General features: G+C 72.4%; 55 protein-coding genes and 1 tRNA gene (1 of these 56 only partly in view). 25 read left to right on the top strand and 31 right to left on the bottom strand.

Annotated features, from left to right (window positions below):
- From AB0J76_RS33405 to AB0J76_RS33430, 6 genes are all read right to left on the bottom strand, one after another.
- On the bottom strand, positions 1–151 hold the 5' portion of the coding sequence (locus tag AB0J76_RS33405; protein ID WP_352327061.1) for a glycosyltransferase family 2 protein. Its footprint begins 683 nt before the window's first position; only the first 151 of its 834 coding nucleotides appear in the window; it begins with the start codon at positions 149–151; its stop codon lies beyond the left edge, outside the window.
- Between the two features lie 150 nt (positions 152–301).
- Entirely contained in the window at positions 302–1,432 is a 1,131-nt protein-coding gene (locus tag AB0J76_RS33410) for a GNAT family N-acetyltransferase (protein ID WP_364391661.1), read from the bottom strand.
- Positions 1,429–1,797, bottom strand: a complete 369-nt coding sequence (locus tag AB0J76_RS33415) for a hypothetical protein (RefSeq protein WP_352327059.1) — start codon at positions 1,795–1,797, stop codon at positions 1,429–1,431. Before AB0J76_RS33415 ends, AB0J76_RS33410 begins: the two co-directional genes overlap by 4 nt.
- Before the next feature lie 274 nt (positions 1,798–2,071).
- Entirely contained in the window at positions 2,072–3,601 is a 1,530-nt protein-coding gene (locus AB0J76_RS33420) for a sigma factor-like helix-turn-helix DNA-binding protein (protein WP_352327058.1), read from the bottom strand.
- Between the two features lie 139 nt (positions 3,602–3,740).
- Positions 3,741–5,513 carry a substrate-binding domain-containing protein gene (locus AB0J76_RS33425; RefSeq protein WP_352327057.1) on the bottom strand — a complete coding sequence of 591 codons (1,773 nt, stop codon included), beginning with the start codon at positions 5,511–5,513 and terminating at the stop codon, positions 3,741–3,743.
- 134 nt (positions 5,514–5,647) lie between these two features.
- Complete coding sequence (locus tag AB0J76_RS33430; RefSeq protein WP_352327056.1) at positions 5,648–6,286, bottom strand: hypothetical protein; 639 nt, start codon at positions 6,284–6,286, stop codon at positions 5,648–5,650.
- A gap of 139 nt (positions 6,287–6,425) precedes the next feature.
- Between AB0J76_RS33430 and AB0J76_RS33435 the strand changes: the two genes are divergently transcribed.
- Genes AB0J76_RS33435 through AB0J76_RS33445 form a run of 3 tightly spaced genes read left to right on the top strand, consistent with a single transcriptional unit; the run spans position 6,426 to position 8,515 of the window.
- The gene (locus AB0J76_RS33435) at positions 6,426–7,199 is read left to right on the top strand and encodes a DUF4184 family protein (protein WP_352327055.1); all 774 of its coding nucleotides are present in this window, start codon (positions 6,426–6,428) and stop codon (positions 7,197–7,199) included.
- Positions 7,192–8,007: an RNA methyltransferase gene (locus AB0J76_RS33440; protein ID WP_352327054.1), complete on the top strand. Its 816-nt coding sequence runs from the start codon at positions 7,192–7,194 to the stop codon at positions 8,005–8,007. The genes AB0J76_RS33435 and AB0J76_RS33440 overlap by 8 nt, the downstream gene beginning before the upstream one ends.
- 58 nt (positions 8,008–8,065) lie before the next feature.
- Positions 8,066–8,515, top strand: coding sequence for a group II truncated hemoglobin (locus tag AB0J76_RS33445; protein ID WP_352327053.1), 450 nt, complete (start codon positions 8,066–8,068; stop codon positions 8,513–8,515).
- A gap of 4 nt (positions 8,516–8,519) precedes the next feature.
- On the opposite strand, the gene AB0J76_RS33450 is transcribed toward AB0J76_RS33445, so the two are convergent.
- Entirely contained in the window at positions 8,520–8,813 is a 294-nt protein-coding gene (locus AB0J76_RS33450) for a hypothetical protein (protein ID WP_352327052.1), read from the bottom strand.
- Positions 8,814–9,009: 196 nt separating this feature from the next.
- Between AB0J76_RS33450 and AB0J76_RS33455 the strand changes: the two genes are divergently transcribed.
- Positions 9,010–9,621, top strand: coding sequence for a hypothetical protein (locus tag AB0J76_RS33455; RefSeq protein WP_364391668.1), 612 nt, complete (start codon positions 9,010–9,012; stop codon positions 9,619–9,621).
- A gap of 61 nt (positions 9,622–9,682) precedes the next feature.
- On the opposite strand, the gene AB0J76_RS33460 is transcribed toward AB0J76_RS33455, so the two are convergent.
- Positions 9,683–10,537, bottom strand: a complete 855-nt coding sequence (locus tag AB0J76_RS33460) for a serine hydrolase (RefSeq protein ID WP_364391671.1) — start codon at positions 10,535–10,537, stop codon at positions 9,683–9,685.
- Positions 10,538–10,639: 102 nt separating this feature from the next.
- On the opposite strand from AB0J76_RS33460, the gene AB0J76_RS33465 reads away from it, so the two are divergent.
- Positions 10,640–10,831, top strand: a complete 192-nt coding sequence (locus tag AB0J76_RS33465) for a DUF1508 domain-containing protein (protein WP_352327049.1) — start codon at positions 10,640–10,642, stop codon at positions 10,829–10,831.
- Here the strand turns inward: AB0J76_RS33465 and AB0J76_RS33470 are convergent.
- Complete coding sequence (locus tag AB0J76_RS33470; protein ID WP_352327048.1) at positions 10,828–11,349, bottom strand: VTT domain-containing protein; 522 nt, start codon at positions 11,347–11,349, stop codon at positions 10,828–10,830. The genes AB0J76_RS33465 and AB0J76_RS33470 overlap by 4 nt on opposite strands.
- Positions 11,350–11,503: 154 nt before the next feature.
- Here AB0J76_RS33470 and AB0J76_RS33475 point away from each other — a divergent pair, with 154 nt between their 5' ends.
- Positions 11,504–12,019 carry a hypothetical protein gene (locus tag AB0J76_RS33475; RefSeq protein WP_352327047.1) on the top strand — a complete coding sequence of 172 codons (516 nt, stop codon included), beginning with the start codon at positions 11,504–11,506 and terminating at the stop codon, positions 12,017–12,019.
- Here AB0J76_RS33475 and AB0J76_RS33480 read toward each other — a convergent pair.
- The 3 genes from AB0J76_RS33480 to AB0J76_RS33490 all read right to left on the bottom strand — a co-directional run bounded on the left by AB0J76_RS33480 (position 11,988) and on the right by AB0J76_RS33490 (position 17,382).
- Positions 11,988–15,392, bottom strand: a complete 3,405-nt coding sequence (locus AB0J76_RS33480; RefSeq protein ID WP_352327046.1) for a BTAD domain-containing putative transcriptional regulator — start codon at positions 15,390–15,392, stop codon at positions 11,988–11,990. The genes AB0J76_RS33475 and AB0J76_RS33480 overlap by 32 nt on opposite strands.
- 63 nt (positions 15,393–15,455) lie before the next feature.
- Positions 15,456–16,514: a lysylphosphatidylglycerol synthase transmembrane domain-containing protein gene (locus AB0J76_RS33485; RefSeq protein ID WP_352327045.1), complete on the bottom strand. Its 1,059-nt coding sequence runs from the start codon at positions 16,512–16,514 to the stop codon at positions 15,456–15,458.
- A 49-nt stretch (positions 16,515–16,563) separates the two neighbouring features.
- Positions 16,564–17,382, bottom strand: coding sequence for a PIG-L family deacetylase (locus AB0J76_RS33490; RefSeq protein ID WP_352327044.1), 819 nt, complete (start codon positions 17,380–17,382; stop codon positions 16,564–16,566).
- Between the two features lie 38 nt (positions 17,383–17,420).
- On the opposite strand from AB0J76_RS33490, the gene AB0J76_RS33495 reads away from it, so the two are divergent.
- Positions 17,421–18,503, top strand: coding sequence for a glycosyltransferase (locus tag AB0J76_RS33495; RefSeq protein WP_352327043.1), 1,083 nt, complete (start codon positions 17,421–17,423; stop codon positions 18,501–18,503).
- On the opposite strand, the gene AB0J76_RS33500 is transcribed toward AB0J76_RS33495, so the two are convergent.
- The 3 genes from AB0J76_RS33500 to AB0J76_RS33510 form a co-directional block, all read right to left on the bottom strand.
- Positions 18,500–19,291: an NAD(P)-dependent oxidoreductase gene (locus tag AB0J76_RS33500; RefSeq protein ID WP_352327042.1), complete on the bottom strand. Its 792-nt coding sequence runs from the start codon at positions 19,289–19,291 to the stop codon at positions 18,500–18,502. The genes AB0J76_RS33495 and AB0J76_RS33500 overlap by 4 nt on opposite strands.
- Before the next feature lie 31 nt (positions 19,292–19,322).
- Positions 19,323–20,786, bottom strand: coding sequence for a DUF2079 domain-containing protein (locus AB0J76_RS33505; protein WP_352327041.1), 1,464 nt, complete (start codon positions 20,784–20,786; stop codon positions 19,323–19,325).
- 115 nt (positions 20,787–20,901) lie between these two features.
- On the bottom strand, positions 20,902–21,270 hold the full coding sequence (locus tag AB0J76_RS33510; protein WP_352327040.1) for a hypothetical protein: 369 nt from the start codon (positions 21,268–21,270) through the stop codon (positions 20,902–20,904).
- A gap of 197 nt (positions 21,271–21,467) precedes the next feature.
- Here AB0J76_RS33510 and AB0J76_RS33515 point away from each other — a divergent pair, with 197 nt between their 5' ends.
- Positions 21,468–22,601, top strand: coding sequence for an aromatic ring-hydroxylating dioxygenase subunit alpha (locus tag AB0J76_RS33515; RefSeq protein ID WP_364391680.1), 1,134 nt, complete (start codon positions 21,468–21,470; stop codon positions 22,599–22,601).
- Here AB0J76_RS33515 and AB0J76_RS33520 read toward each other — a convergent pair.
- Complete coding sequence (locus tag AB0J76_RS33520; protein WP_364391683.1) at positions 22,571–23,125, bottom strand: DUF1707 domain-containing protein; 555 nt, start codon at positions 23,123–23,125, stop codon at positions 22,571–22,573. The two genes, AB0J76_RS33515 and AB0J76_RS33520, sit on opposite strands and share 31 nt — an antisense overlap.
- 179 nt (positions 23,126–23,304) lie before the next feature.
- Here AB0J76_RS33520 and AB0J76_RS33525 point away from each other — a divergent pair, with 179 nt between their 5' ends.
- On the top strand, positions 23,305–24,237 hold the full coding sequence (locus AB0J76_RS33525) for a sensor histidine kinase (protein WP_352327176.1): 933 nt from the start codon (positions 23,305–23,307) through the stop codon (positions 24,235–24,237).
- 10 nt (positions 24,238–24,247) lie between these two features.
- Positions 24,248–25,387 (top strand): low temperature requirement protein A, encoded by a 1,140-nt coding sequence (locus tag AB0J76_RS33530; RefSeq protein WP_352327175.1) that lies wholly within the window; start codon positions 24,248–24,250, stop codon positions 25,385–25,387.
- Here AB0J76_RS33530 and AB0J76_RS33535 read toward each other — a convergent pair.
- Positions 25,384–26,358 carry an aldo/keto reductase gene (locus tag AB0J76_RS33535; protein ID WP_352327174.1) on the bottom strand — a complete coding sequence of 325 codons (975 nt, stop codon included), beginning with the start codon at positions 26,356–26,358 and terminating at the stop codon, positions 25,384–25,386. The two genes, AB0J76_RS33530 and AB0J76_RS33535, sit on opposite strands and share 4 nt — an antisense overlap.
- Positions 26,355–26,705, bottom strand: a complete 351-nt coding sequence (locus tag AB0J76_RS33540; protein WP_352327173.1) for a MerR family transcriptional regulator — start codon at positions 26,703–26,705, stop codon at positions 26,355–26,357. Before AB0J76_RS33540 ends, AB0J76_RS33535 begins: the two co-directional genes overlap by 4 nt.
- A gap of 216 nt (positions 26,706–26,921) precedes the next feature.
- Here AB0J76_RS33540 and AB0J76_RS33545 point away from each other — a divergent pair, with 216 nt between their 5' ends.
- The 8 genes from AB0J76_RS33545 to AB0J76_RS33580 all read left to right on the top strand — a co-directional run bounded on the left by AB0J76_RS33545 (position 26,922) and on the right by AB0J76_RS33580 (position 34,020).
- A complete protein-coding gene (locus AB0J76_RS33545) occupies positions 26,922–27,539 on the top strand; it encodes a DUF998 domain-containing protein (protein WP_352327172.1) in 618 nt (205 codons plus the stop codon).
- Positions 27,540–27,649: 110 nt separating this feature from the next.
- Positions 27,650–28,108 (top strand): universal stress protein, encoded by a 459-nt coding sequence (locus tag AB0J76_RS33550; RefSeq protein ID WP_352327171.1) that lies wholly within the window; start codon positions 27,650–27,652, stop codon positions 28,106–28,108.
- A gap of 104 nt (positions 28,109–28,212) precedes the next feature.
- Positions 28,213–29,460, top strand: a complete 1,248-nt coding sequence (locus tag AB0J76_RS33555; protein WP_352327170.1) for an APC family permease — start codon at positions 28,213–28,215, stop codon at positions 29,458–29,460.
- A gap of 92 nt (positions 29,461–29,552) precedes the next feature.
- The gene (locus AB0J76_RS33560; RefSeq protein ID WP_352327169.1) at positions 29,553–30,056 is read left to right on the top strand and encodes a TrmH family RNA methyltransferase; all 504 of its coding nucleotides are present in this window, start codon (positions 29,553–29,555) and stop codon (positions 30,054–30,056) included.
- A gap of 136 nt (positions 30,057–30,192) precedes the next feature.
- Complete coding sequence (locus tag AB0J76_RS33565; RefSeq protein ID WP_352327168.1) at positions 30,193–31,590, top strand: methionine--tRNA ligase; 1,398 nt, start codon at positions 30,193–30,195, stop codon at positions 31,588–31,590.
- 109 nt (positions 31,591–31,699) lie between these two features.
- Entirely contained in the window at positions 31,700–32,677 is a 978-nt protein-coding gene (locus AB0J76_RS33570; RefSeq protein ID WP_352327167.1) for a phosphotriesterase-related protein, read from the top strand.
- Positions 32,678–32,729: 52 nt separating this feature from the next.
- On the top strand, positions 32,730–33,116 hold the full coding sequence (locus AB0J76_RS33575) for an STAS domain-containing protein (RefSeq protein WP_352327166.1): 387 nt from the start codon (positions 32,730–32,732) through the stop codon (positions 33,114–33,116).
- Positions 33,117–33,126: 10 nt separating this feature from the next.
- Positions 33,127–34,020 carry a sigma-70 family RNA polymerase sigma factor gene (locus AB0J76_RS33580; protein ID WP_352327165.1) on the top strand — a complete coding sequence of 298 codons (894 nt, stop codon included), beginning with the start codon at positions 33,127–33,129 and terminating at the stop codon, positions 34,018–34,020.
- Between the two features lie 320 nt (positions 34,021–34,340).
- On the opposite strand, the gene AB0J76_RS33585 is transcribed toward AB0J76_RS33580, so the two are convergent.
- The 7 genes from AB0J76_RS33585 to AB0J76_RS33615 form a co-directional block, all read right to left on the bottom strand.
- Positions 34,341–35,387 carry a hypothetical protein gene (locus AB0J76_RS33585; RefSeq protein WP_352327164.1) on the bottom strand — a complete coding sequence of 349 codons (1,047 nt, stop codon included), beginning with the start codon at positions 35,385–35,387 and terminating at the stop codon, positions 34,341–34,343.
- Between the two features lie 327 nt (positions 35,388–35,714).
- Positions 35,715–38,258, bottom strand: a complete 2,544-nt coding sequence (locus AB0J76_RS33590; protein ID WP_364391694.1) for a Tex family protein — start codon at positions 38,256–38,258, stop codon at positions 35,715–35,717.
- Between the two features lie 27 nt (positions 38,259–38,285).
- Complete coding sequence (locus AB0J76_RS33595; protein ID WP_352328729.1) at positions 38,286–39,449, bottom strand: amidohydrolase; 1,164 nt, start codon at positions 39,447–39,449, stop codon at positions 38,286–38,288.
- A gap of 83 nt (positions 39,450–39,532) precedes the next feature.
- The gene (locus AB0J76_RS33600; RefSeq protein WP_352328727.1) at positions 39,533–39,757 is read right to left on the bottom strand and encodes a hypothetical protein; all 225 of its coding nucleotides are present in this window, start codon (positions 39,755–39,757) and stop codon (positions 39,533–39,535) included.
- A 10-nt stretch (positions 39,758–39,767) separates the two neighbouring features.
- Positions 39,768–40,202, bottom strand: a complete 435-nt coding sequence (locus AB0J76_RS33605; protein ID WP_352328726.1) for an RpiB/LacA/LacB family sugar-phosphate isomerase — start codon at positions 40,200–40,202, stop codon at positions 39,768–39,770.
- Between the two features lie 22 nt (positions 40,203–40,224).
- A tRNA-Met gene (locus tag AB0J76_RS33610) sits at positions 40,225–40,300 on the bottom strand.
- A 136-nt stretch (positions 40,301–40,436) separates the two neighbouring features.
- Positions 40,437–40,898, bottom strand: coding sequence for a MarR family transcriptional regulator (locus AB0J76_RS33615; protein WP_352328725.1), 462 nt, complete (start codon positions 40,896–40,898; stop codon positions 40,437–40,439).
- Positions 40,899–40,971: 73 nt separating this feature from the next.
- On the opposite strand from AB0J76_RS33615, the gene AB0J76_RS33620 reads away from it, so the two are divergent.
- Positions 40,972–42,378: an MFS transporter gene (locus AB0J76_RS33620; RefSeq protein ID WP_352328723.1), complete on the top strand. Its 1,407-nt coding sequence runs from the start codon at positions 40,972–40,974 to the stop codon at positions 42,376–42,378.
- Here AB0J76_RS33620 and AB0J76_RS33625 read toward each other — a convergent pair.
- On the bottom strand, positions 42,356–42,712 hold the full coding sequence (locus AB0J76_RS33625) for a DUF742 domain-containing protein (protein WP_352328721.1): 357 nt from the start codon (positions 42,710–42,712) through the stop codon (positions 42,356–42,358). The two genes, AB0J76_RS33620 and AB0J76_RS33625, sit on opposite strands and share 23 nt — an antisense overlap.
- Positions 42,705–44,597: a nitrate- and nitrite sensing domain-containing protein gene (locus tag AB0J76_RS33630; RefSeq protein WP_364391700.1), complete on the bottom strand. Its 1,893-nt coding sequence runs from the start codon at positions 44,595–44,597 to the stop codon at positions 42,705–42,707. Before AB0J76_RS33630 ends, AB0J76_RS33625 begins: the two co-directional genes overlap by 8 nt.
- 160 nt (positions 44,598–44,757) lie before the next feature.
- Between AB0J76_RS33630 and AB0J76_RS33635 the strand changes: the two genes are divergently transcribed.
- The gene (locus AB0J76_RS33635) at positions 44,758–46,317 is read left to right on the top strand and encodes an ABC transporter substrate-binding protein (protein WP_364391703.1); all 1,560 of its coding nucleotides are present in this window, start codon (positions 44,758–44,760) and stop codon (positions 46,315–46,317) included.
- Here the strand turns inward: AB0J76_RS33635 and AB0J76_RS33640 are convergent.
- Positions 46,293–46,484: a hypothetical protein gene (locus AB0J76_RS33640; protein ID WP_352327461.1), complete on the bottom strand. Its 192-nt coding sequence runs from the start codon at positions 46,482–46,484 to the stop codon at positions 46,293–46,295. The genes AB0J76_RS33635 and AB0J76_RS33640 overlap by 25 nt on opposite strands.
- Before the next feature lie 20 nt (positions 46,485–46,504).
- On the opposite strand from AB0J76_RS33640, the gene AB0J76_RS33645 reads away from it, so the two are divergent.
- Positions 46,505–47,128, top strand: coding sequence for a hypothetical protein (locus AB0J76_RS33645; RefSeq protein WP_352327466.1), 624 nt, complete (start codon positions 46,505–46,507; stop codon positions 47,126–47,128).
- On the opposite strand, the gene AB0J76_RS33650 is transcribed toward AB0J76_RS33645, so the two are convergent.
- Positions 47,097–48,200, bottom strand: a complete 1,104-nt coding sequence (locus AB0J76_RS33650; protein ID WP_352327462.1) for an MFS transporter — start codon at positions 48,198–48,200, stop codon at positions 47,097–47,099. The genes AB0J76_RS33645 and AB0J76_RS33650 overlap by 32 nt on opposite strands.
- Before the next feature lie 74 nt (positions 48,201–48,274).
- On the opposite strand from AB0J76_RS33650, the gene AB0J76_RS33655 reads away from it, so the two are divergent.
- The 4 genes from AB0J76_RS33655 to AB0J76_RS33670 all read left to right on the top strand — a co-directional run bounded on the left by AB0J76_RS33655 (position 48,275) and on the right by AB0J76_RS33670 (position 52,905).
- Positions 48,275–50,761 (top strand): AAA family ATPase, encoded by a 2,487-nt coding sequence (locus AB0J76_RS33655; protein WP_364391708.1) that lies wholly within the window; start codon positions 48,275–48,277, stop codon positions 50,759–50,761.
- Between the two features lie 8 nt (positions 50,762–50,769).
- Positions 50,770–51,741 carry an inositol-3-phosphate synthase gene (locus tag AB0J76_RS33660; protein ID WP_352328022.1) on the top strand — a complete coding sequence of 324 codons (972 nt, stop codon included), beginning with the start codon at positions 50,770–50,772 and terminating at the stop codon, positions 51,739–51,741.
- Positions 51,742–51,778: 37 nt separating this feature from the next.
- Positions 51,779–52,579: an exodeoxyribonuclease III gene (locus AB0J76_RS33665; protein WP_352328021.1), complete on the top strand. Its 801-nt coding sequence runs from the start codon at positions 51,779–51,781 to the stop codon at positions 52,577–52,579.
- 89 nt (positions 52,580–52,668) lie between these two features.
- Complete coding sequence (locus AB0J76_RS33670; protein ID WP_352328020.1) at positions 52,669–52,905, top strand: hypothetical protein; 237 nt, start codon at positions 52,669–52,671, stop codon at positions 52,903–52,905.
- Between the two features lie 24 nt (positions 52,906–52,929).
- Here AB0J76_RS33670 and AB0J76_RS33675 read toward each other — a convergent pair whose 3' ends face one another.
- Complete coding sequence (locus tag AB0J76_RS33675; RefSeq protein ID WP_352328019.1) at positions 52,930–53,865, bottom strand: cobalamin biosynthesis protein; 936 nt, start codon at positions 53,863–53,865, stop codon at positions 52,930–52,932.
- Entirely contained in the window at positions 53,849–54,643 is a 795-nt protein-coding gene (locus tag AB0J76_RS33680) for a phosphotransferase (RefSeq protein WP_352328018.1), read from the bottom strand. The genes AB0J76_RS33675 and AB0J76_RS33680 overlap by 17 nt, the downstream gene beginning before the upstream one ends.
- Between the last annotated feature and the right edge of the window lie 237 nt (positions 54,644–54,880).

The following is a 54,880-nucleotide window of genomic DNA, read 5'->3' on the forward strand; positions in this document are numbered from 1 at the left end:
TCTCCGCCTCGTTCATCGCCGGCACGACCACGCTCACCGTCGGGGAAATGGCCAGGTGAGGGGTGACGGGCGTGAAACTCGAAGGGGGCGGCATGGAACGCAAGGGGGACTTCTGAACCTTGCCGTTGTGCTTGGTGATCTCGGGACTCATGACGAGGGATATCCTTCCGGGACCCGGCCCTGCTCACCGCACGGAGTCATCCCCGGGTGCTGCGGGAATGACGGAGCCGACGAGCGGTGCATTGTTGGGTCCTGTGGAGTGAGGGTGTGTGCTGGTGCCGGGGGGTGATGCCGGGAGCGTTCAGCCGGCTCCCGTTGGTTCCTTGACTACATTGGGTGACTCCTGCTGCTGCTGCATCGAGGTGCGCACCCGACCAAAACCCTTGAGGACGCGGTCGGCCGCCTTATAAAGAGACGGTCGATCCAACACGATTGTTCGAGCTTTGTTGAAAGGAGTTCGGCCCATCCAGTGGACGGCCGCTGTCGCGGACGGTCGTGAGATGCGGCCCTCGGCGACGTACAGGACCCCGCTCTTGAGCCAGTCTTTGTACTCCTTGCCGCCCTTGCCCATGTCAACCATGTGCATCCCGTCGTTCGCGGCGGCCTCGGCCATCTGCAGATGGTGGACGATGCCGGGCGAGTAGCGGGCGTACTCGGTGTCGTAGGCGGGGAACCACCCTACAAGCGTTGTGGCGGTACGGAGACCGAAATGCCCGGCAACAGGCACGTCCCCGGCATAAAGCATGGTGAGGATGCCGGAGAAGTCCGATGACTTCTCGGCATGCATCATGTCGATGAGTTCGACGATCCAGGGCTGGGCGAACCGGTCGACCCGGCCGGTGCGCCGGTACTGGTCGGACTTCCAGGCCAGGAGCGTGCGCAGGACCTCGGGGTCGGTGGCGTTCCACTCGAAGCGCAGCCCGCCCTGCTCCCGGCCGAACTTGCGCTCCTTGTAGCGGACGGTCTTGAGGTTCTTCGGGGAGTTGGCCTTGACCTGCTCCAGCCAGGAGTCGAAGCCGGAGGTGAAATCCATCACGGGGGCCGGGCGCACGTCGGCCTCGTACGGGGCGAACGTCGGCTGGCCGGCGACCAGGTGGTCGAAGTCGAACACGCTGAGCTTGCAGGCGCGCAGCAGCTGCTTGGCGTCGAGCCGCAGGTCGGGGAGCGCGATCAGGCCGTGGCAGGTGGTCAGGAAGCCGCCGAGCGGCTTGCCGATGCCGAAGCTGTGCCGTTCGTACGGGAAGAACCCGGCGATGCGGTTGCCGTCGGAGATGACCGCCACCCTCACGTAGTCACGCAAGCGGTCCATCGCCACGGCGAACTCGACGGAGAGGAACGGGTTGTCCAGACTCGGATCGGCCTTCTGCAGCTCCCGCCATCGGGCGCGTTCGGCGTCTCCGAGGTCTCTCGGGCGCACTACCTGGATGTTCACCTTGCCCTGGCCCCCTGTTCGGTCTGCATGTTCTTCCCCCGGTACAACACGCGAAGCACGTACATGAACCCGCCGAGCACGGCGACCGTCGCCACGCCGGCTCTGGGCGACCATGCGTTGAACAGCAGCATGGCTTCGGCGAGGAGCACGTTCAGGACGAGGCTGGCCGCGGCTCCTACTGATAGTGCGGCAAGGGGGTCACGATCGCGCAACAGCCCCACCACCGCCGCCCCCGGCACCACCATGAGGAACAGGGAGATCAAGAACGGGCGCAGCGGGGTGTCGAGGTCGAACAGCGCGACCACGGCCCCCGCTATGCAGGCGAGCGCCAGCAGCCATGCCAGCGCTCTGCGGTGCTTGAGCATCTCCTGTTTCTCTCCTGCTCTTTCCGGTCAAGACATGGTTGATCGATTTTCATGGGACCAATCCTGGTCCGGGCACGTCAATGCCGACGCTTGGTGAGCCGTTGAGGTTCACCGGCATGGCGAAGTTTCTCCTGTGACGTCCGCCACATGACGTGGTGACTCCGGGTTTCCGGGCGTGTTCCCCAAGCTAACCAGAATGCCCTATGTGGCCTATGATGTTCGAGCCAGGGTCCTGTTTATCCCGTTATGTCCGCTCTCCCTGGGGAAGTGTTCGTCACCCTTGTGGTGCCGCGTCCACATTCGAGCTCGGCCCTTCGCTCGGCGTCTCGGACGGGTCGGCGGTGGGCGTGGGCGGATCGGAAGGGGGATCGGTCTCGGGGGCGCGGTCGGCGTTCCAGGCGAGCGAGCAACTGGCGGCGCCGCCGTTCGAGGTGAACGAGACGCGGCCGCGGCCGCCGGCGCTCGGGTCCACGACGGTCACCCAGATCGACACCGAGCCGCCCGCCTTGACCGAACCGCTGGCGGGGAAGACGTCGAGGCCCTGTGACGCGGTCGCCACCCAGGAGACCGCGGCGTTGCGGGCGCGCAGCCCGATCTTGGCGGCGCCCGCGATCGAAGCGGGACACGTCGTGCCGAGCCGGGCGACCGGCGCGGGCCTGCGGCGGCTCACCGTGGGCGCGGCCGGCCCGCCGCTGGGCCGCCGGGCGGGCCGCCGGACCGTCGGCGTGGCGGACGGGGACGTCTCCGGCGCGTCGGCGCTCGGCGTGGGCTCGGGCGTCACGTCCTCCTCCGGCGCCGGCGTGAGCTCGGCGGAGGGGGAGACGGCAGGCGTGGGCGTCCGGGTGAGCGCGGTCCGCGCGGCGTCGCCGCCGTTCAGCACGACCACCGCCCCGGTCGCGGCCAGCACGCACGCCCCGGCCAGCACCACCGGCCCGAGACGGCGCGGACGGCGGCGGCGCGAGCGCCGTTCGGCGGCCACCGGGAAGCCGGTCCGGTCGAAGTTGTCGCCGCGGTCGGTGATCAGCGTCCTGGTCTGGTCGCGCCCGGGGTCGACGCAGGTGTCCACCACCCGGTGGCGCAGCGAGAGCGGCGGGAACTCGACCGGCACCAGGTCGAGCAGGCGCGAGGCCGACACCTGGCGGTGCTTGCCCTCGGTGCACACCTCGCACCCGGCGATGTGCCCCGACAGCCGCCGCCGCAGCAACGGCGTGAGCGGCCCCTCCCAGGAGTCCACCATCGCCGACAGGTCCGGGCAGTGCGCGCGGCCCGTCTTCGCCAGGACGACCGCCGCGGCCGCGTTCTCCAACTGGTCGCGGGCCCGGCCCAGCCGGGTGGCGGCCTGGCGGGAGGTCAGCCCCAGCACCGAGGCGACCTCGACCGGCGTCAGGCCGTGCCGCAGCGACAGCAGGACGATCTCGCGCTCGTTCCCGCTCAGCTCGCCCAGCGTCTCTCGGACCAGCCCGGCCAGCTCGGAGTCGGGCTCCCCAGGCGCCTGCGGCAGGCCCCCGGCGGGCGTGCCGCGATGCGCCATCCTGGCCCGGACCTGAAACCTGGTCAGCGCGTACACCCAGGCGCGCAGGCGGCCGGCCTCCTTCAGCCGGTCCACGCAGCCCTGCGCGGTCACCAGGGCGTCGTGCACGGCGTCGCCGGCCGAGTCCCGGTCGCCGATCAGCGTGAGGGCGTAGTCGTAGAGCCGTTCGCCGTAGGAGTCGTACAGGGCGGCGGGGGCGTCGGTGTCGGCCCGCCGCAGAGCGGCGACCAGCTCCTGATCGTCGGCGCGGCCGACCGTCGGCCATCCAGGCACGGATTCCCCTCCCCGCGGGTGGAACGGGCGCTCAGGCCCCCACGCGGGAGAGGACGCCGCCTCGATCGGCCAGGTTGACCGGCGCGGCCGCGGTCATGCCGAACCGGCATGAGCTGGTGATCCGTGTGACAGGAGTGGCTCAGCCGTCGCAGTCGGGGGCGCAGAGACGGCGTTCCATGCCCTGGAGGAAGAAGTCGCGGACCTGGAGCACGTCCTTGGCGATGTAGGCCTCGCCGCCGGTCGTGCTGGCCAGCGCGTCCATCTGCTTGCGGCCCGCCTCGGCCTCCGGCCCGAAGGCGATGAGCAGGATGCTGATCGGCCGCTTCGGGTTGTAGGTCTTCTTGAGGTACTGCAGGATCTGGGCGTTCGAGACGCCGCCGTCGGGGTCGTCGTTGCCCGCGCCGTCCGTGAGGATCAGCAGCGTGTTGATCTTGTCTTCCTGGTACGTCTTCGTCAGCTCGGCGTAGGCGGCCTTGATGGTGTCGTTCAGGCCGGTGTCGCCGGTGGCCTTGGCCTGGATCTGCCCGAACTGCCGGACCAATGCCTGCTTGCGCAGCACGCCGTTGGTGGACTCGGCGAGCGGGCCGACGGAGACGAGTTCCTGCCAGTCCTTGCCCTGTCCGTCCATGTGGGTGGAGAACGTCCACAGGCCCAGCTCGGAGTCGGCCGGGAACAGCCCCAGGCCCTCCATGGCGATCTTGTTGATGGCCTGCATGCGGGTCATGTTCGTGCCGGGGACGGGCAGCGCCATCGTGCCGGAGACGTCGAGCAGGGTGAGCAGCCGGGTGCCGAGGTTCAGCCGCGACCAGGTCTGCACCATCGAGGCCACGCTCTTGGCGTCGGGCCTGGGCAGCGCCTCCGGCTTGTCGGGGACGAACCCCTTCTCCTTCGTCAGCGCCTCGCCCGCCTTGCCGTCGGGGCTGCGGAAGCCGGCGTCGCGCAGGATCTTCTTGGCCGCGTCCGTGCCGAGGTCCTGCCTGAAGTCCGCGGCCGCCTTCTGGATCGCCGGGTCCTTGGTGACGATCGTGATCGGGTAGTCGAGGCTGAGCGTGCCCTCCTTGGGATAGAGGGCGACCACCGGGGCCTCGGGCTTCTTGGCGTTGTGGGCGTAGACGGCCTGCTCGGAGGCGACGCCGACCGGCACCTTGCTGCCCGACTTCACCGTCAGGCTGGCCAGCAGCGCCGCTGGGTCGGAGGCGAGCTGGCCGGAGATCTCCTTCAGCGCGCCGACCAGCGCCTTGTTCTGCCCGGCCTCCTTGGCGGAGGTGGCGGCGGCCAGCAGCGCGGCCAGCCCGGCGGAGTTCTTCTGCGGGTCGAGCGCCAGCACCCGGACCTTCCGGCCGGGACCGTCGGGGTTGGCCACGTTGGCCGCCGCGATCATGCCCGCCCAGCTCGGCGTGAGGCTGGCGGACAGCTTCGCCGCGGCGGACTTGGCCGCGGCCAGCACGACGGGCGACACGGCGATCGAGCCGGCCGGCTGCGGCAGCGCCGAGCCCGCGGGGGAGTTGCGGAGGTTGCCCACCAGCAGGCTGGAGTCGGCCACCCACACGTCCGCGGCGGACTTGCCGGCGGCCAGCCCGTTCGCGGTCTTGGCCGCCGCCTCCCTGGTCACGGTGACCTCGACGCACTTGCTGTCGATCGAGTGCAGGGCCTTGGTGTAGTTGGCGGCGATCTTGTTGAGCGCGGGGTGGATGTCGGGGGTGGCCACGACGCGCAGCGGCAGCTTGCCGGCCGAGCAGTCGTGCTCCCGGTTGAAGATCACGAACGCCGCGACACCGAGGAGCACGGCCAGCGCGACGGCCCCGGCCAGCGGTACGAGCACCCTGCCACGCCCGCTGACCGACCGCCTGCGGGAGGGTGGTTCCTGGGCTCGGTGGCCGCCGTCGAGCTCGTCTGTCCGGTGTCGCCCCACGATGTCCTCTTAGGTGTGTTGAGACCTTCCGGAGACCCTAGCGGGAGTTGCTCCGCAATACTCCGGGAACACTACTCGGTGGGCTCTGTGTGGCAAAACCGCTCTTTTGGTGCGCCTATTACGGAGAGTGGCGGTCAATGGCAGCAGGCGTGACCGCGCCAGGCGCGCGCTCCCTCACGCACCGCGACCGCCGCGAGGGCCACCGCCATGGCCGGATCCACCCACCACCAGCCCAGCGTGTTCAGCCACAGACCGGCCAGCACGCCGGCCGCCATGGCGGCGCAGATCAGGTTCTGGGTGCCCTCGCCGGACGTCGCCGCCGACGCCAGCCGCGCCCCCAGCCGCCGCTTGACCAGCCCCAGCGCGGGCATGCTGACCAGGCTGACCGTCGTGACCACGATGCCGAGCACGGTCGGCACGGCCCGGTGGCCGGCGTCGAGGTCGTGCGCGACGTGCCCGACCAGGTAGGGCGCGAGCAGCCAGAAGCTCACCGCCACCGCGCGCCTGGCGGTGGTCTCGGCGTGCGGCGAGAGCGTGCGGGCGCCGGTGAAGCGCCACACCACGATCAGGCTCGCCCCGGCCTCGGCGAATGCCGACAGCCCCCACCCGATCAGCGCGACGGAATGCGCCGACAACCCGGCGGCCAGGCCCAGCGTGCTCTCCACGGCCAGCCAGGCGAGCGTGGCCACCGACAGCGCACGCGCGGCGCGGGCGGCCCGCAGCCAGTCGGCCGTCGCGGCCGGATGCTCATGAATCCGCTGGTCAGACACCATGAACCCCCGAACTCCCGGCTGTCCGGCCGGCGACAGCGTTACGTAACGTACCCATGACCCATGGTGACCTTAAGCCCTGTGCGGCAAAGGATGTTCAAGATTCACCGGATAATGGCGGTGATCGTCCGGGGGAGGGATCGTGCCGTTCACGCCCAGTCACATCGCCGCCGTGCTGCCGCTCGTGGCGTCCGGCCGGGCGCGGCGGTTCGCCGATCCGTGGGCGCTCGCGCTCGGGGCGATGGTGCCCGATCTGCCGATCTTCCTGCCGTTCCTGCCGGTCTACGGCGACTGGCACTCCTGGCAGGGCGTGCTCACCCTCGACCTGGCCGCGGTGCTGCTGCTCCTGCCGCTGTTCCACCTCGTGCTGCGTGATCCGCTGATCTCGCTGCTGCCGCCGTCCCTGGCCGGCCCGGCGGCGGCGCTCCTGCGGCCGAGCCGGCTCAGGATCCTGCCGGTGGTGGCCGGCGGCGTGATCGGCTCGGCCACCCACCTGTTCTGGGACTCCTTCACCCACTCCTACGCCTCCGCCCGCTGGGGCGCCTGGCCGGACACCCCCGTCTTCGGCACGACCAGGCTCTTCAGCGTGCTGCAGTACACCTCCTCGGCCGTCGGGCTGGCCGTGGTGGTGTGGTGGGCCTGGCGCGCGTTGTCCCGCGCCGAGGCGGCCGGCGTGCCGGGCCGCCTGCGGCTCGCGCCCGCCGTGCGGTGGGCGGTGCTGGCCGCCTGCGCGCTCGGCACGGTCGCCGGCGCCCTGCTGTGGCCGCTGGTGGACGAGCCCAACCCCGCGTTCGGCTTCCGGAGCGTGCTCACCAAGACGGGCGCGGGCACCGTGGTCGGGCTGTCGGCCGTCCTGGCCTGCTACGCGGTCGTCTGGCAGGTCAGGCGGCGCATGGCAGTATCGGAAGGTGCCTGACTACGTGTTCGACGCCGACGACCCCCGAATCGCCGACTACACCCGGCTGCGGGACGTCGAGCTGCGCAAGAGCCTGGAGGCGGAGCGCGGCCTGTTCCTCGCCGAGGGGGAGAAGGTGATCAGGCGGGCCATCGCCGCCGGCTACCCCATCCGCTCGGTCCTGACCACCCGGCGCTGGTACGAGTCACTGTCCGACGTCATCGGCGACGCCACCGTCTACGAGGTGAGCGACGAGCTGATGGCCGGCATCGCGGGCTTCCAGATCCACCGCGGCGCGCTGGCCTCCATGCGACGCCTGCCGCTGCCCACGGCCGAGAACCTGATCAAGGGCGGCGCCCGCCGGCTGCTGGTCCTGGAGGACCTGGTCGACCACTCCAACGTCGGCGCGATCTTCCGCTGCGCCGCCGCGCTCGGCGTGGACGGCGTCCTGCTCTCGCCGCGCTGCGCCGACCCGCTCTACCGCCGGGCGGTGAAGGTCTCCATGGGCGCGGTCTTCTCGATCCCGTACGCGCGGCTCGACGACTGGTACACCGGCCTCGGCGAGCTGCGCGCGGCCGGGTTCCAGACCCTGGCGCTGACCCCCGACCAGAGCGCGGTCCCCCTCGACCGGGTGCCGATGGGCGAACGCGTGGCGCTGCTGCTCGGCTCCGAGGGCGACGGCCTGTCCTCCCACTGGCTGCACGAGGCCGACCACGCGGTGTGCATCCCCATGAGCCCGGCCGCGATGGACGCGGGCGTCGACTCGCTCAACGTGGTGGCCGCGGCGGCGATCGCCTGCCACGGGCTGATGCGCTCCACCGCGCACTGACGTCCGAGTGCGCGAATGGGTCTGGTGGCGCTTCGACCAGGCGGGTAACCCTGTAATCATGCAGACCTTGTTCGAGCACGCCGGCGGCGAAGAGGGCTTACGCCGCTTCATCGAGATCTTCTACCGCAGCCTGCTGGCCGACCCGCTGCTCCAGCCGCTCTTCGGCGAGGGCAAGGCGAGCCACGTGGACAACCTGACCGCCTTCACCGTCGAGACGTTCGGCGGCCCCGACACGTTCTCGGCGGAGATGGGCGGCTTCCCGCTGCTCATCGAGGCGCACCGCGGGCTGGGCATCGAGGAGGCCCAGCGGCGGCGGTTCGTCGAGCTGTACATGGAGGCCGCCGACGCGGCGGGGCTGCCCGGCGACGAGCCGTTCCGGGCCTCGCTCCGCTCGCACGTGGAGTTCGGCACGCAGGTGGCGCTGCAGAACTCCCACGCCGAGACCGACGACCAGCTCCACCCGCTGCGCGAGGTGCCGCGCTGGGACTGGGAGCGGCCGCCGGAGTAGCCGGTCAGGGGAGGTCGGTGTCCTCGGTGAGCCAGTCGGGGTAGGCGTCGACGTCGTGCAGCACCGGCTGGGTCTCGACGGGGCCGGCGCCGCCGTTCGCGCTGATGTGCGCCGCCAGCGCGGCGGCCTGTTCGCGCGGTGTGATGAGGGTGAGCTGCCAGGAGACCCCGGCCTGCGCGGCCGGGACTTCCGCGATGTCGATCGAGGTGGCCAGCCCCGCGAGCAGGATCGTGTGCGCGAGCGCGGCGGCCTGCTCATGGCCTTCGATCGTCGTGCGGACTTCGATGAATTCCGCCATGATCTTCCTTATTGCGGAGGGGTACATTCGCCACCCTATCTGCGTGAATCGACCGCGGGGTGGGCTTCCGGCCGCCGAAATCCGCCGGGGTGGCGGCGGTTGCGACGAGCCGGTACCCGAGATCGGCGGCCTCAATCACTCCAGGATGCGGCAAGATGTGATGCGCCGATCACCGAGAGCGACCGACGGAGGTCCCGTGAAGCCGACCTGGATCATCGCGGCCGCGCTCGCGGCCACCCCGCCCGCGTTCACGACCCCGCCCGCGTTCACGACCCCGCACGTTCCCCGCGCGGGAGCGGTCGTGCGCCCGGCGGCGACCGCGCAGCCGCGGGCCGCCACCGCCGACCGTAGCGCCCTGACCTGCGCCGTCAGCTCCCCGGCCGGCCGGCCGCTGACCTTCAGCCCGCGCATCGGCCTCACCGCGAGGCCGGTGTCGGCCCGCGGGAACCTCCAGCTCACCGGCTGCCTGTCGGGCGACGGCTCGGCCCCCTACCTGCGTTCGGGCTGGGTCACCCTGAAGAGCGTCGGCCGGGCCTCGTGCGCGAGCGCCCGGCAGGTCCACGGCACCGCCCGCATCACCTGGTTCGGCCTCGACGGGCGGCCGGTCGGCACCTCGGAGGTGCGGACGCGGGCCGACCGGCTGGCCACCCAGAGCCCGGCCGACAGCTTCCTGACCGGCACGGTCGTGTCGGGGCCGCTGGACCGCGAGCGCGTCCACGGCACGATCACGCCCGCCATGGGCCTGCTGGCCTGCGCGACCGGCGGCCTGGGCACGCTGTCCGCGGCGGGCCGCCTCACCTTCGGCTGACCGCCCCGATCTCCGGCCGCCTCACCTTCGGCTGATCTCCCGCAGGTCTCGGTCTTCGGGGTCAGCCGCCGGCGATCTGCTCGCCCGCGAAGTCCAGCAGCTGCTCGGCGGTGCTGAAGCGGCGCTCGTCCCCGTCGTGGAGCAGGACGCCGAACACGCGCCGGCCGCCGCGGTCGCCCGCGAACAGCAGGCAGTACTGCGCCGCGTTCGTGTACCCGGTCTTCACGCCCACGACGTCCGCGGAACGGCCGAGCAGCTTGTTGGAGTTGCGCCAGGTGTGCGCCCCGTGCAGGGCCGACTTGGCGACCTTGTACACCTTGCTGCCCACCACCGTGCGGAAGACCGGGTCGGCCATCGCCCGCTGTGCCAGCTTGACCTGGTCCACGGCGGTCGAGTAGCCGCCGTTGCCCGGCGTGGGCAGTCCGTCGGGGTTGGTGTAGCGGGTGTCGCCGAGGCCGAGCGAGCGCGCGGCCCGGTTCATCTTGGCCACGAACGCGGTCTTGCCCGGCCCGTACTCCCTGGCCAGGGCGTTGGCGGCGTCGGCGCCCGAGGGGAGCATGAGGCCGTACAGCAGGTCCCTGGCCGTGAGGCGCTCGCCCTTCCGCAGGCCGGCCGTGGTCGCGCCGTTGCTGGTCGCGTGCTTCGTGTCCGCGGCGGTGACGGTGATCGGCTCGTTCAGGCGTCCCTCGCGCAGGACGACGTAGGCCGTCATCACCTTGACCAGGCTGGCGACCGGCACCCGCCGGGTCTCCCGCTTCGCGAAGTGGATCGTTCCGTCCGAGTCCACTACATATGCCGCCCCCGCTTTCACGGTCGGGACGTCGGCGGCCCGTGCGGCGGACGCCGGGTAAGAGATCCCCACAACCAACGCGAGTACGGCAGAGCCGATGAAACCCCCAATACGCATGCCAGACATGTTCGCAGGAGATCAAGGGTTGGTTTGCGAAACTCGGCCGTAAGTGGCCCTCAGTTGGGGGTAAATGCTTGATAGATCCGACATCTGCGGGGAGACGAGGCCGTGGCAGGCAGATTCATCATCAGTCAGGACGAGCGGGGCACGTTCCGTTTCGCGCTCGTCGCGAACAACGGGCAGACGCTGGCCGTGGGCGAGGGCTATCCGAGCAAGGCCGCCTGCGTCAACGGCATCGAGACCGTGCGCAGGAACGCCCCCGACGCCGCCATCGACGACCAGGCCCCGCCCACCGTCTAGGACGAGGCCAGGGCCTTGCGCCGGCGGCGGACGAAGAACCAGGCCACGCCGGCCGCGACCGCGAGCAGCAGGACCAGCGCGCTGACGGGCGAGCGGGCGGCCAGTTGCAGCCAGCCCCACACCAGCGCCGTGAGCCCGAACCACCAGATGGGCGCCCAGGTCAGGCAGCCGAGCGCGCTCGCCACCACGTACCAGGGATAGGACACCCGCAGCGCGCCCGCCACCCACGGCAGCGTGTGCCGCAGCATGGGCACCCAGAAGCAGCCGTAGACGGCCAGCGCGCCCCACTTCTCGACGACGCCCTCGATCCGCGCGATGCGCTCGCGGCCGAGCCGCACGCCGACCTTGGACTCGTAGAGCTTCTCGCCGAGCTTGCGGCCGACCCAGTAGTAGACCTGGAACGCGCCGAACAGCGCGAGGATGAGAACGGCCCCCACCAGCCAGTACGGCAGCCCGAACCAGAACGGCCGGGCAGGATCGGGGAGGGCGGCAGCCGCATGCCACATCAGCCCGCTCACCCCCACTCCAACGCTTAGGTCAGCCTTACCTTAGTCAAGGAAGAGACGTTCCGCCACATCAGCTTGCAAGGCCAGGTCACCGGCTGCAAGTAGCCGACAACCACCCCTCAACCCTCCCGCCCTATACCTGAACTGAGCAAAAGGGGTGTTGATCATGTCGTCGAGAAGTGCGGTGGTCCTGGCCGGCGGTACCGCCAACGCGGTCAAGCTCTTCGTGGCCGCGCTCGCCTTCACCAGCGCCTACGTCGGCTTCTCCGCCTACAGCAGCGCCGGGTCGGCCGCCGAGCCGGTGCGGACCGTCACCCTCTCGGCCCGCGAGCTGCCCATCACCGCCCCGGCCCGGCAGAGCGTCCCCGCGCGGGCGGGCGAGATCGCCCTCAGCGCCCTGACCGACGACGCCCCCGGCTGCGGCAGGTCGTTCCTGGCCCGCGGCCTGCTGGTCAACCCGCGGCCCGGCACGACCGTCCTGTACCGCTGGCGGTTGTCGCGCTGGAGCCCGGCGACCGGGACGTGGCGCACCTACCTGGCGGACCACTCCGGGTTCGCCGGCGGCAGCCGGAACGTGGAGTGGCGGCCGCAGATCTCCGGCAACGCCGGCTGGTACCGGGTCGAGCTGATCGCCCGGCCCGGCGGGACCGTCACGAGTGAGCGTTTCCAGGTGAGCTGCTGACCGAGCGGCGCGCCGCCTCCACCCAGCGCGGCACGCCCACCCGCTGGGCCACCTCAAGAGCCTTCTCGTAGTGCTCGCGCGCCGCGTCGGGCTGGCCCAGCCGGATGGCCAGGTCGCCCAGGGTCAGCGCCACCGGCCACAACGCCACGACGCCCGTGCCCGCGCCGGCCACCCGGTCGGCGAACGGCTTGAGCTTGTCGTAGCAGTCGACCATGCGCTCGCGGTCGTCGAGCAGCATGCCCGCCAGGGCCCGCCAGGTCATCACCAGCTCGTAGAGGAAGTCGGGGCGGACGGGCGGGCGGGTGGCGGCCACGGCCCTGGCGTCGTTGAGGTGCCCGGCCGAGGCCAGGGCGAGGGCGTAGGCGTCGAGCGTCCACTTGGCGCCGCGCTGGTGGGCCGGCGCCAGCAACTCGACGGTCTCGGCCGCCCGGCCGTCGACCAGGTGCAGGCAGAACGCGGTGATCAGCGGGAGGTCCTGGCGGCCTTCGAGCATGCCGGCCCGCGCGGTCATCCTGGCGGCCTCGCGGTAGGTGCGTTCGGCGCCCGCGTAGTCGCCGGCGATCATCATGCGCTGACCGGCGTACCAGACGACGACGGCGGCCGGAGCCGACAGGTCGTACTGCTTGGCCAGGCGGTCGGCGGCGGCGGCGTGCTCGTCGGCGGCGGCGAACTCGCCCCTGGCCGCCGCGCACTCCAGCAGCACCAGGTGGGCCAGGGCCTGCGTGGCCATCTGGCCCGAGCGCTGGGCGACCTCCAGCAGCTCCCTGCCGATGCCCTCGCGGGTGTCGACGGCCGGGATGTCGTAGGACTGGCGCAGCCGGCCGCTCAACGCCGCCGCGATCAGCGTCGGGTCGCCGCTCTGCCTGGCCAGCTCCAGCGCCTCCAGCGACGCCTGCCGCCCGCGCTCGGGCGCGGAGGAGCCCTCCAGCTCCAGCGCCAGCGTGGTGAGCAGGCTCGCCCGCAGGCGTTGCTCGCCCGCCGGCAGCTCCATGAGCGCCTTCTCGGTGACGTCGACGATCTCCCACGCGGTACGGGTGAAGTCGCGGGCCATGCCCTTGTGCGGCACCGCCAGCGACGCGGCCACCTTGGCGGTGATCTCCAGATCGCCCAGCGGCAGCGCGGCGTCCATGGCCTGGCGGCGCAGCAGCCTGGCCGCCGTCATGTCGCCGCACAACGCCAGCGCCTTGATCTGCCGCAGCATCAGCCGCAGCCGCTCCTTGGCGCGCTCCGGCTCGGACTCGCGGCCCTTGCCGTCCTGGCGCGGACCGCCGCGGTCGAAGGCCGCGATGGCCTGCTCCCACAGGGTGGCCGCCTCGCGGTGGGCGAAGCGCCGCTCGGCCTGCTCGGCCGCCAGGCCCGCGTAGTGGACGGCCTTCTCGGCCGCGTCGGCCAGGAAGTAGTGGTGGGCCAGCGCCGCCACGTCGGAGGACGTGCGCTGCTCGATCACCGCGGCGACCGCGGCGTGCAGGCGGGTGCGGCGCAGGCGGGAGGCGTCGGAGTAGATCGTGTCGCGCACCAGGTCGTGGTCGAAGCGCAGCAGCCCAGGCCCCGGCTCGGTCACCAGCCCGGCCAGCAGCGCGGCCTCGACCGCCTCGATCACCGCGTCTTCGTCGCCGGCGACCGTGACCAGCACGTCGAGGTCGACGTCGCGGCCGATCACCGCGGCCTGGAGCAGGATCTGCTGGGCGCCCGCGGGCAGCCGCGAGATGCGCCGCCGCAGCACGTCGCGCACGCCCGAGGGCACCCGCGAGAGCACCTGCGTGGCGCTGGCCCGGTCGGCCGCGCCCTCGGCGTCGAGCAGCCGGACGGTCTCGCGCACGAAGAACGGGTTGCCGCCGGTTCGCTCGACGATGGACTCGACCGCGTCCTCGTCGATCTCGCGGACGCAGGTGGCCTTGACCAGCTCGGCCACGGCCTTGGGGTCGAGGCCCGACAGGCCCACGCGCAGCGGCTCAAGCCGGGCCAGGGCGGCCAGCACGTCGGACTGGCGGTCGTCGAGCTCGCTCTCCCGGCACGTCACGACCAGCAGCACGCGGCTGGTGGCCAGCAGGCTCGGCAGCGCGCGCAGCAGGGCCAGCGTCTGGTCGTCGGCCCAGTGGAGGTCCTCCAGCGTGAGCAGCACCGGCGCCCGGCGGGCCACGCCGGCGAGGTAGCCGCCGACCGCGCGGTGCAGGCGGAAGCCGCCCGAGACCTCGTCCTCGTCGGGGTCGGGGGCGGTGTCGTCGAGCAGCGGGGCCAGGAGCTGGGCGTATTCGCCGGCGCCGGTGGCGCCGATCAGCGAGCGCAGGATCTCCACCCAGGCCCAGCCCGGCGGGGTCGCGCTGGAGTCGGGGCAGGCGCCGGAGGCGGTGATCCAGCCGTCGGCGCCGAGCCTGCCGTCGAGCTGGCGCAGCAGCGTGGTCTTGCCCGCGCCCGCGACGCCGGTCACGATCGCGACCTGGAAGCGGCCGGTGCGCGAGGCGGCCGTGGTCAGCCTGGCCAGCTCGGCGTCGCGGCCGACGAACGGCTCGGGCTCCAGCGGCGGCGGCTCGACGTGCGCGGCGGCCGGCCGGGGCGGCCAGGTGTCGGTGACCGGGGCGGGCCTGGCGGGCCGCGGCGGCGCGGCCAGCTCCAGCTCGGGGGCCTGGGCCAGGATGTCGGACTCCAGCTTGCGCAGCGCGGGCCCGGGGTCGATGCCCAGCTCGTCGGCCAGCATGTTCCTGGCCCTGCGCAGCGCGGCCAGCGCGTCGCCCTGCCTGCCGCAGCGGTAGAGGCCCAGCGCCAGCAGCCGCCAGCCCTCCTCGCGCAGCGGGTGCTCGGTGGTCAGCGCCTCCAGGTCGGGGACGGTCTCGGCGTGCAGGGCCAGCCGCAGGCCGGTGTCGGCGTGCCGCTCGCGGGCCACCAGGCGCAGCTCGGCCAGCCGGTTGACCTCGGCCTCCGCCCAGGGCTGGTCGGCGAAGTCGGAGTAGGGGGTGCCGCGCCACAGCCCCAGCGCCTTCTCCAGGCGGCCGCGGGCGGACTGCGGGTCGCCCTCTTCGAGGTGCTCGCCCGCCGCCCTGACCAGCTGCTCGAAGCGCAGCGCGTCGACCTGCTCGGCGGCCACGCGCAGCGCGTAGCCGGAGGCGACGGTCACCAGCAGGCGGTTGGGGCCGCCGCGTGGCCGGCCCGGTTCGAGCACCCTGCGCAGGCGGGAGATGTAGACCTGCAGGCCCGACTGGGCGCCCTTGGCGGCGTCGTCGTCCCACAGGTCGTAAAGAAGCGTGTCAACCGGCACGACCTGACCTCTGGCCACGAGAAGTCGGGCGAGGACGGCCCGCTGCCGCAACCCGCCGAGGTCGAGTTCGTCGTCGTGTTCGTACGCCTCGACTGGCCCCAGAACCCGGAACGCCACCATGTCAGCCGCCACGCTATGCGGGCTTCCGAAGGGCGCACAAGGTCTTTGATGGCTTTGGGATTGTCACTGCGGGGCCTTCGAGATCGCGGACGGGGGTTCCGCGGCGGCGTTCCGGCCGTTGCGCCTGCGCAGGAGCGCCCACGCGCCGAGCGCGAGACCGCCGAACGGGATCTCGATAGTGTAAGTCCAGAAGCCGAAAAGTAGTGCTGTCGCGACGGCCGGAGTGCCGGGCACGCCGAACGTGATCAGCATCGCGGCGACCCCGCTCTCCATGATCCCGGCCCCGCTGGGCGTGATGACGGCGCTGGTGAGCACGCGGGACAGCGCGAAGACCGCGATCGACTGGGCCAGGCCCGGCCAGGCGCCGGTGGCCGTCATGCAGGCCGCCATGATCGCCCACTGGAAGCCCAGGAAGAACACCATGCCGAGCGACAGGCCGAGCGCGCGCGTGCGGACGACCTCCGTGGTGTCGGCGCGCAGCCGGTGGAAGGCCTCGGAGGCGTGCACCTTCAGGCGCAGCAGCCGGGTGAGCCCGTCGAGCGCCCGGCCGAGCACGGCGGCGGCCCGGTCCCAGTAGAGGGCGACCGCCACGACCAGGCACAGCGCCAGGATGGAGATCGCGCCCGTCCAGCCCGCCCGGACGAACGCCGGGTCGAGCACCTCGCCCGCCATGAGCAGCGCGATGATGCCCACGGCCGGCAGGATGAACCTGAACAACGTGTTCCAGATGCCGCTGACCAGCGTCATCACCACGATGGGCCGGTTGGCGAAGCCCCAGCCCCTGGTCATGGCGAACGACAGCGCCACCCCGACCGCGCCGCCGAACGGCAGCAGGTTGCTGACCGCGCTGCCCGCCGCGTTGAGCGCCAGGCCCTGGAGGTTGTTCAGCCCCGGCAGCGAGTTGGTCAGCACGAACGTGTACGCCAGCAGGCTCAGCAGCCACAGGGCCGTCATCAGGGCGATCTGGCCGAAGCTGAGCGCCCCGAAGACCGCGCCGATCTCGCGCCAGGAGACCGGCTTGCCGGTGAGCGCGTGCACGATCTGCGGCAGGTAGACCACGAGCAGCACGGCCAGCCCGAGCGACAGGACGGACAGGGTGATCTGGAGCGGCTTGTTCTTCATCGCCCACCAGTCTGACGGGTCGCCGGAGCCGGCACGTCACCCTCAGGTGCTACTTCGGCCATGGGTCGAAAGGGTGAGTGAGACGAGTGCCGGGCGGCAGGTCGCGGCGTACGAACCACTCGGTGCCGAAGACCAGACGGTAGAGCGGGCCGGGGACCTTCAGCATGACGGCGAGGGTGCGGTCGCTGTCGCCGCCGCTGGCCTGGGACGCGTGCGCGGCCATCGAGGCGCGCTTCTGCCGGGCGTAGCGGCGGACGTTGACCCGGTGGGTGATCGTGTCGCTCGCCGAGTACGCGCTCTCGAACGTGCGCACGTCGAACTCCGGCGGGAACTTGTACACCCGGCCCGCCATGCGCAGCAGCCGCACCAGCGGGTCGCGGTTGACCGTCGCCTCCAGGACGATCGGCGTGCCGGCGATCTGCGCCGCCCGCTTGCCCACCCGGTGGACCTGCACGTGGTCGGGGTGCCCGTAGCCGCCGGCCGGGTCGTAGATCGACAGCAGCTCGGCCTTCTCCTCCTCCAGGATCGCCGCGAGGGCCCTGGCCGCCGCCTCGGTGTCGGCGTCGATGAAGGCGTTGTCGGGCCGCTCCTCGGCGACGCCGCCCTTCGGGCTCAGCCCGGAGTCGCCGTAGCCCAGGCACTCGACGCGGGCGCAGCCGAGCAGCGCGGCCGACTCGTAGAGCTCCTTGAGCCTGGTCTCGCGCAGCTCCTCGCCGGGGCCGATCTCGGCCAGGCCGCGCTCGCCGGCGGTGGCGACCACGAGCACCACGCGGTGGCCCTCGGCCGCGAGCATCGCCATGGTGCCCGCCGTGAGCAGGGCCTCGTCGTCGGGATGGGCGTGGAAGAAGACCGCGGTACGTGGAGGCACACGCCCAGATTAGTCTGGGAGGGGTGCGGATCTTTCACGTGAGTGACTGTTACCTGCCGAGACTCGGGGGGATCGAGGTCCAGGTGGCCGACCTGGTGCGGGCGCAGCGCGAGGCCGGGCACGACGTGGTCGTGGCCACGGCGACCAGGGGCGAGGCGCTGCCGGGCGTGCGCAGGGTCGTCGCCAGGATGCCGTTCGACCTGCCGGTCCATCCGTTCGGAGTGGGGCATCTCACTCGGGGCATCTCCGTCGTCCGGCCCGACGTGGTGCACGTGCACACCGGCGCGGTCTCGCCGTTCGCCTGGATGGGGGTGCGGGCGGCGCGGCGGGCGGGGGTGCCGTGCGTGGTCACCGTGCACAGCATGTGGGACCCGGTCACGCGGGCGCTCTACCGGCTGCTGCGGCTGGCGTTCGGCTGGCAGCGGTGGGGGCTGGTGGCCACCACGGTGAGCACCGCGGCGGCGGCGCCGATCAGGGCGGTGGCCGGGCCCGGCGTGCCGGTGCGGGTGGTCTCCAACGGCCTCGACCTGTCGGGCTGGGCGCCCGCCCCCGGCGTGCCGGACGAGCGGGCGGAGGTGCACGTGGTGGCCGTCGGCCGGCTGGCGCCGCGCAAGCAGCCCGTACGGCTGCTCAGGCTGCTGCGGGCCGCGCGGGCGCGGGTGCCCGCCGCGATCCCGATGCGCGCCACGATCGTCGGCGACGGCCCCGCGCGCGCCCGCATGGAACGTTTCCTGGCCGAGCACGGCATGACCGGCTGGGTGTCGCTGCCCGGCCGCTACTCGCGGGAGCAGATCGCCAAGCTGCTGGAGTCGGCCGACGTCTTCGTGGCCCCGGCTCCCAGGGAGTCGTTCGGCATCGCGGCGCTGGAGGCGCGGGCGGCCGGCGTGCCGGTGGTGGCCAGGGCCCAGAGCGGCGTCGCCGACTTCGTCAAGGACGGCACCGAGGGGCTGCTCGGCCGCACCCTGGATGACCTGGCCGGGGCGGTGGCCCGGCTGTGCTCCGACGCGGGGCTGCGCCGGGAGATCGCCGCCCACAACCGCTCGACGCCGCCCGTCGCGGGCTCGTGGGCCGGGGTGCTGGAGGGGTTCGACCGGGCCTACGAGCAGGCGATCGCGCGTTAGGCCAGCCCGCCCCTGCGCAGCGTGTACTCCGGCGCGGCGAAGTCGCCGCCCTGCGGGGTGTCGTCGGTGAAGAAGGCGGCCGGCGTGCCGGTCACGCGGGCGGCGTACGACTCGGCGTCGTCCTCGGGCTCGTAGCCGAGCTCGGGGGAGAGCAGCCAGAAGCGGCGGGTGTTGGCCGAGACGGCGTAGGCGGCCAGGAAGCGCAGGCCGGGCGTGGTGACGGCGGCGTGCACGAACCCGGCGCAGTCGCGCGGGCTCAGCCAGGTCGCCAGGTGGCGGACGTCCTGCGGCTCGGGCTCCAGGCTGCCGATGCGCAGGCAGACCACTTCGAGGCCGAACTTGTCGGCGTACAGGCGGCCGAGTGCCTCGACGGCGGCCTTGCTGACGCCGTACAGGCCGTCGGGGCGCGGCGGCAGGTCGGGGGAGATCGTGGCGGTGGCCGGGTACATGCCGGTCAGGCGGTTGCTGCCGGCCAGCACCACGCGCGGCACGCCGGCCAGCCGGGCCGCCTCCAGCACGCGGTGGGTGGTCAGCACGTTGCCGTCGAGCAGGTCGGGCAGGGGTGCCTCGTCCGGCACCCCGGCCAGGTGCACGATCGCGTCGGCGCCCTTGACCAGCGCCACGGTCTCGGCCAGGTCCGACAGGTCGGTGCGGACGGCCTCCTCGCCCGGCCCGGCCTCCATGGGCACCCGGTCGGCCAGGACGAGCCTGGTGGCGGACCGGCGGAGCCGCTCGCGTACGGCACCGCCCACCATGCCGGCAGCGCCGGTGAGCACGATCATCTCCATGCCGACATTGTGCGGCATCGGGCCGATGCGGTCAGTTCCGCCGGAGAACGACGTACCCGTCGCGTTCGAACACCTTCGTGTAGCCCTCGGTCTGGAGCTGCTCGACCCGGTTGCGCTGGTCGTCGGCGGAGCCGAAGGGGAACTCCCAGCGGGCGGTGTCGGCCACGATCCACGGCGCGCCGCGCGGGGCCGCGCTCCACAGCAGGACGGTGGTGCGCGAGGACAGCGCCGGGCCCACGGAGTTGACCGCCTCGACCGTCACCCCCGACGGCACCCTGCTCACCGCCTCGGCCGCGGCGGCGGCCTTGTCCTCCTTGTAGAAGGCGGGATGGTAGAGCTGGTCGAGCGCGAACCTGGGCACCAGGGTGACGGCGACGGCGCAGGCCGCGGCCGCCCAGGCCAGCTTGAGCCCCTGCCGGTCGGCGCGCCCGGTCCAGCGCAGCAGCCTGGCCAGGCCGTCCACGCCGGCGCAGAACAGGATCATGACGGTGAACGCGCTGTACTGGAAGTCGGCCTGCCACCACTGGGGACGGTCGGACAGCAGGCGTTCGAGCACGTGCGGCAGCGCCGCCAGCGACAGCGGCGACAGCAGGCACAGCAGCAACGTCGGCCAGGCCAGCAGGAACAGGGTGTCGACCTTGGCCTCGTCGCTGAAGGGCAGCAGAAGGGCGGCGAGCGGGTCGCGCAGCATCGCCAGCAGCGCGGCGGGCGCGTCGGGGCCGAGGTGGCCGTAGGCCCAGAAGTCTTTGCTGTCGCCGCCGAAGGAGGTGATCAGCAGGCCCCGGACGAGCACGACGGCCCCCGCGCCGGCCAGCGCGCACACGACGCCGCGCAGGCGGTCGCCGACGACGAACAGGTACAGCCCCGCCCCGATCACCAGCAGCCCCATGTCCTCCTTGACGAGCAGGAGCCCGAGCATCGCCAGGAACGCCGGCAGCACCCGTCCGGCGTGGTAGCGCTCGATCATGATCGCGGTGAGCAGCGGGACGAACATCACCTCGTGCGCGTCGAAGGCGACGGCCTGGGCGATCGGCCACGACAGCGCGTACGCCACGGCGACCAGATAGGCCGGCCCGACGCCCAGCACCCGGCGGGTGAACAGCCACAGGAACGGGATCGCCCCCGCGAACAGCAGCGCCTGGGCCACGATGAGCGTCTCGGGCCCGTCGTGCAGCCAGTAGAGGGGCGCGAGCAGCGCGTAGATCGGGGAGAAGTGGTCGGCGAGCTGGAGGTAGTCCGTGCCGCGCTCGTGGAAGACGCCGAGCACCGGCACGTACGGCGGCCGGAGGCGGGCGTAGTTGCGCACCGCCTGGTCCACGATCACCAGGTCGAACGTGGTCGCCCGGAAGGTGGCCAGCTTGACCAGCCCGAGAACGGCGTACGCCACCGCGGCGAGCAGCGCGATCGCGCCGACCCGCACGCGGTGGCGGAAGAGCACTCTGGCGGGGAGTGCGGTGCCTGCCGGAGGCCGTGCGATCACCGTTTCGTCGGTCACGGCAGCAAGCGTAAGGGGATCATCCGGTCCTGTCCGTACCCCGTACCGGCGGACCGGATGAGGCGGTCACCGCGCCGGCCTGCCCCCCGCAGGCGGTGCGGCGACCGCGGACCGGTCAGGAGCAGGCGGCGGTGATCTTCGAGGTGAAGCCGCTCATCTTGCCGCTGAACTCGGTCGTCTTGCTGATGTCACCGCTCTGCAGGCTCTCGAAGCCGGCGGCGAAGTCGTTCAGGGCGGCCGCGACGTCGCCGTCGTACTTGCCGGCGAGCTCCTTGGTCTTGGCGGCGGCGGCCTTGGAGGCGTCGCCGACGGCCGAGGCGTCCGTGGCGTTCTTCGTGATGGCGCCGCTCCACTCGGTGGTGATCTTCGAGAGCTCGTTGACGGCGGTGTTGCAGTCAACGGCCTGGCCGACACCGCACGCGGTGGACAGAGCGGCAAGGGAGATCGTCGCGACTGCGAGGGCGAGTCGGCGAGGGGGAGTCATTTTTGGTGCCCTTCGTTGGTTTTCCGTACGAGGAGGACATTAGCGATCTCTGGTTGATCTCCGCTTGCACGCCGCTAACATTCCGGCCGTCAGGTGGGCGTAAAGCCGTGCAACAGCACGTGAAGGTTCGGCGCCTGCCTCTTGACAGCCTGTGAGGGCCGCCAGACGATGTCGCATATAGAGCAACTCGGTGCGTAATGCGCAACAAGGGGTGTCGGTTGACCACCACGTCGAGCTTGATCTCCACGCTTCCCGGCCGCTCCTACACCGACCCCGACCTGTTCGCCGCGGAACAGGCCAAGATCTTCGAGGCAATGTGGTTCTGCGCCGTGCGCGCCGGCGACCTGCCGAAACCGGGGGCGTTCCGGACCGTCCAGGTGGGCACGGAGAGCGTGCTCGTGGTCCGCGGGCGCGACGGGCTGCTGCGCGCCTTCCTCAACGTCTGCCGCCACCGCGGCGCGCGGCTGTGCGTGGAGGAGCGGGGCGAGGTCAGACGGACCATCAGGTGCGCCTACCACGCCTGGTCCTACGACCTGGACGGCAGGCTGGCCGCCGCCCCCAACCTGGCGAAGATGCCCGACATCGACCGCGTCGAGTACGGCCTGGTCCCGGTGAGCCTGCGCGAATGGCTCGGGTACGCCTGGGTCTGCCTGGCCGACGAGCCGCCGTCGTTCGAGGACACCGTCACCTACGCGGCCACCGAACGCCTGGGCGACCCGGCCGCCATCGAGAACTACCACGTCGACCGGCTGGCCCTGGGCCGCCGGGTGGTCTACGACGTCAAGGCCAACTGGAAGCTGGTCGTCGAGAACTTCATGGAGTGCTACCACTGCGCCACGATCCACCCCGAGCTGGTGGCCGTGCTGCCCGAGTTCGCCGGCGGGTACGCCGCCCAGTACTACGTGGGCCACGGCGCCGAGTTCGCCGAGCGCGTCCAGGGCTTCACCGTGGACGGCGGCGCGGGCTTCGGCCGGCTCCCCGACGTGGCCCCGGAGCAGGACCGCCGCTACTACGCGATCACCGTCAAGCCGCAGGTGTTCGTCAACCTGGTGCCCGACCACGTGATCCTGCACCGGATGTTCCCCATGGCCGCCGACCGCACGGTCGTCGAGTGCGACTGGCTCTACCACCCCGACGTGGTGGCCTCGGGGACCGACCTGACGCCGTCGGTCGAGCTGTTCCACCGGGTCAACGAGCAGGACTTCGACGCCTGCGAGCGGACCCAGCTCGGCATGGCGTCACGCGCCTACCGGGCGGGCGGCGTGCTGGTGCCGAGCGAGCACCACATCTCGGCCTTCCATCAGTGGGTGAACCAGCGTTTGCGCGGATAGCGCACCCGCAGGCCGCCGTAGTTGGCCCGGCCGCCGACCACCAGGTAGAGGGCGCCGGGCCGCTGCCTGCCCGGCACGTCGCCGACGGCGATCTGACCCCAGTCGGTCCGGAAGGCGTCCACGTTCACCACGGCGCCCTCGGGCACGGTGATCCTGGCGGAGCCGTACGTGAGGTCGAGTTCGAGGTCGACGACGGGGTGCGGGATGACGGCCTGGGACAGGTCGAGGTCGACGCCGCCGTACTGGGAGGAGATCCGCAGCCGCCGCGGGACGGCCCAGTCACCCGACCGGCGCACGTGCCCGCTCTTGGACTCCAGCTCGACCACGTCGTCGGCCGGGGGCGCCGGGGCGGGCAGATCGGTGATCAGCCCGAGCAGGTCGCCGTAGGTCCTGGCGGCGAGCGCCAGCCCGAGCCGGTCCTCCAGCTCGGGACGCGTCAGGCGGCCCTCGACGAAGGCGTGCCGGAGCTGCTCCGCCGTGCGCTCCCGGTCCTCGTCGGAGACCCGCATGTGCATTTCCGACATGTCCCGAGCATAGGTTCGCGGCGGTCAGAACGGGAGGCGTCGCCCCGAAGGGGTTCGCAGATCGAGGTGGGAGTACCGGCGCCCCCGCAGGGGCCTGCGCACGAGCTGAAGTCGCTTCACGCCCCGTAAATACCCATTTGATTGTCTAAGAGTCCTCATGCGGAGGTACCGTGTGCCTGATGTCGGCGGACCCTTTCGTGCATCCGGCCCTCTTCTATCGAGGTGACCCGGAATATGTGGCTGCCACCACGGCTTTCGTCCGCGAGGGGCTGGCGGCCGGGGAGCCCGTGGCGGTGGCCGTGCCCGCCGCGAACCTCGCCAAGATCGAGGCGGGGCTGGGCGCCGACGCGGCCCGGGTGACCCTGCTCGACATGGGCGTGGCGGGCCGCAACCCGGGGCGGATCATCCCGGCCGTGCTGCGGGCCGTCGCCGACCGGCATCCCGGCGAGCACGTGCGGATCATCGGCGAGCCGATCTGGCCCGGCCGCTCGGCGACCGAATACCCGGCCTGCGCCCAGCACGAGGCGCTGATCAACCTGTCGTTCACGGGGCGGCGCGTCACGATCCTGTGCCCGTACGACCTGGCGGGGCTGACGCCCGAGGTGCTGCGCGAGGCCGAGCGCACCCACCCGGTGCTGCGCGACGCCTCCGGCGAGTGGGCCAGTTCCAGCTACGCGCCCGACGAGGTCGTCGCGCGGCACAACCAGCCGCTCGCCGAGCCGGCCACGTGCGTCTCGCTGCGCTTCGACCACACCAACCTGGCCGCCGCCCGCACCCTGGCGGCCGGCCAGGCCGAGGCGGCGGGCTTCAGCGACGACCGGCTCGACGACATCCGGCTCGTGGTGGCCGAACTCGGCGCCAACAGCCTCGACTACGGCGGCGGCGCCGGCCTGATCAGGGTCTGGATCGAGGACGCGCGGCTGGTCTGCGAGGTCGCCGACGGCGGTCACATCACCGATCCGCTGGCCGGGCGCCTGCCCGTCGAGGCCCGCCGCTCCGGCTCGCGCGGCCTGCTCATCGTCAACCTGCTCGCCGACCTCGTACGCGTCCACAGCCGCCCCGGCGCGACCGCGGTCCGCGCCTACTTCGACCTGCCGGCCTCCCTGGTGTAGACATCGGAGGATGATCCGGCTGCGGCCCATGCGGGCGCGCGACGCGGGCGAGTCCCACCGCGTCGCCACCAACCTGGAACTCTTCTTCGACCTGTGCTTCGTCGTCGCGGTCTCGTTCGCCGGCTCCCAGCTCCACCACGCGCTCAGCGAAGGGCACCTGGCCGAGGGCGTCCTCGGCTACCTGACGACGTTCTTCGCCATCTGGTGGGCGTGGATGAACTACACCTGGTTCGCCTCCGCCTACGACAACGACGACTGGTTGTTCCGGGTGACCACGCTGGTCCAGATGGCGGGCGTGCTGGTGCTGGCCGCCGGGGTGCCCAGGGCGTTCCAGGAGCACGACTTCCGCGTGGTCTACGCCGGGTATGTCATCATGCGCCTGGCCATGGCCGCCCACTGGCTGCGGGCGGCCTGCGGTGACCGTCCGGGCCGGCGGACGGCCGTGCGGTACGCCGCCGGCATCTGCGTCGCGCAGGTCGGCTGGATCCCGCTGCTGGTCGTGCCGGGGGAGTGGTACCTGGCGGCGTTCGCGCTCGGCGTGGTGCTGGAGCTCGCGGTGCCCGTGTGGGCCGAGCGGGGCAGCCCGACCCCCTGGCACCCGCACCACATCGCCGAGCGGTACGGCCTGTTCACGATCATCATGATGGGCGAGAACGTGCTGGCCGCCACAGTCGCCTTCCAGGCCGAGGCGAGCGCCGCCGGCCTGCGGCCCGAGCTGATCGTCCTGGCCCTGGGCGCGCTGGTGATCGCCTTCGCCATGTGGTGGCTCTACTTCGACCCGCCGACCGCCGAGATCCTCGACTCCACCAGGCGCGCCCTGCTCTGGGGGTACGGCCACTACGCGATCTTCGCGGCGGTCGGGGCGTTCAGCGCCGGGGTCGAGGTGAGCATCGACCACGCGGCGGGCACGTCACACCTGTCCGCCACGGGCGCGGCGCTGGCCGTGTCGGTGCCCGTCGCGGTGTTCCTGTCGATGCTCTGGCTGCTGCACGTGCGGCCTCACCGCTACGGCCCGGCCGACGGCGTCGCCTTCCTGGGCGCGGCCGTGCTCGTGCTGCTGTCGGCCCTGACGCCGGCGCCGATCCCGCTGACGGCGCTCGTCCTGGTCGCGCTGGTGGTCGTGACCGGCGCGACCAGGCGCGCGGCCTAGCGCTCGACCTCCGACATGTTCGGGTAGCGGGCGCCCCGGACGGCGTCCGCGGGCACCGCCCTGGCCAGGGCGTCGAGCTGGTCGGCGGTCAGCGTGACGTCGGCCGCGGCGGCGTTCTCCGCCAGGTACGTCAGGCGTTTCGTGCCGGGGATCGGCACCACGTCGTCGCCCTGGGCCAGCAGCCAGGCCAGCGCGAGCTGGGCGGGGGTGATCCCGGCCGCCGCGGCGATCTCGCGGACCCGCTCGACCAGGCGGGCGTTGTGCTCGGCGTGCTCGCCGGACATGCGGGGCAGGTGCTTGCGGAAGTCGTCGTCGGGGAGCTGGTCGGCGCTCGGCAGCGCGCCGCCGAGCAGGCCGCGGCTGATCGGCGAGTACGCCACCAGCGCGGTGCCCAGCTCCCTGGCCGCGGGCCGGATCTCGGCCTCCAGACCCCGCGTGAACAGCGAGTACTCGCTCTGCAGCGCGGCGATCGGGTGCACGGCGGCGGCCCTGCGCAGCGTGTCCGCGCTCACCTCCGACAGCCCGAGATGGCCCACCTTGCCCTGCTGGACCAGCTCGGCCATGGCGCCGACCGACTCCTCGATCGGCACGTCGGGGTTGCGGCGGTGCATGTAGTAGACGTCGATGTGGTCGACGCCGAGCCGCCGGAGCGAGGCGTCGCAGGCCGCCCTGATGTACTCGGGGCTGTTCTCGACCGTGCGTGTGCCGTCGTGGCGGTTGATGCCGAACTTGGTCGCCAGGACGACCTCGTCGCGGCGGTTCTTGACGGCCCGGCCGACCAGCTCCTCGTTGTGGCCTCGTCCGTACATGTCGGCTGTGTCCAGAAAATTCATGCCAAGGTCGAGGGCGCGGTGGATGACCGCTATCGACTCCTTCTCGTCCCCTTTGCCGTAGAACTCCGACATGCCCATGCAACCCAGGCCGAGGGCCGACACCCGCGGGCCGCCGGTCCCCAGGACGCGCGTCTTCACATCCGCTCCCGATAGTTTTCGATCTTGTGGTCGAGGACGTCCATGTCCGCGCTCAGCTCGGCGATCCTGACCCGGACGCGCTCGCGGTGCAGCTCCAGCATCGCCAGCCGCTCGGCGGAGGTGTGCTCGCCCATGCGGCGCAGCTCCGCGTAGCGGCACATGTCGGCGATGGGCATGCCGGTGGTCCGCAGCTTGGTGAGGAAGTCCAGCCACCGCAGGTCCGCCTCCGCGTAGTCCCGATGCCCGCTGACGTTGCGGCCGACCGAGTGGATGAGCCCGATGCGCTCGTAGTAGCGCAAGGTGTGGGCGCTGAGACCCGTACGCTGGGCGGCCTCTTGGATCGTCATGCATCCAGAGTCACCCTTCGAGTGCACTCCAAGTCAAATCGGGGGTGCCGCCGACTGCACCCACCCTGAGGAGGCAGGCCCTACCCAGGGTCGTCTTTCCGCAGGTCACGAGCCTGTCCCCGGAGCCTTTCGACCAAGGTATTAGGGGGCGGGTCAGGGCCCGCTGGGGGCTCATCTCCGATGCCGGTCAAGGCCGCCTTACGCGAGCTTTAAGGCATGAGGGGATTGCTTGTCAGCGGATTCACGGCCATCGGCACCGGAGCCGGCGCGATGCTCACCTTGCACGCCGAGGCGGGTCTCGACCCGTTGCACAGCGTGATCAGCGAGTACGCCTTCCAGGCGTCCGGCTGGCTGCTGCCGGCCTCGCTGACGCTGTTCGCCGTGGGGTCCGGGCTGATCGCCGAGGCGCTGCGCCGCTCCGGCGCCAACCGCTGGGTCGTCGCGCTGCTGGTGGCGTGGGGGGCGAGCATGTTCCTGATCGGGGCCTTCCCGACCGACCGCCCCGGGGTGCCGCTCTCGTTGTCCGGCGGCATCCACCGCTACGCCGCCTTCGCCGCCTTCCTGGTCATGCCCGCGGCGGGGTTCCTGCTGGCCAAGGCCAGGATCCGGTACGCCAGAGCGATGCGCGTGCTGAGCGGCGTGGCCCTCGGGGCGCTGTTGCTGGTCGTGGTCCCGTACGTGGTGCGCATGTTCGGCATCCCGTTGAGCAACGACGACATCCCGGCGGGCCTGACCCAGCGCGTGGTGGTCGTGACCGAGATCGGGGTGCTGGCGCTGGCGGGCCTGTCGATGCTCAGGCCGGCGGCGCGGCGGGTGTCGGCCGTGCTGGCCTGACGCCTGGCCGGTTCGCGAGGGGTGGGATGATCTTCCCGCCCCTTTTCGCGTGAGAACGGCCCGCTCCTGGAAAGAGGGAGGGCTCTGACCTCGCCCAAGGAGCTGTGAAGATGACCATTTTGATCGCCTACGACGGTTCGGACGACTCCAAGGCCGCCATCGAGTTCGCCGGACGGGCCGTGCAGGACAGGTCCGCCGTCGTGCTGACCGTGTGGGAGCGGCTGGCGATGACCTCCGCCCGCGCCTCGGCCGGGCTCATGATGACCCTCGACAACACCGCGGCCGAGGACGAGGCGATCGGCCAGGCGATGACCGAACTGGCCGGGCACGGCGCCGAACTGGCCCGCGAGGCCGGCCTCGACGCGACGCCGCGGTGCGACCTGGACTCGGTGGCGGTGTGGTCGACCATCGTGGACGTCGCCGACGAGATCGACGCCACCCTCATCGTCACCGGCACGCGGGGACTGGGCGGCGTGCGATCGTTGCTGCTCGGCAGCACCTCGGACCGCGTCCTGCACCACGCCCGGCGTCCCGTGCTGGTGGTCCCGGGCCCCGAGGCGACCTCCTGACGGCCCCGGCGGCGAGGATGTCGGTGGCGTGCGGCAGAGTGGGGGCCTCGGGATCTCCTGACCGGTGACCCGATCGAGGGTGCGGGCCGGTGGGAGGGGGCGGCATGGCCGAGGGCCTGGCGCGGCGGCTGGGCACCGGCGACGCGGTCGTCGTCGGGCTGAGCGCGATGATCGGCGCGGGCGTGTTCGCCGCCTTCGCCCCGGCTGCCGCCGCGGCGGGCGGCTCGCTGCTCGCCGCCCTCGCGCTCGCCGCCGTCGTGGCCTACTGCAACGCCACCTCCTCGGCCCGGCTGGCCGCCCTCCATCCCGAGTCCGGCGGCACCTACGTCTACGGCCGGCGGCGGCTCGGCCCGCTGTGGGGCTACCTGGCGGGCTGGGGCTTCACCGTCGGCAAGACGGCCTCGTGCGCCGCGATGGCCCTCACCTTCGGCTCGTACGTCGCCCCGGGCGCGGCCCGGCCGCTGGCCGTCGCGGCGGTCGTCGCGCTCACCCTGCTCAACCTGTTCGGCGTCCAGCGTTCGGCCGCGGTCGCCCGGGTGATCGTCGTGCTCGTGCTCGCCGTACTGGCCGCGGTGATCGTCGCCGGGCTGGCGGGGGAGCGGCCGCCCGGAACGCCGGGCGCGGGGCTGCCCGGCTCGGGCCCGTGGGGCGTGCTCCAGGGCGCCGGGCTGCTGTTCTTCGCGTTCGCCGGATACGCCAGGATCGCCACGCTGGGGGAGGAGGTGCGCGATCCGGCCCGTGCCATCCCGCGGGCGATCGGCATCGCCCTCGGCGTCACGCTCGTCGTCTACACGCTGGTGGCGGTGGCCGCTCTGCGCACGCTCGGGGCGTCCGGGCTGGCCGGGTCCGCGGCGCCGCTGGCCGACGTCGTGCGCCGGGCGGGGGCGCAGTGGCTGGTCCCCGTCGTGGGGGCGGGGGCGGCGGTGGCCTCGCTCGGGGCGCTGCTCGCGCTGCTGCTCGGCGTCTCCCGCACCGTGCTCGCGATGGCCAGGGAGCGTGACCTGCCGGGCGTGCTGGCCGCGGTCGACCCGGAGCGCCGGGTCCCGCGCCGGGCCGAGGCGGCGGTCGGGGCCGCCGTGGTCGTGCTGCTGCTGGTGGCCGACCTGCGCGGCGCGATCGGGTTCTCCTCGTTCGGGGTACTGGTCTACTACGCGATCGCCAACGCCTGCGCGCTGACCCTCTCCCGAGCCGAGGGCGCGCCGGTCAAGGCCGTGCCGGTGCTCGGGCTGGTGTTGTGCCTGGTGCTGGCGTTCACCCTGCCGCTCGCCTCCGTGCTCGCGGGGGTGGCCGTCTTCGCGGTGGGGCTGGCCGTCTGGGCCGTACGCCGTCGCGCGCGTGGCTCACGGGCGTAGACTGAGTGTGATTCCTCTCGACGATGGCCCGGGCGTGCCGACGAAAGCGCCCTTCTCGTGAACGTCCGCGTAAGGAACCTCCGCCCGGCCGCATGAGCGGCATCCGGGTGCGCACCCCCAGAGAGCTCCAGGCCCAGCGGCGGCGCAGGCGGCCCCGATGCCTCGGCCATCTCACCGTCGCTCCTTTGTGGCCGATGCACGGCGTCAACCTCGGCACCCTGCTGCGCACCTGCGACGCGGCCGGCGCGTGCATGGCCGTGCCCCGCCTGCCCTGGGTGCCCGAGGCGCTGGCCAGGGGGAACACCCTCCGGTCCGGAGCCTGCGTCCACTGGGTCGATCCGCTGCCGTGGCTGGCCTCCCGGCGCGAGCGTGTGCTGGGCGTCGAGCTGGCCGAGAACGCCATCAGGCTGGCCGACCTGACCATGGCCCGCGAGCCGACCGTCGTCGTGCTCGGCCACGAGGCCACCGGCATCCCCGGCGAGGCGCTCGACCTGCTCGACGCCGTGGTCGAGATCCCGATGATCGGCACCGGGGCCAGCCTCAACGTGGCGGTGGCCGGGTCGCTCGTGCTCTACAAGCTGGCCGGGCTGGCCTGAGGCCGGGTACGATGGCGGACATGACGATCAGCACGGTGATGATGGCCCCGTAGGGGGGTTCACCGACGACGTCCTGTTGAGGCCCTGTGACCCGGGGCCTCTCGTCGTGTCGGGGCCCCTTTCCTGGAGGCTGCCGATGTACATCACGACGACCATCCCCTACGTCAACGCCCGCCCGCACCTCGGGCACGCGCTGGAGCTCGTCCAGGCGGACGTGCTGGCCAGGCACCACCGGCGGCGCGGCGAACCCGTGCGGTTCCAGACCGGTACCGACGACAACTCGCTGAAGAACGTGCTGGCCGCCGAGGCCGAAGGACTGCCGGTACGGGAGTTCGTGGACCGCAACGCGGCCGCGTTCGAAGGGCTGCGCGAACCGCTCGACCTGTCCTTCGACGCGTTCGTCAGGACGAGCAGCCACCCCGCGCACCGCGCCGGGGTCGAACGCATCTGGAAGGCCGTCGAACGCGACCTTCACCAGCGGCACTACGAAGGGCGCTACTGCGTCGGCTGCGAGCAGTTCTACCCCGAGGGGCCCTGCACAGAAGGGCACGAGGGGCCCTTGCAGGTGGTCTCGGAGCGGAACTGGTTCTTCCGGCTCTCCCGCTACCAGGACGCCCTGCTCGACCTCATCCGCGGCGGCGGCCTGCGCATCGAGCCGGCCGCCCGGCGCAACGAGGTGCTGGCGTTCGTCGAGGCGGGGCTGGCCGACATCAGCGTCTCGCGGTCGGCGGCGCGCGCCCGCGGCTGGGGCATCCCCGTGCCCGGCGATCCCACCCAGGTCGTGTACGTGTGGTGGGACGCCCTCGCCAACTACGTCACCGCCCTGGAAGGGGAGGACCACGAGCGCTGGTGGGTGTCCGAGCCGGACAAGGTGCACCTGGTCGGGAAGGGGGTGATCCGCTTCCACGCCGTCTACTGGCCGGCGATGCTGCTGGCCGCCGGCGAGCCGCTGCCGTCGCAGATCTTCGTGCACGACTACCTCACCGCGAACGGCCGCAAGATCAGCAAGTCGTCCGGGACCGCCGTCGACCCGGTGGCCCTGGTGGACGCGTACGGCGTGGACGCGGTGCGGTGGTGGCTGCTGCGCGAGGTGCCGCGCGTGGGCGACGCCGACTTCACCACGGACCGCCTGATCGCCAGGGCCGACGAGGACCTGGCCAACGGCGTGGGCAACCTGGTCAACCGGGTGGCCACCATGGTCCACCGGTTCCTGGACGGCAACGTGCCGGAGGTGCGCGAGGAGTTCGAGCCGGGCGACGTGCACGGCGCGCTGCGGGACTTCGACTTCCGCCGGGCCGCCGGAGCGGTGTGGCGGCTGGTGGAGGAGGCGAACCGGTACGTCGAACGCGTCCGCCCGTGGCAGCAGGCGGCCGGGCAGCGGGAGGCGTCGCTGGGCGTGCTGGTGGGGGCGTGCCGGACGCTGGCCGTCCAGCTGGAGCCGTTCCTGCCGACGGCGGCGGCCCGGGTGGCGGCGGCGGTGGCGGGGGAACGGCTGCCGCGGCCGGAACCCCTGTTCCCGCGCCTGACCCGGTGAATCACGACATGTGCCGACGCGCCGATCGCAACGCGCCCCGGACGGTTGACGGTGCGGCAGGGGCGGCCTACGTTGGGCGCACTTACTGACCAGTTGGTATGGAGGTCCCATGCCCACCGTCGAGACCGTCCGGGGCCCGATCGACGTCGAACGGCTCGGCCAGACGCTCATGCACGAGCACGTGTTCGTCGTGGCCGCCGAGCACGTGGACAACTACGGCAAGGGCGCCTGGTGGGACGAGGAGTTCCGGGTCGCCGACGCCATCGCCAAGCTCGGCGCGGTGGCGGCCAAGGGCGTGCGGACGATCGTCGACCCGACGGTGTGGGGCCTCGGCCGCCACATCCCGCGCATCCAGCGGGTGGCCGCCGAGGTGCCCGGCCTGAACATCGTCGTCGCCACCGGCCTGTACGCCTTCGAGGAACTGCCCCACCAGTACGAGCACCGCGGCCCCGGCCTGTTCCTCGACATGCCCGACCCGATGATCGACGACTTCGTCCGCGACCTCACCGAGGGCATCGCCGACACCGGGGTGAAGGCCGCGCTGCTGAAATGCGTGGTGGAGCACAAGGGGCTGACGCCCGGCGTCGAGCGCATCTGCCGGGCCGTCGCGCGGGCCCACGTGCTGACCGGGGCGCCGATCACCGTCCACACGAACGCCTTCACCCAGAGCGGGCTGCTCGCGCTGGACCTGTTCGCCAAGGAAGGGGTGAACCTGGAGAAAGTGGTCGTCGGGCACGCGGGCGACAGCAACGACCTCGACTACCTGATGCGCCTGGCCGACACTGGCGCGACGCTGGGCATGGACCGGTTCGGCCTCGACGTCTACAACCCGACCGAGCAGCGCGTGGCCACGGTCGCGGCCCTGTGCCGGCGCGGATACGCCGACCGCATGGTCCTCAGCCACGACACCGCCTGCTTCATGGACTACTTCGGCGGCGCATGGGACGAGGCCAGGAACACGCTCGCGCCGAACTGGCGCTACGATCACATTCACGATGACGTTCTGGCCGCACTGCTCGGCTCTGGTGTCACCGATGACCAGATCGAACAGATGCTGGTGTTCAACCCGAGGCGCTACTTCTCGTAAAGTGGTCGAGAAGTGACGACAAGTGGGAAACAACGCGGGTAGGTGGAGCTGGGTGACTTCGGAGCAGGCTTTGTCGATCAGCCTCGGACTCCAGGGCCCCTGCGTCATCGCACGGCTGACCGGGGATTTCGACTTCGGGTCCGCGGCCGAGGTGCGCGACCGGGTCACCAAGGCGCTCGACCTCACCCAGCCGCCGCTCCTCGTCATCGACATGCAGGCCGTCAGCGTCTGCGACTCCTCCGGCCTGTCCGTGCTGGTCTACCTGCACAAGGCCGTCACCGCCTCCGGCGGCAAGCTGCTGCTGTCCGGCCTGAACGGCCGGTGCAAGCACCTGTTCGCGATCACCGCGCTGGACAAGTTCTTCGACATCCGCAGCACGGCCGAGCTGGCCATCGCCGAACTCAACGAAGCCGGGAATTCACCGCCGTTCACCGGGTAGTTGCCGCTGCATGTCGGCCGCAGAGCCCGACCTGCTCGGCATGTACCTGGAGCAGATCGGAAAGAACCCCCTGCTCTCCGCCGCGGACGAAGTCGACCTCGCCCGGCGGATCGAGGCAGGACTGTACGCAGGTCACCTGATCGAGCGCGGCGCCGCGACACCGGAGCTCGAAGCCGTCGTGCGCGACGGGCGGCGGGCCAAGGACCAGCTGATCAGGTCCAACCTCCGCCTGGTCGTCGCCGCCGCCCGGCGGTACGCCTTCCGCGGGCTGCCGCTGCTCGACGTCATCCAGGAGGGCAACCTCGGGCTGATCAGGGCCGTGGAGAAGTTCGACTACACCCGCGGGTACAAGTTCTCGACGTACGGGATGTGGTGGATCCGCCAAGCCATCGAACGCGGCATCCACGACAAGAGCCGCACCGTACGGCTGCCCATCCACGTGGGCGAGGACCTGTCGCGGCTGGTCAGGACCGAGCGGCGACTCGCCGCCGACCTCGGCCGCGATCCGACGGACGACGAGCTCGCCGCGTCGGCGTCGCTCACCGCCGGGCAGGTCGCCGCGTTACGCAGGCTTGGCCAGGAGGTGGTCAGCCTGGACCTGCCGGTCGGCGAGTCCGGCGAGAGCCGCATCGCCGACATGATCGCCGACGAGGACGGGGCAGGGGTGCAGGAAGTCGCCGAACGCCGCGCCATGAGCGCCGACGTCCGGGAGGTGGTCACGTCGCTGCCGCCGCGCGAGGCGTTCGTCATCAGGCTTCGGTACGGCCTCAGCGGGCAGAAGGCGGAGAGCTACAGCGAGATCGCCGACCGCCTCGGGCTCACCAGGGAGCGCATCAGGCAGTTGGAGAAGCAGGCACTGAAACGCCTCCGCCAGTACCGACCCCTGCTGGCCTGGGCCTCCTGACCGCCCGGCCACCCGCCGCACTCCCACCTCGCCTTTTCACGCGCCGCCGCCGGACAGCGGACGGGGGCCGAGCGTGTGCTCGGCCCCCGTTCTCCTCGGGTCTTGGGTCAGGCGGTGACGAGGAGCGCGACCCCGATCAGCACCGCAACCGGGACGAGCCACATGACGGCCTCGACAGCGAACTCCTTGTACATCGCGCAAGTCTCCCTCGAAACGCCCAAGTGGGGCACTGCTAACGTCACTGCGCAGCATAGCCGCCCCCACCCCCGCCTCGATCCACCCACATCCCGGCCGATGCCCCCCACGCCCTCAGGCGGAGCTCACAGCTGCCGGCGGGCGATGCGTTTGCCGAGTCCCGCCAGGGACTCGTCGGCCATCAGGGCGGGCAGGCGCGGGGCGTCCACGTCGATCTGGTGCAGTACGGCGGGATGGGCGCCGTTGAACCGGCTCCACGCCCGGACCACCTCCGGCATCGCCGCCACCGCCGTGTCCGACAGGATGGCCTCCCTCGGCAGCCACGACGTCAGGAACTGGCTCACCCGCGCCGGACTCCACCAAAGCGGACGCTCACCCACGAACTCCGCCAACTTCTCGAACGCCTCCCGCGCCCCGGGCACATCGGGCAGATCGTGGAAGCCGGCCATCGTGCCGTCGGGCGCCTGCCGTACGAGCCCGGGCACGGCGAGGGCCCGCGCGATGGCCAGCGGACGGACGGCGGGCAGCGTGTCGGCCACCTGGGCCCCCATGATCCGGTCGCCCAGCTCGAACGCGTCCAGCACCCGTCCGGCCACCACCCCCGGCTCGGCCGGGCTCAGGCCCAGGTCGTCGAGGAACTTGACCTCCTCGACGACGGCGTCCACCGCGAGGCCGCCGTTGGGCTGGTCGATGCCGACGACGAGGATGTGCGGCTCCTTGCCGTTCGCGTACCTGAAGGACAGGACGGCCAGGGTCTGCTCGCCGTACGGGTCGGCCTTGCCGTACCAGGCTCCTTCGCAGGTCACCTGGCCCATGCGGCGCACCCAGCCGGGCAGCTCGAGATCGGCCTCCGTCGTCCAGGGAACCTCCAGCCCCAAAACCCGCAGCACCCCCGGCCGCGCCCCAGCTGCCGATTCGGATTCCGGAGAGGATTCCGCCCCCGCTCCCGCCTCGGATTCCGGAGAGGATTCCGCCCCAGCCCATCCCGTCCTGTCGACCGCAGCCAGGGCGGCGAGGGTGAGCCGCGACTCGGCGCTGCCGTCCTCGGCCAGCTCCCGCAGGAACGGCCCCACCTCATCGGGCTCGAGAGCGGCGGTGAGCCGGGCCGCCCAGAGTTCGGTCCGCAGCGGCGAACGCCAGCGAAGCAGGTCGCGGGCTTGGCCGACAGCCATGGAAAACACAGATGTCCTCACCCTCCGACCGTATCGCCCCCCACCAGGGAACCCCCCGCCCAGTCGGTGACTGAGCCGGCTTGAACTGCGCATCGGCGGCTGGGCCAGCCTGAACGGTCGGCTGGTGGTGAGGGCAGCCTGATCAGCGGGCCAGCGGCTCGGCGGGGTCAGCGGTGGGCTGGTGTCTGAGAAGGCCTGATGGGTGGGGCGGTGGCTGAGCCGGCCTGAACGGTGGGCTGGTGGCAGGGCAGCAGCCCTGATGGTGGGTTGTTGGGAGGGGCAGCCCTGACGGGGGCCGGTTGGGGCCGGCCCCCGTCAGGGGTGAGGTCAGCGGTTGTCGCCGCCGAGGCCCGCCTTGCGGAGGGCTTCGGCCATCGCGCCCATGGGGGCCGGACGGTCCTGGCGGCGCTGCCCGCCGCGCTGACCGTCGCCGCGGCCCTGGCCACGCCCCCCGCCGTCGCCACGGCCACCCTGACCGCGACCGCCGTCACGACCGCCGTCACGACCGCCGTCACGACCGCCACCGCCGCGGGCGCCGTCGCCCCGGCCGCCGTCGCGGCCGCCGTCGCGGCCGTCGCGGCCGTCGCCGCGTGAGCCGCCGTCGCGGCCGCCCTCGCCACGGGTAGCGCTACCGTCGCGAGCGGAGCCGTCGCGGCGGGGCTCGTTGCGGGAGCCGTCCGGACGGGCGCCCGACTTGCGGGGCGGGCGGCCCTCCGAGGACGGCTGGGTGACGTCGTCCTCCAGCCGGAGGGTCAGGGAGATGCGCTTGCGCGGGATGTCCACCTCAAGGACCTTGACGCGCACGATGTCGCCCGGCTTGACCACGTCGCGCGGGTCCTTGACGAAGGTGTGGGACATGGCCGACACGTGGACCAGACCGTCCTGGTGGACGCCGACGTCGACGAACGCGCCGAAGGCGGCCACGTTGGTGACCACGCCCTCCAGGATCATCCCGGCCACCAGGTCGGAGATCTTCTCCACGCCCTCCTTGAAGGCCGCCGTCTTGAACGCCGGACGCGGGTCGCGCCCCGGCTTCTCCAGCTCGCGCAGGATGTCGGTGACGGTCGGCAGGCCGAAGGTGTCGTCGGTGAAGTCCTGGGGCCGGATCGTGTGCAGGGCGGAGGTGTTGCCGATCAGCGACTTGAGGTCGGTCTGGACCGAGCTCAGGATGCGCCGGACCACCGGGTAGGCCTCCGGGTGCACGCTGGAGGCGTCGAGCGGGTCGTCGCCGCCCGGGATGCGCAGGAAGCCGGCGCACTGTTCGAACGCCTTGGGCCCGAGCCGCGAGACGTCCTTCAGCGCCGTGCGGGTGCGGAACGGGCCGTTGGCGTCGCGGTGGCGCACGATGCCCTCGGCCAGCGTCGCGCCGATGCCCGACACCCGCGTGAGCAGCGGCGCGGACGCCGTGTTGACGTCGACCCCGACCGCGTTGACGCAGTCTTCGACGACGGCGTCGAGCGAGCGGGACAGCTTGGACTCGGCCAGGTCGTGCTGGTACTGGCCGACGCCGATCGACTTGGGGTCGATCTTGACCAGCTCGGCCAGCGGGTCCTGCAGCCGGCGCGCGATGGAGACCGCGCCGCGCAGCGACACGTCGAGGTCGGGCAGCTCCTGGGAGGCGTAGGCCGAGGCCGAGTAGACCGAGGCGCCCGCCTCCGACACCACGATCTTGGTGATCGACGGCATGAGCTTGACCAGGTCGCCGGCCAGCTTGTCGGTCTCGCGCGAGGCGGTGCCGTTGCCGATGGCGATGAGCTCGACGCCGTGCTTCTGGGCCAGCGCGCCGAGCACGGCCAGCGACTGGTCCCACTGGCGCTTGGGCTCGTGGGGGTAGATGGTGGCGGTCTCGACGACCTTGCCCGTGGCGTCGACCACGGCCACCTTCACGCCGGTGCGCAGGCCGGGATCGAGGCCCATGGTCGTGCGGCTGCCGGCCGGGGCGGCCAGCAGCAGGTCGCGCAGGTTGGCGGCGAACACGCGCACCGCTTCGTCCTCGGCGGCCTGCCACAGGCGCATGCGCAGGTCGATGCCGAGATGCACGAGGATGCGGGTGCGCCAGGCCCAGCGCACGGTCTCGGCCAGCCACGTGTCGGCCGGGCGCCCCTTGTCGGAGATGCCGAACCGGGCGCCGATGCGCAGCTCGTAGTCGGCGGTCTCGTCGGGCTCCAGCGCGACGTTGAGCACCTCCTCCTTCTCGCCCCTGAACATCGCCAGGATGCGGTGGGAGGGCAGCTTGGTGAACGGCTCGGTGAAGTCGAAGTAGTCGGAGAACTTGGCCCCCGCCTCCTGCTTGCCCTCGCGCACCTTCGACACGAGCCGGCCGCGGCTCCACAGCCGCTCGCGCAGGTCGCCGATGAGGTCGGCGTCTTCGGCGAAGCGCTCGATCAGGATCGCCCTGGCCCCTTCGAGGGCCGCGCCGGCGTCGGCCACGCCCTCGGTGACGAACTCCGCGGCGACCGTGGCCGGGTGGAGCATCGGGTCGCCGAGCAGCTTGTCGGCCAGCGGCTCCAGGCCGAGCTCGCGGGCGATCTGCGCCTTGGTGCGCCGCTTGGGCTTGTAGGGCAGGTAGATGTCTTCGAGCCTGGCCTTGGTCTCGGCCGCCATGATCTGCGCGCGCAGTTCGTCGTCGAGCTTGCCCTGAGACTCGATCGACTCCAGGATCGCCGCCCTGCGCTCGTCGAGCTCGCGCAGGTAGCGCAGCCGCTCCTCGAGCGTGCGGAGCTGCGCGTCGTCGAGGGCGCCGGTGACCTCCTTGCGGTAGCGCGCGATGAACGGCACGGTGGCGCCGCCGTCGAGCAGATCGACCGCCGCCTGCACCTGCCCGTCGCGCACGCCGAGCTCTGCCGCGATCCGCTGGTGAATAGAGAGCACTTGCCTGCCTTTCGATGGTCCCGCCGGTCAATTGTGCAGGACGACGCCGTCTTTCATGACCAGAGTGCGCCGAGGGTGAACGACCACGGCCTCTCCAGGGCCGCTCGCGGGCACCACGACGAGGTCGGCGCGGTCGCCCGGGGCCAGGCCGTAGCCGGGCAGCCCGAGGGCCCGCGCGCCGCCCACGGTCGCGGCCTCCAGGGCGAGCTCGATGTCCTCGTCGCGGCGGAACGTGCTGCGGTAGGCGAGGTGCATCGCGCGCTCCAGCATGTCGCCCGAGCCGTAGGGGCCCCACAGGTCGCGGATGCCGTCGTGGCCGCAGGCGACGGTGACGCCCGCGGCGCGCAGCTTCTTGACCGGCGGCACCGGGTAGCTGTAGACGGCGGCGGTGGCGATGGCCACGCCCGCGTCGACGAAGCCCTGGATCAGGCGATCCTGGGCGGCCTCGCTGAGCTCGCCCAGCGCGTACGCGTGGCTGACCGTGACCCGGCCGCCGAGCCCCAGCGCCTTGGTGCGCTCGGTGATCAGCTCCAGCTCCCAGCCGCCGAGCGAGCCGCCGTCGTGGAGATGGATGTCGATGCGCGCGCCGAACCGGTCGGCCAGGCCGAAGATCAGGTCGAGGTGGCGCACCGGATCGCGGTCGACGCCGGCCGGGTCGAGGCCGCCGATCGCCTCGACGCCGCTGCGGAGCGCCTCGGCCAGCAGGTCGGCGGTGCCGGGGTTGGTGAGCACGCCGTGTTGCGGGAAGGCGACCTGCTGCACGTGGACGGGGGAGCGGGCGGCGGCCTCGCGCACGGCCTCCACGCCCCGCAGGCCCACGGACGGGTCGATGTCGGTGTGGGTGCGCACGTGGGTGGTGCCGGCCTCGCTCATCCGGGCCAGCAGCGCGGCGGCGCGCTCGGCGCTCGGCACGCCTAATTCGGCGCGGCGGCCCAGGTCGTTGGCGATGCGGCCGGCCAGGGAGTCGTCGGCGGAGTGGGGGACCCAGGGGCCGCCGTAGAGGGTCTTGTCGAGGTGGCAGTGGGCGTCGACGAGACCGGGCAGGACGAGCTGACCGGACACGTCGAGGACGAGGGCGCCGGGCGCGTCGAGGGACGGCCCCACCCGGTGGATGCGGCCGTCGCGGACGAGCAGGTCGGCGGGGGACGCGAGCCCCCAGGGCCGGCCGCCGCGGATCAGCACGTCGGTCATGCCCAGCACCCTAGAGGGCGGCACCGACGATTTCCGTGCCCCCGGACGTGAGGGTCATGAGCCGACCGCCACGGCGGGACGGGCTAGTCGGGGCGGGTGGCGAACAGTTCGAGGTGGTGGCAGGAGCGGCAGCGGTAGGCGTCGATCTCCCACTTGGGACGGCCCATCAGCCGGGCGCCGCCGAAGATCCCGCGCGACAGCGCCCCCTCGACCCAGCGGGCGTACCCCCGGGAGTGCTCACCCTGGTCGGCGACGAACCCGGGTTCGAGCCCCTCCGCGCCGCAATGCGTGCACCGTAAGTTGTCCATGCCGCAGAGCCTAGATCTCCGCGAGGTGCGCCACGTTGGCCACGTCGGCCGGATCGGTGCTGGGCCGGCCGCCGAACCAGGCGTCGAGGATCTCGCCGAGCACGACGTCGGAGGTCAGGCGGAGGCTGAGGGCCAGCACGTTGGCGTCGTTCCATCTGCGCGCCCCCTCGGCGGTGTAGGCGTCGGGGCAGAGCGCGGCCCGCACGCCGGGCACCTTGTTGGCCGCGATGGAGGCGCCCGTGCCCGTCCAGCAGCAGACCACCGCCTGGTCGGCCCGGCCCTCCGCGACGTCTCTGGCGGCCAGTTCGCAGGCCCACGCCCAGTCGTCGCGCTCGCCGTCGTGGAGTGCGCCGTGGGTCAGCACCTCGTGACCCCGCTCGCGCAGCTCGGCCACGATGCGCCCGGCCACCCCGTCGTTGCTGTCCGCCGCCACCGAAATCCGCATGGGCCCATCTCTACCAGCAATGTGGTGACGGGTGCGGGGATCGAACCCGCCTGGAGCGGCTTATGAAACCGCCGGGCACACCAGCGCCCCCACCCGCCTGGAACGGGCCGGGGGCCGCCGATCTCAACGGCGGGAGCCCCCGGACGGGTGCGGCATGCGCATTCGCCGGATGACCAGCTGGATGACCATGGGCACGAGCATGCCGCCCGCGCCCCGGCCCCGCAACGCGTTTTCTCAGGTGTACCGGGCGCGCATGCGCTCGCAGAAGTCGTCCGACAGCTTGGTCATCAGCCTGGACAGCTCGGCCCGCTCCGCCTCCGGCCAGTCGGACAGCACCTCCTCGAACCACTCGGTGGTGACCCGGCGGCACCTGCTCGCCACCTCGGCCCCCTCCTCGGTGAGCGCGATGCGCCAGGCCCGCCGGTCGTCGGGGTCGCGTACGCGCTCGACCAGCCCGCGCTGCTCAAGGGCCGCGACGTGCCTGGTCACGTGCGGGCTCTCGACCTGCAGCCCCTCGGCGATCATGCCGATCCTGCGGGGCTCGCCCGCGTCGAGCAGGTAGACGATGATCTGCACGTCGGGCCGGTCGAGCCGGATGCCGGCCGCCTCGGTGAGCCACTCATGGGTCTTGGCGCGGTTGAGCGTGACGACCAGCCGCCGGAAGGCCGACACCGTCCTGTTGAGATCTTCGCCCATCTGTTTGCTTACCTAACTTACGTATGTATCATCGTTTCTCGGTTACTTACCTAAGTTATCTAAAGGAGCCGACATGGCGACAGCCGTCGTACCCGCGGCGCGTGAGACGTCGATGCGCAATCCCTGGCCCACGGTGGTCTCCCTGGCGTTCGCGGCCTCCATCGCCGCCCTCCAGAACACCGCGGTGGTCCCGTTGCTTCCCGTGCTGCAGCGGGAGCTGCACGCCTCGCTCTCGGCCGTGAGCTGGACGCTCACCATCAGCCTGCTGGTCGCCGCGGTCTCCACGCCGTTGCTGTCGCGCTTCGGCGACATGTACGGCCGGCGCCCGATGATCCTCGGCGCGCTGGGCCTGCTGGTGGTGGGCTCGGTCATGGCGGCGATGGCCACGTCGCTGACCTGGTTGATCGTCGCCCGGATCCTGCAAGGGGCGGTGTCCGCGCTGGTCCCGTTGTCGATCGGCGTGGTCCGCGACCTGCTGCCCAGGCAGCAGCTCGCGACCGGCATCGGCGTGCTGAGCGCCACGATGGGGTTCGGCAGCGGCGGCGGCATGATCCTGGCCGGGCTGGCCGCCGGTGACTACCACCTGGTGTTCTGGATCACCGGCGGGATCTCGGCGGTGGCCGTCGTGATCCTGGCCTTCCTCGTGCGGGACGTGGCGCCGGCCGGCAAGGGCCGTCCCGACCTCGCCGGGGCCGCGTTGCTGACCGCCTGGCTGGTCGCGCTGCTGCTGGCGATCAGCGAGGGCGGCTCGTGGGGCTGGACGTCGCCCGGCGTGCTCGGGCTGTTCGCCGCGGCCGCCGTGCTGGCCGTGGTCTGGGTGCTGGTCGAGCGCAGGGTGGCCGAGCCACTGGTCGAGATGTCGATGCTGGTGCACAGGGGCACGATCGGCGCGACGGTCTCCTCGATGCTGCTCGGGTTCTCGTTCTTCACGATGCTGACCGGCATGTCGCAGTTCGCCCAGGTTCCGAAGGCGACCGGCTTCGGCTTCGGCGCCTCCACCCTCCAGGTCGGGCTCTTCCTGCTGCCGAGCACCCTGTTCATGCTGGTCATCTCGCTGTTCGCGGGGCGGATCATGCGCCGGTTCGCCGCCTCGTTCATGGTGGCGACGGGCGCGGGCGTCACCGGGCTCGCGGGGGCGTGGCTGGCGTTCGAGCACGGCAGCCCGGCCACTCTGTACGTGGCCTCCTCCCTCATGGGCGTCGGCCTCGGCATCGGCTACGCCGCCCTGGGCACGATGGCCGTCGAGCACGTCGAGCCGTCCAGGACCGCGCTGGCCGCGGGCGTCAACGCGCTGGTGCGCATCGTCGGCGGCAGCGTGGCGGGCGCGGCCATCGCCGCGATCCTGGCCGCGCGCCCCGGCGTCCTGGGCTTCCAGTGGGTGTTCGGCACCGCCGCGGCGGCCGGGCTGGTCGCGGCGGTGTTCGCCACCGTCTACGGAATGCTGAACAGCCGGGTCGTCACAGCGCCTTCAGCCCACTGATCACTTCCAGCAGCACCTTGGCGTCCGGCGCGGGGGGCGGCAGCTCGACCTGGACGAGCTGCCGCGCGTGCAGGTCGCCGACCAGCACCCGCACCACGCCGATGGGCAGGTTCAGCTCGGCGGCCACGTCCACCAGCCGGGTGGGCTTGGTGCACTTCTGCATGATGATCAGGTGCTCGGGCCCGAGCCCCACCGGGGGCGTCAGCCCGCCGGCGGTGACGATGACCGCGATGAGGTCGATGGCCTCGCTCGCGGGCACCGTACGGCCCCTGGTCAGCAGGTAGGCCGGGACGATCGGACCGGCGTCCTCGTCCAGCCAGCGCTCGTCACTCACTTGGCACCACCCGCATCACAGGACGGGCGGGCTCCTTCACGTCGGCCTCCGGTTCCGGATCGGCGACGTGCTCAGCCGGGATCAACACGATCGCGGTGGTCCCTCCATATGGTGAACCGCGTAGCGTCACGCGGATGTCGTGCCTGGCGGCCAGGCGCGAGACGACGAAAAGCCCCAGCTTGTCGCTGTCGGCCAGGTCGAACTCGGGTGGGCTGGCCAGCCGCTCGTTGAGTTCGGCCAGCTCCTGGGCGCTCAGCCCGAGCCCGCGGTCCTCGACCTCGAAGGCGAAGCCGCGGGCGGTCTCCTCACCGCGCACGATGACCTGCGTGTGCGGCGGCGAGTAGACGGTCGCGTTCTCGATGAGCTCGGCGACCAGGTGGATCACGTCGCCGACCACCGGCCCGGCCAGGCGCTGGCCGGACATCGGCTCGACGGTGACCCGGCGGTAGTCCTCCACCTCGGCCGTCGCGCCGCGGGCCACGTCGAGCAGCGGCACCGGCTTGCTCCAGCCGCGGCCGGGGGTGGCGCCCGACAGGATGATCAGGCCCTCGGCGTGGCGGCGCATGCGGGTGGTCAGGTGGTCGAGGCGGAACAGGTCGTCCAGGGCCTCGGGGTCGGTGGCGCGGTGCTGCATGTCCTCCAGCTGGATGCGCTGGCGGTGCAGCAGGGCCTGGGAACGCCTGGCGAGGTTCCGGAAGACGTGCCCGACGCCCTCGCTGAGCTGCGCCTGGCCGATCGCGGCCTCGACGGCGGTCTGCTGGACGGTGGAGAAGGCCTGGCCGACGTCGCCGATCTCGACCGTGCTGGTGGCCACCGACAACTCCGGCATCTCCACCCTCTCGCCCTTGCGCAGCTTGGCCACCACGTGCGGCAGCCGCTCCTGGGCCACCTCCAGCGCGGCGAGCCGGAGCGCGCCCAGCTCCTTCGACAGCCGGTTGCCCATCCGGATCGAGAACACGATCGACACGATGACCAGCAGGAAACACGTGCCGGCCAGGATGAACGCCCGCGACAGCACCTGGTCGGCCACGGGGTCGGCGCGCGCGTTGAGCAGCGTGCTGGCCCGCATGAGCGACTCGCCGTACGTCTTGGAGATCGACTCGGTGGTGCTCAGCCAGCCGCGCGGCGGCGTGGCGCCGGCGATGATCCGGTCCTCCATCAGCCGCATGCGCTGGTAGACGGGGGAGGTGACGAGGGAGACCTGGGTGTCGCGCAGGCTCGCGTCCAGCTCGCCGAGCCCCTGGTCGATGAGGAAGCGCCGGTTGCCGACGATCTGGGTGAACTGCCGGCGTTCGGACGGCGTGACCGGGCCGAGCGCGATGGCCTGCTCCCTGGTCAGCAGCTCCTTGGCGTAGCCCAGCTCGATGATCACGCGGGACTGCTCGTAGATCGGGATGTCGTCGATGAGCGCGACGCGCCGGTGCAGGCCGTACAGGGAGTCGATCACGGAGTTGTACGCCTCGCCGGCGAGCAGACGGTCGGACAGGCCGTCGTCGATCTCACCCCGGATCGCGTCGAGCCTGCCGAGCTGCGTGTACACCGCGTCCACCTGCGTACGGATCTCTTCCGATCGGTCCTTGGAGTTGCTGGAGAGCTTTCTGAACTCGTCCCTGGCGGCGTCGGTGCGGGTGCGCTGGTCGGCCACGTCCTTCCGGGAGGCGGCCTGGCGCAGCAGCTTGGCCGAGGAGAGACGCTCGTGCTGGAGCTCGCTGATCAACTTGTACGCCGGATGGCGGAGGTTCGTCCAGAGTGTCTTGTACTGACGCAGCTCCAGGCTCTCGCCGGCGGTGACGGCGGTGATCACGCCCCACAACACGACCATGGAGGTCAGAGGCACGAGTAGTAGTCCGATGATCTTCATGCGGATCGTCCGGCTACGACCCATGGCACCTCACTCCGGTCGGTCCCCTGCTGGCAACCCCGGACGGGACAAGCCCAGAGGATAGCAATTCGATCACCCAATTGCCCAATTTTTCGGGACTTTTGGACATGTGTCAGTGATCTTGCAGTAGGTTTCCCCCAAATCGGTTACAGAGGGAGATGCGTTGCGCCGTCGTCTTGCAGCGGCCGCCGCGCTGGCGCTTCTGTCGGCCTGTTCCGGGCCCAGGGAGGTCCCCCGGCCCCCCGCCGCCGAGTCGGTCTTCGTGTACGCGCAGAACCTGGACGTCATCTCCGACTGGGACCCCGCGAGCTCCTACTCCAACGAGCTCATCGCCTTCCAGAACGTCTACGAGACCCTGACCCTCTGGAACCCCTTCACCAAGAAGTCGGCCCCCCGCCTGGCCACCTCCTGGCGCTCGACGCCCGACGGCCGCACCTGGACGTTCACCCTGCGCCAGGGCGCGACCTTCCACACCGGCCGGCCGGTGGACGCCGCGGCGGTCAAGGCGTCGATCGAGCGCACGATGAAGACCGGCGCGGGCGCGTCCTACATCTGGGACGCCGTCTCCTCCGTCAAGGCCGAGGATGCGAGCACCGTCACCTTCGCCCTGAAGTACGCCGTGCCGCTCGACCTGGTGGCCTCCTCCGGGTACGCGGCCTACATCTACGACACGCAGGCGGCGCCCGACCTGCGCTCATGGCTCGGCGCGGGCAGGGACGCCGGATCGGGGCCGTACACGGTGGCGGCCTGGCACCCGGGCCAGGAGGAGGAGCTGACGCTCAAGGCGTACCCGAAATACTGGGGTGGATGGGACAAGCCGCACTACAGCACGGTCAAGTACCGCGTCGTGCCCGACCCCGACCGCGCGTGGCGGATGCTGGCCCGCGGCGAGGTGAGCTTCGTGGACCGGCTCAGCCCCCGGCTGTTCGCCAGGGCCGCGGTCACGCCCGGGGTGCGCACCAGCGAGCGGGACTCCTACCAGACGGCCATGCTGCTGTTCAACACCGCGAGCGGCCCGATGAAGGACGTGCGGGTGCGCCGCGCGGTGCAGCAGGCCGTCGACTACCGCGGCCTGGTCAGGGCGCTCAGGGGCGCGGCCGCGCCGGCCAGCGGCATCGTCCCTGAAGGGCTGACCGGCCACGTCGCCGGCCGCGCCCCCCGGCAGGACCTGGCGGGCGCGGCGGCCCTGCTGGGCCGCGCCGGGTACGGACCCGCGGGCCGGCCGCTGCGGCTGCGGCTCACCTACGCGCAGGGCGACCACGACCAGCGGCTGCTGGCCACCAGCCTGGCGGCGGAGCTGAAGCCGCTGAACGTCACCCTCGACGCCCGCGCCATGTCCTGGAACGCCCAGTGGCAGCAGGGCAGGAAACGCGGCCAGGACATCTTCGTCATGTACTGGTGGCCTGACTACGCCGACGGCTACTCGTGGTTCGGCAACGTCTTCCGCAGTGGCAACCCGCCGGTGTTCAACCTGGCCTACCTGCGCGACAGGACCCTGGACGAGCTGCTCGAAGGGCTGCCCGAGCTGAGCGTGACCGACAAGGAGGCCGCGCAGGCGGCGTACGAGCAGGCCACCGGACGCGTGCTCGACGTGCGCGCCGCCGCGGCGCTGCCGTGGGTGGTGCGGTACCAGCGGGCCTACCTGGGCGGCGTCCAGGGGTACGACGACAACCCGGCCTACCCCGACGTGGTCTTCGCCTACGAGCTGCGCCCGTCCGGCTGAGCCGCCTCCGCCGCCGACTCCGACGCCGCCTCGACCCGCTCACGCAGCCGCGTCCTGATCTCCTCGGGCGTGTACGCCCGCCGCCTGCGTTCGGCGCGCGCGATCACCACCCCCGTGGCCGCGACCCCCGCGATTCCCGCCAGACCGAGCATCTTCCACCAGCGCATGTGCCTAGGCTAGCGATGTGCTGACTCTCGACGAGGCCGTCAAGGTGACCAGAACCGGCGATCTGTGGATCTTCCGCGGCAGGTCCGTGCCCGACCGGGCCATCCAGACGATGACCAACAGCCCGGTCAACCACGTGGGCATGGCGATCGTGATCGAGGACCTGCCGCCCATGATGTGGCACGCCGAGCTGGGCAAGTCGCTGCTCGACCTGTGGTCGGGCACCCACCAGCGCGGGGTCCAGCTGCACGACCTGCGCGACGCGGTCACCGTCTGGGCCGACCGCTACGGCCAGCGTCCGTGGCTGCGCCAGCTCGAACCGCAGGCCACCCCCGAGATGGAGGACGCCGCGCTGCGCGTGGTCGCCCGGCTCGACGGCACCCCGTTCCCGTCCACCGCCCGGCTGGCCGCCCGCTGGGCCAGGGGCCGGGTCCCGCGGCGGGCCAGGAAGGAGGCCACGCTGGAGAGCGCGTACTGCGCGGAGGTCGTGGCCGTCACCTACGAGGAGATGGGCCTGCTGCCCGGCGGCCGGCGTCCCAACTGGTACGACCCGGGCAGGTTCTGGAGCGGCGACGACCTGGAGCTGCTGACCGGCCGCCGCCTCGGCCACGAGATCACCGTGGGAGTGCCGCGTACGCGGGCCTGACCCTGGCCAGCGGGACCGTCACCACGACGAGCGCGGCCACCAGCACGAAACCCAGCCGGTAACCGGTGTGCCCGAGCACCAGCCCGAACCCCGTCGCGCCCACGCCCATCCCCGCGTCGTAGGCCAGGTTCCACAGGGCGCTGACGCGGGCCGGCTCGCCGCGCTGGAGCATCACCGTCAGCGTGGCGTTCTGCAGCACCCCGAACCCCGCCCCGAACAGCGCCATCCCGGCCACGACCGGCGCCGGCGCGGCCGTCCACGCCTGCAGCGCGATGCCCGCGGCGGCGGCGAGCAGGCCCGGCACGAGCAGCTTGGCCGGGCCGTGACGGTCGCCGAACCGGCCCGCCCACCAGCGGGCCGCCGGCGTGGCGAGCGACTGGGCGAGCAGGGCCGCCGAGGCCAGCCCGGGCGAGCCCGCCAGCGGCAGGAACGTCACCAGGACGCCGACGGACAGCGTGACCGAGCCAAAGAGCAGCATCGGCGCGGCCAGCCCGCCCGTCCGCCCGCCCGCGCCGGCCGTGACGGGCCGGCCGGCGGGCAGGCCGGTCACCGCCACGAGCCCCACGAGCGGCAGCAGCCCGGCGACCACGAGGACGGGCGCGAACCCGAGCACGTCGGCCGCCCACAGGCCCAGCGGCAGGCCGGCGACCGAGGGCACGCCGACGGCCAGGCCGTACAGGCCGAGCCCTTCGCCGCGGCGCTCGGCGGGCACCAGGTCGGCGGTGAGCGCGGTGCCGGCGACCACGAGCACGCCGAGGCCCGCGCCGCGCAGCAGCGAGACGGCCAGCACCACGGGCAGCTCCGCCGACAGCGGCAGCAGCAGGGCGGGCAGGCCGAGCAGGACCAGGCCGAGCGCCATCGCCGCCCGGTAGCCGTGCCGCGACAGCAACCACGGGACGGCCAGCTCGGCCAGCACCGTGGACAGCATCATCGCGCCGGTCGCCAGGCCCGCGCCGGACGCGCCGGAGCCGCCGGTCGCCGCGTACAGGGGGACGGTGGAGAACAGCAGGAAGAAACCGAGCATCCCGGTCACCGAGGCGGCCATCATCAGGCTTAACGAACGCGTCATCATGCCTTCGACGATGACAAATCCCGTTCTGGGCGGGATCGGGCATGATGCGTAGCCGCCTCTTCATAATGAGAGGTGTGTTCGTGGGACGTGAGGCCGAACTGGGCCGGCTGGCCGCCGCTTGGGCCCGCACCCCGAGTGCGGTGCTGGTCGTGGGCGAGGCGGGGATCGGCAAGTCCAGGCTGGTCGCGCGGTTCGCCGGCGGGGTGGACGCGCTGGTGGCCGAGGGCGGGGCCGATCCGGGCGGGCCGGCGTACGCGCCGTTCGTGCCCGTGTTGCGCCGCCTGGTCAGGGAGTACGGCGCCGGGCTCGTGCCGGGCGGCGGGCGCAAGGGGCTGGCGTGCCTGCTGCCCGAGCTGGGGGAGCTGGACGACACGCCCGACCTGGGCCGGGCCCGGCTGTTCGAGGAGGTGCTGCTGCTGGTCGAGCGGGCCGCCGAGCGCCGTCCCCTGGTGATCGTGCTGGAGGATCTGCACTGGGCCGACCAGGCCGCCCGCGACCTGCTGGCGTACCTGCTGCGCAACCTGACACGGCCCGGCGTGATGGTCGTCGCGACCTCGCGCGAGCCGTTGCGGCTGCCCGGCGCCGAGGTGGTCAGGGTGCCGCCGCTCGGCCGCGACGAGGTGGCCCGCCTGCTCGGCCGCGACGACGTCGACGCGATCGTGGCGCGCAGCGAGGGCAACCCGCTGTTCGCCGAGGCGCTGGCCGAGGCGGGCGACACGACCCCCGCCTCGCTGCGCGAGCTGCTGCTCGCCGGGGCCGAGAAGCTGCCGGGGCCCGGTCTCGACGTGCTGCGGATCGCCGCCGTGGCCGGGCGCAGGACGCCCCACGAGGTGCTGCGCCAGGTCGCCGGGCTCGACGACCTCGCGCTCGACGAGGCGCTGCGGCCGGTCGTCCGGGCCCGGCTGCTGCTCGTGGACGGCGACGCCTACGTCTTCCGGCACGCGCTCATCCGCGAGGCCGTCTACGACGACCTGCTCCCCGGCGAACGCCGCCGCCTGCACGCCCGCTGCGCCCCGGCCCAGCCCGAGCTGGCCGCCGACCACTGGCTCGCCGCGGGCGACGGGCCACGCGCCTTCGAGGCCGCCTGGCGGGCCCGCAGATGGGACCTGGTGCTGGAGCTGTGGGCGCACGCGGACGGCCAGGACCACGCCCAGGTGCTCGAGGACGCCGCCAGGGACGCCCTGCGCGACGGCGACGCCCACCGCGCCGACGACCTGGCCGGCCGGGCGCTCGCCGAGGTCGCCGACCCGCTGCGCGCGGCCCACCTGCTGGAGCTGCGCGTCGCCATCCGCGACCTGCACGGCGAGGAGGGCCTGGACGACCTGCGCGAGGCCGTCCGGCTGGCCCCCCGCGAGTCCCGGCTGCTCGGCGCCCTGGCCTGCACGCTGGCCTGGCACGGCCAGGACGACGAGGCCCGCGCCCGCGCCGAGGAGGCGTACGCGCTGGGCGACGCCAGGTCCCTGGTCACCCTGGCCGCGCTCGCCGCGCTCGACGACGACCTCGCCACCGCCTCCGCCCTGTACGCCCGCGCCCGGATCAGCGCGCCCGACGACGACACGCTGCTCGTCTCCTACGCCGGCGAGGCCGACGCGCTGGAGGCCGCCGGCGAGCACGCCAGGGCCGAGGCGGTCGCGCGGCGCGGCATCGCCGAGGCCGCCCGCCTGGGCCTGTCCCGCTCGCGCGGCGCCCACCTGGCCGCCAACCTGGCCGAGCCGCTCGCCTCGCTGGGCCGCTGGAAGGAGGCCCGCGAGGTCGCCGCCCCAGCGCTCGCGCTCGACCCGCCGCCGATCTACCGCGCCTGGATCCTGCTCGTGCTCGGCACGGTCGCGGTGCGGGAGGGCTCGCTGTCCGCGGCCGGCGCGCTGCTCGCGCAGGCCAGGCCGCTCATGCGCGGGCGTTCGCGCGGCTACGACTCCTGCCTGGAGCCCGACCTGCTCGAATGCCGCCTCGCCGAGGCCGGGGGAGACCTGGACCGGGCGCGCCGGCTGGTCGACCACGTGCTGGCCGAGCACGACCTGACCCGCAGCCGCCGCTACGCCTGGCCGCTGCTGGCCCTCGCGGCCCGCATCGGACGGGTGCGCGCCGAGCCCCCGGGCCTGCCCACCGTCGGGCGGCTGCAGGAGGCGTACAAGGCCACCTTCGAGGCCGAGCTCGGCGGCTCGTGGGCGGACGCGGTGGCCGCCTGGCGGGCCGTGGGGCAGCCGTACGGGCTGGGGCGGGCGCTGGTCGGCGCGGCCGAACGGGACCCGGTGCGGGCCCGCGAGCCGCTGCGCGAGGCCCTGGCCATCGCCGCCGCGCTCGGCGCGGAGCCGCTGCGGCGGCAGGCGGAGGCGGCGGCGGCCACCGCCCGGGTGACGCTGTCGGCGACGCCGGGGCTGTCGGCCCGCGAGCTGGAGGTGCTCGGCCTGGTCGCCGAGGGCCTGAGCAACCGGCAGATCGCCGAGCGGCTGTTCATCTCGGCCAGGACCTCCGGCGTGCACGTGTCGAACATCATGGCCAAGCTGGGCGCCGCCTCCCGTGTCGAGGCCGCCGCCGTCGCCCGCCGGACCGGCCTGATATGAACTCCGGCATGACCACCGTGAACGTCGCCCTCATCGGCGTGGGCAACTGCGCGTCGTCCCTCGTGCAGGGCGTCGAGTACTACCGCGACGGCGAGGCGCCCGGCCTGCTCAACCCCGTGTGCGCCGGATACGCCGTCTCCGACGTGCGCTTCACCGCCGCCTTCGACGTCGGCCGGGCCAAGCTCGGCCTGGACCTGTCGCAGGCGATCTGGGCGCCGCCGAACAACTCCCGCCGCTTCGCCGACGTGCCGCACCTGGACGTGCCGGTGCGCGAGGGCATCCTGGCCGACGGCGTGGGCGAGGGCTCTGCGGAGCTGGTCGAGCCGAGCGGCGCCGCGACGGTCGCCGACGTGGCCGCCCACCTGCGCGGGACCGGCTCCCAGGTCGTGGTGAGCTTCCTGCCCACCGGCGCCCAGCGCGCCACCGAGTTGTACGCCGAGGCCGCGATCGAGGCCGGCTGCGCGTTCGTCAACTGCATGCCCGCCGTGCTCGCCCGCTCCGAGCGCTGGCGCGACCGCTTCGCCGCGGCCGGGCTGCCGCTGCTCGGGGACGACCTGAAGAGCTCGTTCGGCGCGACGCTCGTGCACCGGGCGCTGGTCGACGCCCTGACCGCGAGCGGGGTGCGGCTGCGCGACGGGCACCAGCTGCTGGCCGGGGGCAACATGGACTTCGTCAACCTCCAGGACCCGGCCAGGATGGCCGGCAAGCGGGCCACCAAGACGTCCGGCGCCGGCACTTCCACCCACGTCGGCGCCCAGTACCTGCCCTTCCTCGACGACCGCAAGATCGCCTTCATCCGCCTGGAGGGCGAGGGGTTCGGCGGCTCCCCGCTGGAGGTCGAGCTGCGCATGGTGGTGGAGGACTCGCCGAGCGCGGCGGGCAACGTTCTCGACGCCGTGCGCCAGGCCAAGGCGGCGCTCGACGCGGGCGCCGGCGGCTTCCTGCGGGACGTCTCGGCCGCCCTCATGAAGGCGGTCTGACCCCGGACGCCGGGACCGGCCGTGGCAGGCTAGGAGGATGCGCCTGGCGACCTGGAACGTGAACTCGGTCAAGGCACGGCTGCCGCGCCTGCTCGACTGGCTGGCCGCGACCGAGCCCGACATCGTCTGCCTGCAGGAGACGAAGTGCCCCGCGGAGTCGTTCCCCGTGGCGGAGGTGGGCGAGCTCGGCTACGCCGCCGCCGCCCACGGCGACGGCCGGTGGAACGGCGTCGCCGTGTTGTCGAGAGTCGGGCTGGAGGAGGTGACGCCGAGCTTTCCCGGCGAACCGGGCTTCGCCGCGCTCGACGGGGTGGGCGCCGCCCGTCCCGAGGCCCGCGCGCTCGGCGCGACCTGCGGCGGCCTGCGGGTCTGGTCCCTGTACGCGCCGAACGGCCGCGCGGTCGACTCGCCGCACTACGCCTACAAGCTGGAGTGGTTCGCCGCGCTGCGGGACGCGCTGGCCGAGGAGGCCGGCTCGCCGCTGGTGGCCTGCGGCGACTACAACGTGGCGCCGACCGACGCCGACGTCTGGGACCCCGCGCTGTTCGCCGGCTCCACGCACGTCACCCCCGCCGAACGCCGAGCGCTCGCTGAGCTGCTCGACCTCGGCCTGCGCGACGTGGTGCCGACGCCGATGAAGGGGCCGCACCCGTACACGTACTGGGACTACCGGGCCGGGATGTTCCACCAGAACAAGGGCATGCGGATCGACCTGGTCTACGCCAGCGCCGAGGTCGCGGAACGGGTGCGGGGGGCGTACGTCGACCGGGAGGCGCGCAAGGGGAAAGGCCCCTCGGATCACGCTCCCATCGTGGTGGATCTCGACCCGATAAATTAAATCAACAAACAGCTGCCAGACGAGTATCGTGAGTAACCAAATGTGCGGGGGCACGCTTCTTCTTCAAGACCGAAAAAGGGGGCCGTGTCGTGGAACCTGCCGATGGTCGTGTCATCCTGTTCGTCCTCATCGGGCTGGCCCTGTTCGCGCTCGGACGCCGCTTCCAGAACATGATCATGCTCAGGCAGGTCTGGAAGCAGACGCAGCGGCAGGTGACGGTGCGGCGGGAGACCGCGCACAACGCGGTGAAGGGTCTGGTCGCCGTCACCGCCGTCGCCGCCTTCGTCATCTGGCTGGCGATCAATCTCAATCGGATAATGAGTTGACCGCCATTCAGCCGATTACCGCGATCATCCGGAACGGCGGCGGCGCAGGCCCCATGCGGTGAGCACGGCCAGCCCCGCCGCCGCCAGTCCGACCGCGCGGGTGAGCCGGGCGGCGCGCCGGATGTCCTTGACGTCCGGCTTGGGGCCGTCGCCCATCGTGGGTCGGTGTTCCGTCCTGCCGCCGTACACGTTCGTGCCGCCGAGGGTGACGCCGAGCGCGCCGGCGAAGGCGGCCTCGCACCTGCCCGCGTTCGGGCTGGGGTGACGGTGACCGTCCCGTCGCAGCATCCGCAGCGCCCGGACGGGGTCGTCGGCCAGCGCCGCCGTCAGCAGTCCCGTCACGCGGGCCGGCACGTAGTTCGCCACGTCGTCGAGCCGGGCCGCGGCCCAGCCGAACCGTTCGTAGCGGGGGGAGTGGTGGCCGATCATGGCGTCCAGCGTGTTGACCGCCCGGTAGGCCAGCAGCCCCGGCACGCCCGCCACCGCGCCCCAGAACAGCGGGGCGACCACGGCGTCGGAGGTGTTCTCGGCCAGCGACTCCACCGTCGCCCTGGCCAGCTCGGGCGCCTCAAGGCCGGCGGGGTCGCGGCCGCACAGGTGGGGGAGCCGGGCCCGGGCCCGCCCGAGATCGTCCTGCTCCAGGGCCTCGGCCATGTGCACGCCCTCGCGGGCGAGCGTCGTGCCGCCGAGCACGGCCCACGTGGCGAACGCCGTCACCGCCGTACGGACCGCCCGCCCGCCGCTCCTCTGGGCCAGCACGCCCAGGGCGGCCGCGCCCCCGACGCAGATCCCGACATGGACCACCCCGCGCCATCTCGTGTCGCCGTACGACGACTCCTCCAGCTTCGCCGCCGCCCGTCCGAACAGCGCGACGGGGTGGGCCGAGCTGCGAGGATCACCGAGAACCTGGTCGAGTGCGACACCGAGCGCGAGACCTAGCGGGTCATACCAAATGGGCATGAAGCTCATCTTCGTGCACATCCAGCCAGGATGCCGCCCGGCGGATGCGTTCCCCGGCGCCGCCCGCCCACATCTTGGCCCAGTTCCCGCCGGCCTGGGCGCGGGTGCGCATGACGTCGTAGGAGCGGTGGAATCGGAGCCTGGACAGTTCGAGCAGCCGCCGGCGTTCGCGGGGCGCAAGGCCGTAGGCGTCGCAGAACAGACGGATCCTGGCCCCGACGTCGGCGTCGCGCTGAAGGGGGTGGCGGTCGACCGGGTCGGCGATCGGGGCCCAGTGGCGGAGCGTGGTGACGATGTCGAACAACCGGGTGGTGGGCCGGGCGAGGTCGAAGTCGATCAGCGCGACGGGGGTGGCCGCGGCGGTGTCCTGCCGGAAGATCACGTTGTCCGGCGTCAGATCGCAATGTCCGATGACCTCCGGCGGGCGGTCGTCGTTCGACCCGCCTTCCCATCCGCCGGCGTCGAGCGGGAACCCCGCGGTCGCGTCGTGGAACTCCCTCACCAGTAACGCCAGGTCGACCAGGAACGCGTCCGTCGAACCCGCCCGGCACAACCCGCTCCGCCCGGGGACGTACGTGAGGATCTCGCGCCCTAACCCGTCCGTGCCCAGGACCCGCGGCGCACCCCCGAACCCGGCTGCCTCAAGGTGTCTGAGCAGGGCGTGCACGGCGGGCGTGGCCGGACCGACCGGCCTGCGCACCGTGTCACCGACGCGCACCACCCCGTCTGTCACGTCCCCGCCCTGCAGGGGAATCTCATGCAGGAGCGTCGCGACCATGCCACAACAGCTTAGCCCCATTTGCCCCACGACCGCCTGCCCTTTACCCCACCCCCTCCCTTCCCACCCTGCCCCCTCTTCCCCTGCTACCGGCAGATGCTTCTGCCGACTCCGGCAGCTCTTCTCCTGGTTTCGGCAGCTCCTTTCCTGGCTCCGGCAGTTCCTTCTCCCGGTTCCGGGCCGCCCTGCCCCGCCGATCCCCTTCGCCCTGCCCTGAACCCGCCACCGCGACGCCTT

The sequence above is a fragment of the Nonomuraea sp. NPDC049624 genome (assembly GCF_040675255.1).
Taxonomy (GTDB): domain Bacteria; phylum Actinomycetota; class Actinomycetes; order Streptosporangiales; family Streptosporangiaceae; genus Nonomuraea.

What these genes read in the sequence shown, in the direction of transcription:
- AB0J76_RS33415 (WP_352327059.1), bottom strand. Translation starts at nt 1,797, where the DNA reads ATGCTCAAGCACCGCAGAGCGCTGGCATGGCTGCTGGCGCTCGCCTGC.
- AB0J76_RS33430 (WP_352327056.1), bottom strand. Translation starts at nt 6,286, where the DNA reads ATGGTGTCTGACCAGCGGATTCATGAGCATCCGGCCGCGACGGCCGAC.
- AB0J76_RS33445 (WP_352327053.1), top strand. Translation starts at nt 8,066, where the DNA reads ATGCAGACCTTGTTCGAGCACGCCGGCGGCGAAGAGGGCTTACGCCGC.
- AB0J76_RS33450 (WP_352327052.1), bottom strand. Translation starts at nt 8,813, where the DNA reads ATGGCGGAATTCATCGAAGTCCGCACGACGATCGAAGGCCATGAGCAG.
- AB0J76_RS33460 (WP_364391671.1), bottom strand. Translation starts at nt 10,537, where the DNA reads ATGTCTGGCATGCGTATTGGGGGTTTCATCGGCTCTGCCGTACTCGCG.
- AB0J76_RS33475 (WP_352327047.1), top strand. Translation starts at nt 11,504, where the DNA reads ATGTCGTCGAGAAGTGCGGTGGTCCTGGCCGGCGGTACCGCCAACGCG.
- AB0J76_RS33480 (WP_352327046.1), bottom strand. Translation starts at nt 15,392, where the DNA reads ATGGTGGCGTTCCGGGTTCTGGGGCCAGTCGAGGCGTACGAACACGAC.
- AB0J76_RS33485 (WP_352327045.1), bottom strand. Translation starts at nt 16,514, where the DNA reads ATGAAGAACAAGCCGCTCCAGATCACCCTGTCCGTCCTGTCGCTCGGG.
- AB0J76_RS33500 (WP_352327042.1), bottom strand. Translation starts at nt 19,291, where the DNA reads ATGGAGATGATCGTGCTCACCGGCGCTGCCGGCATGGTGGGCGGTGCC.
- AB0J76_RS33510 (WP_352327040.1), bottom strand. Translation starts at nt 21,270, where the DNA reads ATGACTCCCCCTCGCCGACTCGCCCTCGCAGTCGCGACGATCTCCCTT.
- AB0J76_RS33515 (WP_364391680.1), top strand. Translation starts at nt 21,468, where the DNA reads ATGCGCAACAAGGGGTGTCGGTTGACCACCACGTCGAGCTTGATCTCC.
- AB0J76_RS33520 (WP_364391683.1), bottom strand. Translation starts at nt 23,125, where the DNA reads ATGTCGGAAATGCACATGCGGGTCTCCGACGAGGACCGGGAGCGCACG.
- AB0J76_RS33525 (WP_352327176.1), top strand. Translation starts at nt 23,305, where the DNA reads ATGTCGGCGGACCCTTTCGTGCATCCGGCCCTCTTCTATCGAGGTGAC.
- AB0J76_RS33530 (WP_352327175.1), top strand. Translation starts at nt 24,248, where the DNA reads ATGATCCGGCTGCGGCCCATGCGGGCGCGCGACGCGGGCGAGTCCCAC.
- AB0J76_RS33540 (WP_352327173.1), bottom strand. Translation starts at nt 26,705, where the DNA reads ATGACGATCCAAGAGGCCGCCCAGCGTACGGGTCTCAGCGCCCACACC.
- AB0J76_RS33545 (WP_352327172.1), top strand. Translation starts at nt 26,922, where the DNA reads ATGAGGGGATTGCTTGTCAGCGGATTCACGGCCATCGGCACCGGAGCC.
- AB0J76_RS33550 (WP_352327171.1), top strand. Translation starts at nt 27,650, where the DNA reads ATGACCATTTTGATCGCCTACGACGGTTCGGACGACTCCAAGGCCGCC.
- AB0J76_RS33555 (WP_352327170.1), top strand. Translation starts at nt 28,213, where the DNA reads ATGGCCGAGGGCCTGGCGCGGCGGCTGGGCACCGGCGACGCGGTCGTC.
- AB0J76_RS33560 (WP_352327169.1), top strand. Translation starts at nt 29,553, where the DNA reads ATGAGCGGCATCCGGGTGCGCACCCCCAGAGAGCTCCAGGCCCAGCGG.
- AB0J76_RS33565 (WP_352327168.1), top strand. Translation starts at nt 30,193, where the DNA reads ATGTACATCACGACGACCATCCCCTACGTCAACGCCCGCCCGCACCTC.
- AB0J76_RS33570 (WP_352327167.1), top strand. Translation starts at nt 31,700, where the DNA reads ATGCCCACCGTCGAGACCGTCCGGGGCCCGATCGACGTCGAACGGCTC.
- AB0J76_RS33580 (WP_352327165.1), top strand. Translation starts at nt 33,127, where the DNA reads ATGTCGGCCGCAGAGCCCGACCTGCTCGGCATGTACCTGGAGCAGATC.
- AB0J76_RS33585 (WP_352327164.1), bottom strand. Translation starts at nt 35,387, where the DNA reads ATGGCTGTCGGCCAAGCCCGCGACCTGCTTCGCTGGCGTTCGCCGCTG.
- AB0J76_RS33595 (WP_352328729.1), bottom strand. Translation starts at nt 39,449, where the DNA reads ATGACCGACGTGCTGATCCGCGGCGGCCGGCCCTGGGGGCTCGCGTCC.
- AB0J76_RS33600 (WP_352328727.1), bottom strand. Translation starts at nt 39,757, where the DNA reads ATGGACAACTTACGGTGCACGCATTGCGGCGCGGAGGGGCTCGAACCC.
- AB0J76_RS33605 (WP_352328726.1), bottom strand. Translation starts at nt 40,202, where the DNA reads ATGCGGATTTCGGTGGCGGCGGACAGCAACGACGGGGTGGCCGGGCGC.
- AB0J76_RS33615 (WP_352328725.1), bottom strand. Translation starts at nt 40,898, where the DNA reads ATGGGCGAAGATCTCAACAGGACGGTGTCGGCCTTCCGGCGGCTGGTC.
- AB0J76_RS33620 (WP_352328723.1), top strand. Translation starts at nt 40,972, where the DNA reads ATGGCGACAGCCGTCGTACCCGCGGCGCGTGAGACGTCGATGCGCAAT.
- AB0J76_RS33630 (WP_364391700.1), bottom strand. Translation starts at nt 44,597, where the DNA reads ATGGGTCGTAGCCGGACGATCCGCATGAAGATCATCGGACTACTACTC.
- AB0J76_RS33640 (WP_352327461.1), bottom strand. Translation starts at nt 46,484, where the DNA reads ATGCGCTGGTGGAAGATGCTCGGTCTGGCGGGAATCGCGGGGGTCGCG.
- AB0J76_RS33650 (WP_352327462.1), bottom strand. Translation starts at nt 48,200, where the DNA reads ATGATGACGCGTTCGTTAAGCCTGATGATGGCCGCCTCGGTGACCGGG.
- AB0J76_RS33660 (WP_352328022.1), top strand. Translation starts at nt 50,770, where the DNA reads ATGACCACCGTGAACGTCGCCCTCATCGGCGTGGGCAACTGCGCGTCG.
- AB0J76_RS33665 (WP_352328021.1), top strand. Translation starts at nt 51,779, where the DNA reads ATGCGCCTGGCGACCTGGAACGTGAACTCGGTCAAGGCACGGCTGCCG.
- AB0J76_RS33675 (WP_352328019.1), bottom strand. Translation starts at nt 53,865, where the DNA reads ATGCCCATTTGGTATGACCCGCTAGGTCTCGCGCTCGGTGTCGCACTC.
- AB0J76_RS33680 (WP_352328018.1), bottom strand. Translation starts at nt 54,643, where the DNA reads ATGGTCGCGACGCTCCTGCATGAGATTCCCCTGCAGGGCGGGGACGTG.